Below are 56,889 nucleotides of genomic sequence, written 5' to 3'. Positions count from 1 at the left end.
GTCGCGCGGGCGAAGCTTCCCGGTTCCTCGGTGGCCGGGCGGGCGACCGTGTTCGTGTTCCCCGACCTGAACACCGGCAATAACACCTACAAGGCCGTGCAGCGCTCCGCCGGTGCGGTGGCGATGGGGCCGGTGCTGCAGGGGCTCAACAAACCGATCAACGACCTCTCCCGCGGTGCTCTCGTTGAAGACATCGTCAACACGATCGCGATCACCGCGATCCAGGCCCAGCAGGGGAGCGCATCGTGAGCATCGTCCTGGTCATCAACAGCGGATCGTCCTCGTTCAAATACCAGCTCATCGATGTCGACGGTGGCGCCTCCCTCGCCTCGGGACTCGTCGAGCGCATCGGGCAGCCCGAGGGGCGCGCGGTGCACGTCGATGCCCAGGGGAACGAGACTGAGCGGCTGCTGCCGATCTCGGATCACACGGCCGGCTTCCAGGTGATGCTGGACGCGTTCGAAGCGCACGGGCCGTCGCTCGCGGAGTCCCCGCCTGCGGCGCTCGGGCACAGGGTGGTGCACGGCGGCGCGCGCTTCTTCGAGCCGACGCTCATCACCCCGCTCGTCGAGATCAACATCGACGAGCTGTCGACCCTTGCGCCGCTGCACAACCCCGGAGCGCTCCAGGGCATCCGCGCCGCGAAGGCCGCCTTCCCCGACGTGCCGCACGTCGCCGTGTTCGACACGGCGTTCCACCAGACGCTCGCCCCGGCGGCGTACACCTACGCGATCGACCGCGAGCTTGCCGAGGCGCACCGGATCCGCCGGTACGGCTTCCACGGGACTTCGCACAAGTACGTGTCCGAGGCGGCCGCGGCGTTCGTCGGCGGTGAGAGGGACGATCTGCGGCAGATCGTCTTCCACCTCGGCAACGGCGCCTCTGTGACCGCGGTGCGCGGCGGGCGCTCGGTGGAGACGTCGATGGGGATGACGCCCCTGGAGGGCCTCGTGATGGGCACGCGCTCCGGCGACCTCGACCCTGCCGTGCTGTTCGCGCTGGCCCGTCGGGCCGACATGACGATCCACGATCTCGACGAGCTGCTGAACAGCCGCAGCGGGCTCAAGGGGCTCGCCGGCGCCTCGGATATGCGTGACGTCCTCGCCCGTGCTGCGGCGGGGGACGAGGCAGCGGCCCTCGCCTTCGACGTGTACATCCATCGCCTGCGGGCATACGCCGGCGCTTACATCGCGCAGCTCGGCGGCGTCGACGTGATCTCGTTCACCGCCGGGGTGGGCGAGAACAACGCCCGCGTGCGTCGGGAGGCGATGGCGACGCTGGGGTTCGCCGGTGTCGAGATCGACCCTGCGCGGAACGAGGCGCGGGGAGCGGGGATCCGTGTCATCTCGACGGATGCGTCCCGGGTGACGGTGCTGGTGGTGCCGACGAACGAGGAACTCGAGATCGCTCGGCAGACGGTGCAGATCCTGCCCTGAACGGCCGCGCTTCGAGTGTCAGGCGAACAGCGCGTCGAGCTCGCCGAGGGCGACGCGAGGCCCCGGGGTCGTGTCCTTCCGGCTCGGGTCGGCGATCCGCGCGTCGAGCACCGTCATGCAAGAGAGCGCCGCGCTCGTCAGGAACCGACTCGGCTTGGCCTGCACGTGGCGCGCGGTGAACGACGTCGGGTGCGTGGGCAGGGTCGCCGGAGCGTAGACGCTCAGCGCGTCGCGCGCGCGGGTGAGCCCGACGTAGAACAGGCGCCGCTCCTCTTCCAGACCGGCGTGCGAGGTGAGGGCCATGTCGGACGGCATCGCGCCGTCCGTTGCCCGGAGGAGGTGGACGTGCGACCACTCCAGGCCCTTGGCGGAGTGGATCGTGGACAGCGTCACCCAGTCCTCGTCCAGATGCGGCTGCGCAGCCCAGTCTCCTGCCCGCGTCACGGGATCGATCGCCTGCTCGCTGACGAAGGTGCGGAGGTCGGTCTGGCGTCCCGCGGCTTCCGCGATCTCCTGGACATCGGATGCCCTGCGCTGCCAATCGGGGTAGTGCTGCTCCAACAGTCCTGAAACGGTGTCATGACAGGCCTCGACCAGTTCCGACACCGGGGACTCGGCATCGACGACGCCCAGTAGCGAGAGCGTCGTGGCGAGCCCGACGCGGGCGGTCGGAGGCGCTGCGGCGATGGCTTCGGATCCTCCGGCGATGCCCTGATCCGCGAGGATGCCGGCGAGCCGCCGAGCGCTGACCTTCCCGAGGCCGCGGTGCCGCGTGAGCAGGCGGTACCACGCGATCTCGTCGGACGGATTGAGCACGACCCGGAACGCGGCCAGGAGGTCGCGCACATGCGCGGTCTCGAGATAGCCGATGCCGCCGAATTTGACGAACGGGATATCGCGGACCTTGAGTTCCACCTCGAGCATCGCGCTGTGCGACCCGGTGCGCATCAGCACGGCCTGCTCTCGCAGCGGCACGCCGTCGGCGTGCGCGGCGAGGATCCGGTCGGCGATCGCGCGGGCTTCGTCATCGGCGTTCTCGCACCGCACGAGCTCGGGTCGGGGTCCGGCTCCCGCCCGGTCCGCGACGAGCCGGATCGGGAAGTCCTCCGGGCGCGCCGCGTTCGCGAGGTCGAGGATCGGCTGCGTAGAGCGGAAGTTCCGCTCCAGCCGGATGAGCTCGGCATCGGGATGGCTGTCGAGGACTTCCTGCAGTTGCCCTGCGCCGGCGCCGCGGAAGCCGTAGATCGCCTGCGCGTCGTCGCCCACCACGGTCAGGCCGCGACCGTCGGGCGCCAGCCCCCGCACGATGTCCGCCTGCACGCGGTTCACGTCCTGGTACTCGTCGACGAGAACCCAGTCCCAGCGTGCGCGCAGTCTCGCACCCACGTGGGGGTCGCGCACCAGCGCGCGCCACGCGACGAGGAGATCGTCCAGGTCGAGCAATCCGCGCGCCCGCTTGCGCTGCGCGTAGGCGCGCAGGAGCCCCATGATCTCGTCCGCGTGCCCGAGCGCCCAGGGGAACTGGTCCGAGATCACCTCGCGGCCGGGCTTCTCCAGGCTCACGGCGCGGGAGGCGATGTCGGCCATCGCCCTGGTCGTGGGCATCCGCCGGTCGGTGCCGTCCAGGCCGTGCTCGCTGCGCAGGAGATCGAGAAGGTCGACGACATCGTCGGGCGCCAGCACCGTGACGTCGGCCAGCCCCAGATGCTGCGCGTACTCGGCGACGACGCGGTGCGCGACGGCATGGAACGTCCCTCCGGCGATGCGCTGAGCGAGGCCCGTGTCGCCGACCATCGCGGCCGCGCGTGACGTCATCGCGGCGGCGGCGCGCCGCGTGAACGTGAGGAGCAGGATCCGCTCAGGCGGAACGCCCGTGTCGATCAGCCGTGCCACCCTGCTGGTGAGCACGCGGGTCTTCCCCGTCCCGGCGCCGGTGGCGACGACGAGCGGCCCTTCGCCGTGCTCGACGGCTCGCCGCTGCATCTCGTCCAGCTCTTCGATCAGGTCTGTGCTGCTCACGGACGAGACGGTATCCGGCCCCTCCGACATCGATGCGAAACCGAGGGATCGCAGCCGGGGATCCGGCCCGTGATGCGCCACGCCCGGCCGACGGAGGCTGTCGGTGGGCGGCCTGTCGATCGGGTATGCTCTTTTCTTGTGCCTCAGGGCACGCAAAACCCTTCGGGGCGATTGGCGCAGTTGGTAGCGCGCTTCCTTCACACGGAAGAGGTCGTCGGTTCGAGTCCGGCATCGCCCACCACGGAAAGCCCCTGGTCGAGACCAGGGGCTTTCGTCTTCCTCGGTCCGCCACGCTCACCGCTGCTGTAACCTGTCGGTTGCAAGAGGAGTCGCGCCATGGCCCTCTGCACCGCCATAGGAGGCACGCCCATGGAGAGCGCGGACCGCACGCCGCCCACCGTCGTCGATGAGGGGGCGTTCATGGTCACGCGCAGCATCGCCATCGCCGCGCCTGCGGCGAAGGTCTGGCGCGCGATCACCGAACCGGAGTATCTCTCGCGTTGGTTCGGGCGCACCGTACTCGATGGCGCAGGTGTCGGCACGATGACCTTCGACGATCATGGCGTGGTCCCGATCCGCGTCCAGTCGATCGATGCCCCGCGGTCGGTGACCTACCGCTGGAGCAACGACAACGCCCTCGGCCGGCTGCCGGACGAGATCGATGAGGAGAACTCGACCGTGTTCACCTTCACGCTCGAGGCGGAGGGGGAGGGCACGCGACTCACGGTCGTCGAATCGGGGTTCGAGCGGACCTCGGACCCGCTCTCGAACCTCGACAGTCACCGCCGGGGCTGGGACATCGAGCTCGACAAGCTCGTCGCGCTGTTCGGGAGCGACGAATGACTGCGTCGCTCGTCTCGGTCTTCGCTGCGCTGGGAGACGAGACGCGGTGGAGCATCCTCGCCGCCCTCGGGGAGGGGGACGCTTCGGCGTCGGCCCTCGCCGAGCGATTCCCTGTGTCCCGACAGGCGATCGCGAAGCATCTGACCGTGCTCGCGGAGGTCGGTCTCRTCGAGCCTTTCCGCGCGGGACGCGAGGTGCGCTACCGCGTCGTCGGCGCGGAGCTCAACGCGACCGCGCGGCGGCTCGACGAGATCGGTCGCAGGTGGGAGAGCCGGCTGTCGGCGATCAAGGAGATCGCCGAGGGGCTCTAGATCCGTCCCCTTTCGAACTGCAATCCAACGGTTGCGCCAATGATCCCAATTGTGCAATCCTGCAGTTGCACAACAATATGGGATAGGAGGCGGCATCATGCTGCTCGAGAACAAGGTCGCGGTGATTTACGGCGGTGGCGGGTCGATCGGTGCTGCGGCGGCGAGAGTCTTCGCACGAGAGGGCGCGCGGCTGTTCCTGGCCGGGCGGTCGCTTCCTCGCCTCGAGGCTGCGGCATCCGCGGCCAGGGCTGAGGGAGCGGAGGTTTCGGTCGCCGTCGTCGACGCCATGGATCAGGCCGCCGTCGACCGGCACGCCGACGACGTCGCCGACGAAGCCGGGCGCATCGATGTCGCGCTCAACGCGGTCGGCTTCGACCATGTGCAGGGGCTGCCGATCGGCGAGACGTCGCTCGATGACTATCTGCATCCCGTCTTGGGATACCTTCAGACGAACTTCGTCACGGCGAAGGCCGCGTCGCGGCACATGATCGCGCAGCACGGCGGTGTCATCCTGACGATCTCGACACCAGGAGCCCGCCTGACCGGACGGGGGCTGATCGGTAACGCGGCGCAGTCGGCGGGGCTCGAGGGCTTCTCCCGGGCGCTCGCGGGGGAGGTCGGGCCCGACGGGGTGCGGGTGGTGTGCGTGCGTCCGCACGCGATCTCCGACGCGTTGGAGACGTCCTACACGCGGGAGATGTTCGGCCGCATCGCGGCGGCCGGCGACGTCCCGATGGATGAATGGGTCGGCGGGCTCGCGGGCACCACGCTGCTCGGCCGGCTCCCGGTGCTGGACGAGGTGGCCGAGTATCTCGCGTTCGCCGCGTCGGAGCGGGCCGCCTCGATGACGGGGGCGATCGCGAACCTATCGGCGGGCGCACTCGTCGACTGAGTCCAGGGTGCGGCCGAGGGCGTTCCGGAGGGGGCGCGATTCCCGTGCTCCCTACGGAACCCCACTGGACACGCCCGAGAACGGGCCCCGGTTTGGCGAAGCCTCGAACCTCGGCTAATGTATTTCAAGTGCCCGGGACACCGGGGAAACACAAAACGCGGATGTAGCGCAGTTGGTAGCGCACAACCTTGCCAAGGTTGGGGTCGCGAGTTCGAGTCTCGTCATCCGCTCCAGTGCTGGAGCCCCTTCGGGGGCTTCGGCATGTGGGTACGAATCCACATGGTGGCGTGGCCGAGAGGCTAGGCACCGGCCTGCAAAGCCGTTTACACGGGTTCGAATCCCGTCGCCACCTCGCTTCTCATAAACTGAATAGCCTGAACAGGCGCGATTGGCGCAGCGGTAGCGCGCTTCCCTGACACGGAAGAGGTCACTGGTTCGATCCCAGTATCGCGCACAGACGAAAACCCCCGGTCTTCCCGGGGGTTTTGTCGTATCCGGTGCGCGTCGCCGGCCGCCCCTGTTCTCAGGGTGTCTAGCCTGTTCGCATGCGGAAGTCCGTCCTCGTGGTGCCTGCGTGGGTCGTGGCCGCGGCGGGGATCGGCTTCCTGCTCTGGGGCGAACTGATCTCGGAGCGAGCGAGCACGCGTGGCCTCGAGGCGGGCCGAGCCGGCGCCCGGCGCACGGTGCTCGTGCTGGGATTCGGCAACCACGGACCGCGGGCGAACGCCGTGAACCGCTACCGGGTGCGCGTCGGTCTGCGCACGCTGCGAAGCGACCACGACGTCCTGATCTTCTCCGGCGGGGCGGTGCGGGGGTCGGAGCCCGAGGCGAGGATTCTCGCTCGCTATGCCATCGAGAAGGGCTACCACGCGCGGCCGCTCCTGGAGACCGAGAGCCGCTCTACCGAGGAGAACATCCGCAACTCGATCCCGCTGCTCCAGGATGCGGACGAGATCGCCATCGTGTCGAATGCGCTGCACGCTGAGCGCGCCAGAGGGCTGCTGCGCGCGCAACGACCCGATCTGGCCGCGCGGCTCATCCGCGCCGACAACTATCGCTTCGGCGAGATCCCGGTCATCAAGGCCGTCGCCGCGGCACTCGCACTACTTGAACGCAGGCGCAACCGAGCGGATCCCGGCTCGCGCTAGGTTTGACGCTGCAGATTCCAAGGCACTGGGGGAGAGCATGACGAACGCGGTCGAACGGTACCGGCACGGGCTGAGCCCGATGCGCGGGCGCGCCCCTCACGAGAAGCACCGGGCTGCCACCCCACTGGAGGCGCTCTACGACCTGGTCTTCGCAGCGGCCTTCGGGGTCGCGGGGGTGCAGCTGGCGGAGGGCGTCGCGGCGGGGCATGGGGGAGCCGCGGTCGGAGCGTTCGCCTTCGCGGTCGCGGCGATCATCTGGGCGTGGATCAACTTCTCCTGGTTCGCCTCGGCGTTCGACACGGATGACTGGCTGTTCCGGCTCTTCACGATGGTGCAGATGGCGGGCGTGATCGTGCTGGCCATCGGCCTGCCCGCGATGTTCGAATCCCTGGAGACGGACGGCGCGTTCGACAACCGGGTGATGGTGGCGGGGTACATCGTCATGCGCGTCGGACTCATCGCCCAGTGGCTGCGCGCGTCACGCGACCCCGCTTATCGTCGGCACGCGCTCACCTATGTGGTGTTCGTCTCCGTCGCCCAGGTCGGGTGGGTCATCGTCGCCTGGGCTCCGCTGCCCCTCGGCGCTGCATTCGCCGCCGCAGCGGCGTGCTGGCTGATCGAGCTGGGCGGGCCGATTGTCTCCGAGCGCAAGGGACAGGGGGAGGGGCGCGGCACGCCGTGGCATGCGCACCACATCGCAGAGCGGTATTCGCTTTTGACGATCATCGCCCTCGGCGAGACCGTCATCGGCACGATCGCCGCCGCGCAAGAGGTCTCCCACGAGCAGGGTTGGAGCGGAGACGCCATCGTCGTGATCGGCGCGGGCGTCGCGATGACCTTCGCCCTGTGGTGGTCATACACGATGATGCCCTCGGGCCCGATCCTCGCCGTGCACCGGCAGCGGTCATTCGTGTGGGGCTACGGGCACGCGTTCATCTTCGCGAGCGTCGCGGCCGTCGGCGCCGGGCTGCACACGATCGGGTTCGCCTACCGGCATGAGGATCCRCTGGCGGCGCCCGTCGTCATCCTCATGATCGCGATCCCGGTGATCGTCTTCATGGTGTCGATATCGCTGTTGCACTCCTACCTCGTGCATTCGCTCATGAAGGGGCTTCCTCTGCATGCGATCGCGATGGTCCTGCCGCTGCTCGGGATCCTGCTGGCCTTCGCGGGGCTCCCTCTGTGGGCGTGCCTGCTGGTCGTGCTGGCGGGCCCTGTCTTCGTCGTGGTCGCGTACGAGGCCGGGGGATGGCGGCTGGCGCAGCGGCACCTCGACGAGGCGCTGAGCCGCGCCGTGGACGGAGCGCCGGAGAGGGCGGCGTAGGATTCTCCTATGGATTTCGCCCGGCTGACGCACGCGACCGTTGTCGCGGTCGCCGGCACGCGAACTCTCAGGGCCTGAGCGGGCGGGGCGCCAACGCGTCCGAAGCTGAGCCGAGACCATCGCCAAACTGGAGAACTTCCTTTGTCTGAGAACCCTGCGTCCGCCCCTGAACTGCCTTCCTACCCCTGCGACGGCTTTGCGCTCTACGGCGCGAACGGTCCTTTCAACGACCGCTCCGTCGTCGCCATGCTCGTCAACGGCCAGCAGAAGGACCTCGCGGCCCTCGTGAACGAGGACGACGACGTCCGGCCCATCACGATCGACAGCCCAGAGGGCCTCGCGATCCTGCGCCACTCCACCGCACACGTGCTGGCACAGGCCGTGCAGCGCATCAAGCCGCAGGCCAATCTCGGCATCGGCCCGCCGATCACCGACGGTTTCTACTACGACTTCGGCGTGGACACGCCGTTCACCCCGGAGGACGTCAAGGCGATCTCCAAGGAGATGCAGCGCATTCAGCGCGAGGGCCAGCGCTTCGTGCGCCGCGTCGTCAGCGACGATGAGGCGCGCGCCGAGCTCGCCGGCGAGCCGTTCAAGCTCGAGCTCATCGGTCTCAAGGGCCCCGGCGCCGACAAGACCGAGGGCGCCTCGGTCGAGGTCGGCGAGGGCGAGCTGACCATCTACGACAACGTCTCCAAGGACGGCGAGGTCGTCTGGAAGGACCTCTGCCGCGGCCCGCACCTGCCGAGCACCCGCATGATCGGCAACGGCTGGGACCTCACGCGCATCGCGGCGGCCTACTGGCGCGGATCCGAGAAGAACCCGCAGCTGCAGCGCATCTACGGCACGGCCTGGCCGACGAAGGACGAGCTGCGCGCGTACCAGCAGCGACTCGAGGAGGCCGCCAAGCGCGACCACCGTCGCCTGGGCAAGGAGCTCGACCTCTTCTCCTTCCCTGAGGAGATCGGATCCGGCCTGTCGGTCTGGCACCCGCGCGGCGGCATCATCCGCGGCGAGATGGAGCAGCATGCGCGCCGCCGGCACATCGCCGCCGGGTACAACTACGTGTACACGCCGCATATCTCCAAGGAGGATCTGTTCCTCACCTCCAACCACCTCGTCACCTACCGCGATGGCATGTTCCCGCCGATCCGGATGGACGAGGAGCGCGACGAGGACGGGCACATCACGAAGCAGGGCCAGGACTACTTCCTGAAGCCCATGAACTGCCCGATGCACATCCTCATCTACAAGGAGCGGGCGCGCAGTTACCGCGACCTACCGCTGCGCCTCGCGGAGAACGGCACGGTCTACCGCAACGAGCTCTCCGGCGCACTGCACGGGCTCACCCGTGTGCGCGGCTTCACCCAGGACGACTCGCACCTGTTCGTGACGCCGGAGCAGCTGGAGACCGAGGTCACGAAGGTCCTCGAGTTCATCCTCTCCATGCTGCGCGATTTCGGCCTCCATGACTTCGAGCTCGAGCTCTCGATGCGGGACGACGAGAAGGAGAAGTGGATCGGATCCGACGAGTTCTGGGACTACTCGACGAATGCGCTCCGCAACGTCGCGCTGGCGTCCGGGCTCAAGCTCACCGAGGTTCCGGGCGAGGCGGCCTTCTACGGTCCGAAGATCGATCTGAAGACCACCGACGCGATCGGCCGTGTGTGGCAGCTGTCCACGGTGCAGGTCGACCCGAACCTGCCGGAGCGGTTCGGACTCGAGTTCACCGACAAGGACGGGCAGAAGAAGCGCCCGATCATGATCCACCGCGCGCTGTTCGGCTCGATCGAGCGGTTCTTCGCGATTCTGCTCGAGCACTACGCGGGCGACTTCCCGCTCTGGCTCTCGCCGGTGCAGGTCATGGGGGTCCCCGTGGCGGACGAGTTCGCGGACTACCTCGATGACGCCGTCGCAGCCCTTCGCGAGGCCGGCGTCCGTGCGGAGGTCGACCATTCCGATGAGCGCATGCAGAAGAAGATCCGCAACCACACCACGGGCAAGGTCCCGCTCATCCTGATCGCGGGGGAGCAGGACCGGGCCGCCGGCACGGTGTCGTTCCGCTTCCGCGACGGAACTCAGGAGAACGGCGTGCCACTCGCCGACGCCGTCGACCGGGTGCGCCGGGCGATCGAGAGCCACGTGCTGATCCAGACGGCGGGCGATCTGGCATGACCGTCGACGGGGACGCCGCCGCCCAGGATGCGCGGCTGGAAGACGCTGCGCACCTGGCCGGCGTCCCAGACGAGTTCCAGCGCCTCTGGGTGCCGCACCGGATGACCTACATCCAGGCGGGCCCGGAGCCGCTGCGTGAGGAGTGCCCGTTCTGCGAGGCTCCGAAGCACCCCGACGAGGAGCGGTTGATCGTCGCTCGCGGGCGCACGGCGTACGTGCTGCTGAACCTGTTCCCGTACAACTCCGGTCACCTGCTGGTCTGCCCGTACCGCCACATCGCGACGTATGACGAGGCCACTACGGAAGAGGTCGCCGAGATCGGCGCGCTCACGCAGACTGCGATGCGCGTGCTGAAGGCGACGTCGCGCTGCGACGGCTTCAACATCGGCATGAACCAGGGCGCCGTCGCCGGCGCCGGCGTGGATGCGCATCTGCATCAGCACATCGTGCCGAGATGGAACAGCGACGCGAACTTCTTCCCGATCATCGCGAAGACGAAGGCGCTGCCGCAGCTGCTCGGCGACGTGCGCAACACGGTCGCGGCCGCCTGGCCCGCGTGATCGCGGGGTGCTCAGCGCACCTGGCGGGCTGCGAACTGCCGCGGCGGATTGGCGTACGCCTCCTGCGCGGGGATCAGCTGCAGCTCGCGCTCGTCCGACTCGAGGGTGAGCTTCAGTAGTTCGAACACGCTCGACACCGTCAGCTCGAGTGCCGTCTTCGCGTCGCCCGTGCGCACGTAGTGGGCGGTGAACAGCGCGGCGGTGACGTCGCCGGATCCGTTCGCCTTCATCGGAAGATGCGGGGTGGCGACGAGCCAGGCCCCCTTGTCGTCCACGGCGAGCATCTCGATCGTGCCCTCTTCGCGGTCGGGGCGCGCGACGCTGGTCACGAGCACCGTGTTCGGGCCCATGGCGCGCGCGGCGTCGACGGACGCCAGGGTGGACTCGAGCGTGTCCGGCTCGGTACCCGTGAGGAAGCCGAGCTCGAACTGGTTCGGGGTGATGATGTCGGCGACGGGCACGACCTTGTCGCGCAGCAGCACGGGGATCGCAGGGGCGACGAAGCATCCCGACGTGGCGTTGCCCATGACGGGGTCGCACGCGTACACCGCGTTCGGATTGGCGGCCTTGACCTTGGCCACGGCGTCGATGATGACGTCGCCGATGCCCTCGCCGCCCTGGTAGCCGCTGAGCACCGCGTCGACCTCGCCGAGTACGCCGCGCTCCTCGATGCCGGTGATGACCTCACGCACGTCGTCGGGGGCGATCAGCGGGCCGCGCCAGGCGCCGTAACCCGTGTGATTGGAGAAGTTCACCGTGTAGACGGGGAGCACCTCGACGCCGATGCGCTGCAGCGGGAACACAGCCGCGGAGTTGCCGACATGGCCGTACGCGACGGCCGACTGGATGGAGAGCACCTTCAGCATCCCTCGATCCTCTCATCTGAGCGGAGGCGTCCGCGCCACTGTCTGCGCAGTGCGGGATTGCATTGCAGACAGCGTATGATCTGTCCTATGACAGAACTTGCACCCGAATCGACCACCGGAACCGGTCGCGTCAAGCGCGGCCTCGCCGAGATGCTCAAGGGCGGCGTCATCATGGACGTCGTCACCCCGGAGCAGGCGAAGATCGCCGAGGACGCGGGCGCCGTCGCCGTCATGGCGCTCGAGCGGGTGCCTGCCGACATCCGCGCGCAGGGCGGCGTGTCGCGCATGAGCGACCCCGACATGATCGACGGCATCATCTCGGCCGTGTCGATCCCGGTCATGGCCAAGGCGCGCATCGGCCACTTCGTCGAGGCCCAGGTGCTGCAGGAGCTCGGCGTCGACTACATCGACGAGTCCGAGGTGCTCTCGCCCGCGGACTACGTGAACCACATCGACAAGTGGGGCTTCACCGTTCCCTTCGTCTGCGGCGCGACCAACCTGGGTGAGGCGCTGCGCCGGATCACCGAGGGTGCGGCGATGATCCGCTCGAAGGGCGAGGCCGGCACCGGCGACGTCTCGGAGGCGATGAAGCACATCCGCACGATCCGCGGCGAGATCGCACGCCTCACGACGCTCTCCAAGGACGAGCTCTACGTCGCGGCGAAGGAGCTGCAGGCCCCCTACGAGCTGGTCGCCGAGGTCGCCGAGAAGGGTGCGCTGCCGGTCGTCATGTTCGTGGCCGGGGGAGTGGCGACTCCTGCCGACGCCGCCCTGATGATGCAGCTCGGCGCCGACGGCGTGTTCGTCGGATCCGGCATCTTCAAGTCGGGCAACCCGGCTGCGCGTGCCGCGGCGATCGTCAAGGCGACCGCCGCCTACGACGACGCCGCCGTGATCGCTCAGGTCTCGCGCGGACTCGGTGAGGCCATGGTCGGCATCAACGTGTCCGACCTGCCTGCACCCCACCGTCTCGCGGAGCGCGGCTGGTGACAGCACCTGTGCGGATCGGCGTGCTCGCGCTGCAAGGAGATGTGCGCGAGCATGCCGCGATCCTCACCTCGCTCGGGGCGGAGGCGGTTCTCGTCCGCCGCCCCGAGCAGTTGGACGGGCTGGACGGGCTCGTGATCCCCGGCGGCGAGTCGAGCGTGATCGACAAGCTGTCCCGGATCTTCGGCGTGCGTGAGCCGCTGCGAGCGCTCATCGCCGAGGGCCTGCCCGTCTACGGAACATGCGCGGGACTGATCCTGCTCGCGGATGAGATCGAGGGCGCGATCGACGGTCAGCTGACGTTCGGCGGGCTGGACGTCACCGTCGCCCGCAACGCGTTCGGCGGGCAGGTGGAGTCCTTCGAGACGGAGCTCACCGTCGTCGGGATCGACGATCCGGTGGACGCGACGTTCATCCGGGCGCCGCTCATCACCCGGGTCGGTCCCGGGGTGACGGCGATCGCGACGCTGCCCGACGGCGGCGTCGTCGCGGTGCAGCAGGGCAGTCTTCTCGGCACGAGCTTCCACCCGGAGATGAACGGCGAGACGCGCCTGCACGCCCGATTCCTGGAGCTGGTCGACGCTCGGCGATCCCGAATAGCGGCGTAGTCCCGTCGTTCTGCGCGCTGTCCGTCTGTGCCTCGAGCGCGGATCTTCTAGAATGGACGATGCCTTGGCGGGATGGACCGCGAGGCTGATACGAGCGGGAGACATATGTCCGGGCATTCCAAGTGGGCCACGACCAAGCACAAGAAGGCCGTCATCGACTCGCGCCGTGCGAAGTCGTGGGCCAAGCTCATCAAGAACATCGAGGTCGCCGCGAAGCTCGGCGGCGCTGATCTCTCGGGCAACCCGACGCTCTTCGACGCTGTGCTCAAGGCCAAGAAGACCTCCGTCCCGAAGGACAACATCGACCGCGCCATCAAGCGCGGTGCCGGCATCGGCGGAGAGTCGGTCGAGTACTCGTCGATCACGTACGAGGGGTACGGCGCCCATGGCGTCGCGCTCATGATCGAGTGTCTGACCGACAACAAGAACCGCGCTGCGGCCGAGGTGCGCACCGCACTCACCCGCAACGGCGGAACGCTGGCCGACCCCGGCAGCGTCGCCTACAACTTCACCCGCAAGGGCGTCATCGTCGTCGAGGGCGAGAACACCACCGAGGACGACGTCATGATGGCGGCTCTCGAGGCGGGCGCCGAGGAGATCGAGCCGCACGCGCAGGGCTTCGAGATCATCACAGAGGCCTCCGACCTGGTTGCGGTGCGCACCGCGCTGCAGGAGGCGGGCATCGAGTACGCGTCGGCGGATGTCGAGTTCGTCCCGAACCTCAAGGTCGAGATCGACGCCGATGCGGCCCGCAAGATCTTCCGCCTCATCGACGCGCTCGAGGACAGCGACGACGTGCAGAACGTCTACGCGAACTTCGACCTCCCTGCCGACGTGCAGGCCGAGCTCGAGAACGACGAGTAAGCAGATCTGATCCGAAGGGGTCGGCGGGCGCTGGTGCGTCGCCGGCCCCTTCGCGGTCTTCCCGAACCCGGCACCGGTCACTGAGCTTGTCGAAGTGACCACCACGATGAAGAGTCATCGCTGGATTCATCGGGACGATGCGTTGAAGGCAGGCGGGCCGGGTGAGCCAGCGTGGGAAGGTCTTCGCCGCGGCCGTGGATCAGCGCCAACTTCTTCGCTCGCGACCAGCCCTGAATCTGCTTCTCGCGGGCGAAAGCGTCGTCAACGCGATCAAACTGCTCGGCATACGCCAGGTGCACGGGACGTCGCCTGCGCGTGTAGTTCGCGCTGCGGTCCGGGTCGTTGTTGTGCTGCCAGATCCGGGCCTCGATGTCCTCGAGCGCGGTGCTGCCCGTGTAGAAGGATCCGTCTGCGCATTCGAGGATGTAGGTCCATGCCATCGAGCAATTCTCGCCGGAAGCAGTCGAGGCGGAGCGGCCTGTGGAGAACTCGTCATATCGGCAGTGTCCCTTCGACAGGCTCAGGGACCGGTAGGGGGTCTTCGACAGACTCATGGACCGCGCGCAGACGGCGATGGGCTGGCCGCGCGCCTCGGCGCCGAGCGGCGGAACGGCGCCTAGCCTGGAGGGATGACGGGAGTACGGCGGATACTGGGCATCGACCCCGGCCTCACGCGCTGCGGCGTCGGCGTGGTCGATGTCGATCCGATGCGCCGCGGCACCCTCGTGCACGTGGGCGTGATCCGTACGCCTCCGGACGCGCCGATCGGGGAGCGGCTCGCGGCGGTCGCCGCGGGGATACGTGCGGTGATCGCCGAGCACGAACCCGACGCGGTGGCCGTTGAGCGCGTGTTCGCGCAGCAGAACACGCACACCGTGATGGGGACAGCGCAGGCCAGCGGCGTCGCGCTGCTCATCGCCGCCGAGCACGGACTCCCCGCAGCCACGCACACGCCGAGCGAGGTCAAGGCGGCGGTGACCGGCTACGGCTCCGCGGACAAGAAGCAGGTGCAGGCCATGATCGCGCGCATCCTGCGACTCGACGCCCCGCCGCAACCCGCCGACGCGGCCGACGCCCTCGCGATCGCGCTCTGCCACGCGTGGCGGGGATCTCCCGCGACGGGCGCAACGGCGGAGGGCGATGCGCAGACTCCCGCGCAGAAGGCCTGGGCCGATGCGGAGCGTGTCGCTCGAACATACATACGAGCCCGTGCATAGACTGGTTTCATGATCTCCTCCCTGCGTGGCACCGTGCTGTCCGCGACCACGGATTCCGTCATCATCGAGGTCGGAGGAGTCGGCTTCTCGGTCGCCGTGCCGGGCGACGTCGCGCACACCGCCCGTGTCGGGCACGAGCTGCGCCTGCACACGTCGCTGATCGTCCGCGAAGACGCGCTGTCGCTCTTCGGATTCGCGGATGCCGCCGAGCTCGAGGTCTTCGGCCATCTGCTCTCTGTCACGGGGGTGGGGCCGAAGTCCGCATTGGGCGTACTCTCGCACCTGTCCGTCGATCAGATCGCGTCCGCGGTTGCTGCAGACGATGACGCGCCGTTCCGCCGCGTGTCCGGGATCGGACCGAAGACGGCCAAGCTGATCGTGGTCCAGCTCACGGGTAAGCTGCACGCTCCGGCCGCGGCGCCCGCGTCGTCGTCGCTCCCGGACGAGATCAGCACCCAGCTGATCGCAGCCCTGATCGGCCTCGGCTGGTCCGAGCGYGTCGCCGCCGAGGCCGCCGAGCGAAGCACCACCGAGGCGAGCGAGACCGAACGCGGATCCGTCGCGCTGCTGCTGCGGCGCACGCTCGCGACTCTCGGACCCGCCCAGGGTGGAACCGCCCGTGGTTGAGTTCCAGGATTCCGGCGAGGCCGTCGATGAGGTCGAACTCGCGATCGAGGGCGCCCTGCGCCCGACGAGCCTGGCCGAGTTCGTCGGACAGCACAAGGTCCGTGGGCAGCTGAAGCTGCTGCTCGAGGCCGCGAGGATCCAGGACCGGCCCGCCGACCACATCCTGCTCTCCGGTCCTCCGGGACTCGGCAAGACGACGCTCGCGATGATCGTGGCGCATGAGAGCGGCCGACCGCTGCGCATGTCGAGCGGCCCCGCGATCCAGCATGCGGGTGACCTCGCCGCGCTGCTTTCGAGCCTGACTCCGGGGGAGGTGCTGTTCATCGACGAGATCCACCGGATGGCGCGCTCCGCGGAGGAGATGCTGTACCTCGCGATGGAGGACTTCCGCATCGACATCATGGTCGGCAAGGGCGCCGGGGCGACGAGCATCCCGCTCGAGCTCGCCCCGTTCACGCTCGTGGGCGCCACCACGCGCTCCGGACTGCTGCCGAACCCGCTGCGGGACCGCTTCGGCTTCACCGCGCACCTGGAGTACTACGAGGCGGACGAGCTGGAGCGGGTGGTCGAGCGCTCCGCCATCGTTCTCGGCGTCGGCGTGCCCACCGTGGCCCGGGCGGAGATCGGACGACGGTCGCGCGGCACCCCGCGCATCGCCAACCGCCTGCTGCGGCGCGTGCGCGACTACGCGCTCGTTCACGGCGGAGGTTCCTCGGCCTCCGTCGAGGATGTGCGGGCAGCCCTGGAGCTCTACGACGTCGACCGGATCGGGCTGGATCGCCTCGACCGAGCGGTTCTGGACGCGATCGTCCGTCGCTTCCGCGGCGGCCCCGTGGGCCTCAGTACGCTCGCCGTCTCGGTGGGCGAGGAGGCGGACACGATCGAGAGCGTCGTCGAGCCGTACCTCGTACGGATCGGCTTCCTCGGCCGCACGCCTCGCGGGCGTATCGCGATGCCCGAGGCGTACGCGCATCTCGGCATCGCGCACCCCGAAGGGGTCGCGTTGTTCGATGACCTATAATCGCTGGAGACTTTCACTGTCCCCACCCTTTTGCGTCCCACCGTTGGCGCGCGCCCCCGAAAGGCACCTCTTCGCATGAATCTCGCGACCTTCTTCTCGCAGTACGGTCTCTTCTTCGTTCTGGCCATCCTGCTCGTCTTCATGGTGTTCTCCACCCGCCGCCGCAACAAGCGCATGAAGGAGGAGCAGGAGAAGAAGGCCACGCAGACCATCCCGGGCGCCAAGGTGCTGCTCCAGGGCGGCCTCTACGGCACCATCGTCGAGTTCGACCCCGAGAACCTGGACCGCCCCGCTCGCGTGGAGATCGCGCCCGGCGTGGTTATCGAGGTGCACTCGCAGGCGATCCTGCGCGTCGTCGACGAGGAGCAGAACGCGCCCGCCGTCGAGGAGACGCACACGCCGCTGGACGAGCAGACCCCGTTGGATGAGCACACGCCGCTCGACGAGCGCGCCAAGGACATCCGCATCGAGTCGGCCGAGGAGACCCGCGCGCGCCTGGAGCGCGAAGCCGACGACAAGAACTGACGCGGTCCGCGCTCGGCGCACGACCGTCCCTCCGGACAGACCGTCCCCCTCAGAAAGCGAAGAACCTTCGTGGCATCGTCTTCTCCCGTCAAGCACGCCTGGCGGGTCTTGCTCGGCCTGCTCATCGCCATCGGCGTGCTCTTCGGCCTGAACGCGCTCGGCGTGTACGGGTTCGCCAAGAGCTCCTGGGCTCCTCAGCTGGCCCTGGACCTGCAGGGCGGCACGCAGATCATCCTCAGCGCGCAGACCGCCGACGGCAAGGATCCGAACGCCGACCAGCTCACCCAGGCGGCGCAGATCATCCGTCAGCGCGTGGACGCCTCGGGTGTCGGCGAGTCGGACATCACCACGGAGGGCGGCCGCAACATCGTCGTCCAGATCGCCGGCAAGGCGGACGAGGCCACCCGCAACCGGATTCAGGCGAGCGCCAAGATGGAGCTGCGTGCGGTGCTGGCGGCCACGGCTCCGTCGACGTCCTTCGTAGGTGACGACGGCAAGTCGACGCCGTATCCGACGCCCGCACCGGGGCTCGCATCCACGCCCTCGCCGTCACCGACCGACGGCAGCGACATGTCCTGGGCCACGCCGAAGCTGCAGGCCCAGTTCCTCTCGTACGACTGCAAGACGAAGCGCGACTCCGCGAAGCTGCCGTCGGACCAGCCGCTCATCGCGTGCGACAGCAGCGACCAGGCCAAGTACCTGCTCGGCCCTGTGGAGCTCGACGGCACGTCGATCAAGGACGCCACGGCCGGCCTGAACCAGCAGAACGGGCAGTGGGAGGTCAACCTGACCTTCGACAGCAAGGGGACCGACGCGTTCGGCAAGGTCAGCCAGCGCCTCTACGCGTTCACCCAGCAGGGTCAGACACCGCGCAACCAGTTCGCCTTCGTGCTGGACGGCTCCGTCATCTCCGCGCCGACCATGAACGGCGTCATCCTCGACGGACGTCCCTCCATCAGCGGCTCGTTCACGCAGGAGACGGCCAAGAGCCTCGCCGACCAGCTCAAGTTCGGTGCGCTGCCGCTGAGCTTCACCGTGCAGAGCTCTGACACCATCTCGGCGACGCTCGGATCCCAGCAGCTGCAGATCGGTCTCATCGCCGGTCTCATCGGCCTCGGGCTCGTGGCCATCTACTCGCTGCTCAGCTACCGGGCGCTCGGCTTCGTGATCATCGCCTCGATCGCCGTGATGGCGGTCATCACGTATGTGCTGATCTGCATCCTGGGCTGGCGGATGGGCTTCCGCCTGTCGCTCGCGGGCGTCGCCGGTCTGATCGTGTCGATCGGATTCACGGCCGACTCGTTCATCGTCTACTTCGAACGAATAAGGGACGAGCTCCGCGACGGCAAGTCCATCACCGGTGCGGTGGAGGACGGCTGGAGCCGCGCCAAGCGCACGATCTACATCTCCAAGTCGATCAACATCCTCGCCGCCGTGGTGCTGTACATCCTCGCCGACGCGACCGTGAAGGGCTTCGCGTTCACGCTGGGTCTGACCACGCTCATCGACGTGCTGATCTTCGTTGTGTTCACGCACCCGGTGATGCAGATCCTCGCCCGCACCCGCTTCTTCGGCAACGGACACCCGCTCTCCGGCATGGATCCCGAAGCGCTCGGCGCCGTCTACCGCGGACGCACCGAGTACCGTGCGGTGGCTCCCGCGTCCCAGGGGAAGGCGGCTCGTGCCGGGCGTTCCCGCGGTGAGGCGGAGCGGCGCCAGACGATCGCCGAACGAAAGCGCGCGGAGGCTCAGGCCACTGCGGACCAGGGCGCGAGCCGGAACGGGGAGAACGACTGATGCGCTCCATGAACGATCTCGGCAACGACCTCTACTCCGGCAAGACCTCCTTCCCGTTCGTCGGAAGGCGGCGGGTCTGGTTCATCATCGCGATCCTGCTCGTGATCGGATCGGCCCTCGTGCCGCTGTTCCGTCCGGTGCAGTTCTCGATCGAGTTCACCGGTGGCTCGCAGTTCACCGTCGAAGCCCCGGCCGACCGCAACCAGGACAAGGCGACGGCCGCGGTGCGCTCGGTGCTGCCCAACGTGACCACCAAAGTCACCACGGTCAACAACCGCGACATCCGCGTGCAGACCGCCCAGCTCAAGAGCGAGCAGTTGAGCCACGACGTCGCCGCGGCCCTCGCCAAGGCCTACGGCGTCTCCGACGACAAGGTGAACACGTCGTTCATCGGCCCGAGCTGGGGCGAGGGCGTCACCCGCCAGTCGTTGTGGGGCCTCGCGATCTTCCTTGCGCTGACCTTCCTCATCCTGGCCATCTACTTCCGCACCTGGAAGATGTCGGCGGCCTCCATCCTCGGCCTCCTCGACGTGCTCGTGATCACGGTCGGCGTGTATGCGCTGGCGGGCTTCGAGATCTCCCCGGCGGCCGTCATCGGCTTCCTGACGATCCTCGCCTACTCGCTGTACGACACCACGGTCGTGTTCGACAAGATCCGTGAGAACACGAGCGAGGAGGGCACCAAGTCCTCCCGGACGTTCGGCGAAGCCGTGAACCTCGCGGTCAACCAGACCCTGATCCGGTCGATCAACACCGCGGTCATCGCGGCGCTGCCGGTCGGTGCGATCCTGTTCATCGGCGCCTTCTGGCTCGGTGCGCAGACGCTGACCGACATCTCCCTCTCGATCTTCGTGGGCATCATCGTGGCCGCGTACTCGACGCTGTTCGTCGCCGCRCCGCTGTACTCGCTGTTCCGTGAGAACGAGCCGGCGATCCGAGAGCACGACAAGCGCGTGCTCGCAGCGCGGGAGCGCGCCACGGTCACCTCGGTGGAGGTCTGACCCGCCGATGCGTCCTGCCGTTCCGGGCGCTTGTAGGATGATCTGCCTGGAGGTCGGATGAGCGAGGTCGGGACGACGCCTGGGGCGCCGGCGCAGGGTTCGAGTCTGCGCAGGCTCGTGCCCCGCATCTTCTCGCGCGCTCCTCGGATCAACGACCTCGACAACCTCATCCGCACGGTTCGGCAGAATCACCCGCGCGGCGACCTCGCGATCATCGAGCGCGCCTATGCGGTCGCGGCGGAGAAGCACGAGGGGCAGAAGCGCCAGAGCGGTGAGCCGTACATCACGCACCCGCTGGCCGTGGCCCAGATCCTCGCCGATCTCGGCCTCGGACCGCGTGCGATCGCGGCTGCTCTGCTGCATGACACGGTCGAGGACACCGGCTACGCGCTGACCGACCTGACCGCGACGTTCGGCGACGAGGTCGCGATGCTCGTGGATGGAGTCACGAAGCTCGACAAGGTCAAGTACGGCGACAGCGCCCAGGCCGAGACCGTCCGCAAGATGATCGTGGCGATGTCGAAGGACATCCGCGTCCTGATCATCAAGCTCGCGGACCGGCTGCACAACGCCCGCACGTGGGGCTTCGTCCCGCCGGAGAAGGCGGCGAAGAAGGCCACCGAGACGCTCGAGATCTATGCGCCGCTCGCGCATCGCCTTGGAATCCAGGCGATCAAGTCGGAGCTCGAGGATCTGTCCTTCGCGGTGCTGCATCCGAAGATCTACGCCGAGATCGACAGCCTGATCAAGCAGCGCACCCCGCAGCGGGACAAGTACATCCGCGAGGTGGTCGACGCGGTCGAGAGCGACCTGCGCGACCTGCGCGTGCGCGGCAAGGTGGCCGGTCGCCCGAAGCAGCTGTACTCCGTGTACCAGAAGATGGTGGTGCGCGGTCGCGAGTTCGACGACATCTACGACCTCATCGGGATCCGCGTGCTGGTCGGCACGGTCCGTGACTGCTACGCGGTGCTCGGCGCCATCCACGCGCGCTGGACGCCGCTGCCCGGCCGGTTCAAGGACTACATCGCGACCCCGAAGTTCAACCTCTACCAGTCGTTGCACACCACCGTGATCGGCCCCGGCGGCCGCACAGTGGAGATCCAGATCCGCACGCATGAGATGCACCAGCAGGCCGAGTTCGGCGTCGCGGCGCACTGGATGTACAAGGAGCGGATGAACGGCGGCGGCAAGGCGTCCTCTGCCGACGCCGACATGACCTGGCTCGCGCACATCTCGGACTGGCAGGCGGAGACCGCCGATCCCAGCGAGTTCCTCGACTCCCTGCGCTTCGAGATCGGTGCGAAAGAGGTCTACGTCTTCACGCCCAAGGGCCGGGTCATCGGGCTTCCCGCCGGGGCGACACCGGTCGACTTCGCGTACGCGGTGCACACCGAGATCGGTCACCGCACGATGGGCGCCAAGGTCAATGGCCGCCTCGTGCCCCTGGAGACCGCGCTGAACAGCGGCGACGTGGTCGAGGTCTTCACCTCGAAGAACCCCGATGCCGGGCCCAGCCAGGACTGGCTGACGTTCGTCAAGAGCACCCGTGCGCGCAACAAGATCCGCGGCTGGTTCACGAAGGAGCGCCGCGAGGAGGCGATCGAGCAGGGCAAGGAGGCCATCGCGCGCGCCATGCGCCGGCAGAACCTACCGCTGCAGCGCCTGATGAACCAGGACTCCTTCGCTGAGGTCGCCCAGCAACTGCGCTACGAGGACGTCTCGGCCCTTTACGCCGCGGTCGGCGAGGGGCATGTGTCCACGCAGTCCGTGCTGGAGAAGGTCACCGCCCTCATCTCCTCGACCGAGGACACCTCGACCGGTGCGATCGATCTGCCCGCGCATGGGCGCAGCCGCGCCCCGCGCGAAGGCGATTCCGGGGTGCTGGTGCGCGGCGCCTCGGACATCCTCGTGAAGCTCGCGAAATGCTGCACGCCCGTGCCGGGTGACGAGATCGTCGGATTCGTGACGCGGGGGAGCGGCGTGTCCGTGCACCGCTCGGACTGCGTGAACGTCAAGGCATTGTCGGTCGAGAAGGAACGCATGGTCGACGTCGAGTGGGCGCCGACCGCACGCAGCATCTTCCTCGTGCAGATCCAGGTCGAGGCGCTGGACCGCGCCGGCCTGCTGTCGGATGTCACGCGGGTGCTCAGCGAGCACCACGTGAACATCCTGTCCGCGACCGTGCAGACCACCAACGATCGTCTTGCGCTGAGCCGGTTCGTCTTCGAGATGGGCGACACGGTGCACCTGGACCGCGTGCTGAACGCCGTGCGCCGGATCGACGCCGTCTACGACGTCTACCGCGTCACCTCCTCCTGAGCGACGGTCGTCGCTCAGGAGGAGGACGGATCCGCCCCGTGGGCGGCGAGAAACCGTGCGATGCGGTGATAGCCGGGCCCATGGCGCATGTCCGCGAGGCGTGCGGCCGCGCGCCCGACGAGAGCCGGATCCGCCTGCACCAGCAACCGGGCCCAGTCATGTCGTGCCGGCAGCGTCACGGGCCACCGCAGCAGATCGATGAGGGTGCGCTCCGGGGTCGTCACGGCGACGCCGCCGAGACGCTGCACGTCTGCAGCATCCAAGACCGGGTCGTGCACGATGAGCCGGCGCGTCACGGGAGCGCGCAGCCGGCGACCTGAGGCGCTCTGCAGCTCATGCGTTTCGGGCGCAGCGTCGCCGGCCCCGTGGATCCAGGCCGCGCTCATGCCGGCGAACGCGGCGTCGCGCATCCCGGAGATGAGCGAGGCCAGCGAGGAGGCGCGGAGGGCCGCGGTCTCCACGAGATCCGCCGGCGCGTAGGCCTCGCCGAGCTCCACGACATCCCCGTCCAGGCGCGCCGCGGTGAGCTCGGACAGGGAGAGCCGATCTCCGGGGACGTGCAGGAAGGCGCCGCGCATGCCTTCAGTGTGGGGCAGACGCCACAGGGCAGGGATCCGAAGACCCCCGCCCTGTGGACAACTCCGACGATCGCCGGTGTGCGACGCCTGCTCAGCCGTCGAGCGCGTTCAGCCAGGCGCGACGAGCTTCGAGAGCCTCGGTCGCATCCTTGAGGGCCTTGGCGTTGCCGGACTTCTCGGCCGCGTCGCGCTCCGCCTCGAGCTTGGCGATGGCCTGCTGGAGCTGCTCGCTCATCGCGCCGGCGCGGGCCTTCGTCTCCGGGTTGTTGCGCTTCCAGTCGACGTCTTCACGCGACTTGAGCTCCTGCTCGATCACGCGCAGACGGTCGTCCAGCGCTCGCTCCTTCTCGCGCGGGAAGATCCGACCGACCTCGTCCCACTGGCGCTGGATGCGGGTCAGGATCGCCCGGGCCCTGGTGAGGTTCGCCTCGTCGGCGACGGCCTTGGCCTCCTCGAGCAGCGCGGTGCGCGCCTCGATACGGGGAGCGGATTCCGCCTCGGTCGCCGCCGCCTGCTCGGCACGCGCTGAGTAGAGCGCGTCGCCCGCGGCCTTGAACCGGGCCCACAGCGCGTCATCGGCCTTGCGTCCTGCACGGCCGGCGGCCTTCCACTCGTCGAGCAGACCGCGGTAGGCGGGGATCCCGTCCACGCCCTTGGGAGCCAGTGCCTCCGCACGCTCGACCAGTCGCGACTTGCGGTCACGGGCGGCCTTGTGCGTCTCGTCGAGCTCGGCGTAGAACGCGCGGCGCTGGCGATCCACCGTGGCACGCGCGTCGCGGAACCGCTTCCAGAGCTGGTTGGCCGCACCCTTCGGCAGCCGGGGGCCGTTCTGCTGGTGGCTCTGCCACGCATCGAACAGCGCACCCATCTCCTCGGTGACCTGCTTCCACTGCACGGAGGAGAGGTCCTGCGCGGCGATCGCCTCGGAGCGCTCCACCAGGGCGGTGCGCTCGGCGATGGCGGCGTCGACCGCGGCCTTCGCCTCGGCCGACTCCGCCGCAGAGGCCTCGGCGAGGGAGCCGGTCAACGCGTCGAGGCGGGCGCGCAGGCTCGCGAGATCGCCGACCGCCGGAGCGTCGGTGACCTCCGCGACGAGATGCTGCGCCTGCTTGGCGAGATCCACGGCGCCGGAGCCCCCGGCCTGCACGCGCTGCTCGAGCGTGTTCACCTTGAACGCGATGTCCTCGAACTTGCGCACGAAGTAGGCGAGAGCCTCCGCAGGGGTGCCGTCGGGGTACTGTCCGACCTCGCGCCACTCCTCGCCCTCGCGCACCGACACGGTTCCGTCCTCGGTGACGCGTCCCCATTCGGCGGCATCGCTCACGCTCACCGGGGCGGGAGCGACGGGCGCGACGGGCGCGGCGGGGCGGATCGCCGATGCCGGCGGGCGCGGCATGGCCGGCGGCCGGGGCATCGCGGACGGACGCGGTGCAGGCGCGGGTGCGGGCGGCTGCTCCTCGGCGACCGGAGCGGACTCGGCAGCGGCGGCCTCGGCGGCCTCCGCGATGTCCGCAGGCTCGACCGCTTCCTCGGCGGGGGCGTCGGGCTGCTCGGCAGGGGCGGCCTCGGCGGCGACGGACTCGGAAGCCTCGTCGACGGACTCAGGCGCCTCTGCCGCGACGGCCTCGGGCGTGTCGGCGATGGGCGTCGTCGCGCTCTCGGTGTCGGGCCGCGCAGTCTGCGCGGCGTCGATCGGGTTTTCGGGGGTGTGCTCTTCGGTGGACACGGTGAACTCCTTGCGCGGCGGGCCGCGGGAGGCGGAAAGGACAGGGCCAGCCTAGTACGCCGGACCGGCGCGCAAGAGGGGCGTGCGTCAGCCGGCCGGCGTCTCCGTCGCCGTCGGCAGAGGCGTGGGAGCGGAACTCGGCAGGTCCGTCGGGCTGATCGTCGGAGAAGGCGACGGGGCGGGTGCGGTGGCTTCCGCGTGCACGACCTGACTCGCAATCGCGCCGATCACGATGACGGCTCCCGCGACCACGGCGATGGTGTTGTCGCGCACTCTGCGCCGGACGCTCCCGGCGTGCAGATCCAGGCGCGCGGCGTGCAGACGCGCGCGCTCCTGCTGGACACGAGCGCGCTGGTCGCGGGCGTTCGTCGGGCGGCGAGCGGCCATGGATCCTCCCTGGATGTTGAGGACCGAGCCTATCGCGAGAGCCTCTGCCCGCTGCGCACCGCGAGAGGGCGAGTGCGCAGTGCGTCGCGCTGTCGGCGCACGCCGTTAGCCTTGACCGCATGACTCCTGCAGCTCCGCTGATGAGCGGCCAGACGCCGCTCGCCGTGCGGATGCGCCCGATCTCGCTCGACGAGGTCGCCGGGCAGCAGCATCTGCTCCGCCCCGGATCGCCGATCGTGACTCTCGCGGATCCAGGGGCGAAGACCGCATCGAGCGTCTCGATGATCCTCTGGGGTCCTCCCGGTACCGGCAAGACCACCCTCGCGCAGGCCATCGCGCGCTCGTCGGCGCGTCGCTTCGTAGAGCTCTCGGCGATCACGGCCGGTGTGAAGGACGTGCGCGAGGTCATGCAGGAGGCGCTGAACCAGCGCGACCTCTACGGCCAGTCGACGATCCTCTTCCTCGACGAGATCCACCGCTTCACGAAGGCGCAGCAGGACGCACTGCTTCCGGGGGTCGAGAACGGCTGGGTCATCCTCATCGCCGCAACCACGGAGAACCCGTCTTTCTCGGTGATCTCCCCGCTGCTGTCCCGGTCGCTGCTGCTCACGTTGAAACCGCTCACCGATGAAGACATCGGTGTCCTGATCGACCGCGCCGTGGCGGATCCGCGCGGGTTCAACGGGCGCGTGGCCCTGGACGACTCCGCCCGCGCCGCCCTGATCCGTCTCGCCTCCGGCGACGCGCGACGGGCGCTCACCGGGCTCGAGGCCGCCGCGGCCGTCGCGGCCTCGCCGGACCGCTTGACCGAGGACAAGACGCCGACCGTCACGGATGACGACGTCGCGCAGGCGGTGGATCGTGCACTGCTGCGTTATGACCGCCAGGGTGACGAGCACTACGACGTCATCAGCGCGTTCATCAAGTCGATCCGGGGTTCCGACGTCGACGCGGCCGTGCACTATCTCGCCCGCATGATCGAGGCGGGGGAGGATCCGCGCTTCATCGCCCGGCGCCTCGTGATCTCGGCCTCCGAGGACATCGGCCTCGCCGACCCGCAGGCGCTCGTGATCGCGGTCGCGGCGGCCGACGCCGTCGCCTTCATCGGGATGCCGGAGGGGCGGATCCCGCTCGCAGAGGCGACCGTCTACCTCGCGACCACCGCGAAGTCCAACGCCGCCTATCTGGCGATCGATTCGGCGATCGCCGATGTCCGCGCCGGCGGGTTCGGGCGGGTACCCGTGCATCTGCGCGACGCGCACTACCCGGGGGCCAAGCGCCTCGGACACGGCAAGGGCTATCGCTATCCGCACGACAGCGACGCGGGGATCGTGCCGCAGCAGTATCTTCCCGACGAACTGCAGGGGCGCCGCTACTATCAGCCGAAGGCGCTCGGCGGCGAGCGCGAGGTCCAGGCGCGCCTGGAGCGCATCAGGAGGATCCTGGGGGAGGGGTAGACCACCATGGCCAGAGCCGTCCCGAGGATCCCGCCCGACCGTGACCTCTCGATCGACTTCGTTCGTGCGATCTGTCTGCCCGTCGTGGTGCTGCTGCACGCCCTGCAGATGGGCATCGCCGGCGATCCGCTGCGCGCCTTCAAYGCCCTTGCGGAATGGAAGCCGCTGACGACGATCACCTGGGTGGGAATGATCATGCCCACCTTCTTCATCGCCGGCGGCTTCGCGGGGATCACCACGTGGCGGCGCGTACAAGGTGCGGGCGGAACGGCTGCCGAGTACATCCGTGCCAGGATGCTGCGTCTCGCGCGTCCTGTGCTGTTCGCGATGCTCGGCGTGCTCACGGTGATGGGGATCCTCGCGCTGTGCGGAGCGGATCCGGAGTTCCTGCGCTCCTTCGCGTTCCGCCTGGCCGAGCCGCTCTGGTTCATCGCGGTCTATGCGATCTGCACCTCGTTCGTTCCGCTGATGGCAGCGCTGCACCGCCGTGCGGCCTGGGCGACGTACTTCACGCTTGCCGGACTCGCGGTCGCGGTCGATCTGGTGGACAGATACCTGCACGTCCCCGTCGGCTCGCTGAATTGGCTGTTCGTGTGGCTGTTCGTGCAGCAACTCGGCTTCGGGGTGCGGGATCAGTGGTACTCGCGCCGTCCGCGCTGGCTGCTGCTCGTGCTCGCCCTGGTCGCCTACGCGCTGATGGCGGTCGCGGTGCTCGGCATGGGATACGACCCCGACATGATCGCGAACCTGAACCCGCCGACCGTGCTGCTGCTCCTGCTCGGACTCGCGCAGGTGTATCTGTTCACGCTGCTGCAACCCGCGATCCGTGCGGCGATGCGGCAGCGGCCGGTGCTCGTCGGCATCGGAGCACTCGGCATGTTCGGCATGGTCATCTATCTGTGGCACACGGTGGCGATGGCCGTCGTGGTCGGGGTGCAGCTCGCGGTCGGGCTGCCGTTCCCTCCCGTGCTCACTACGGAATGGTGGATCACGCGGATCCCCTGGGTGCTCGCCATCGTGGCGGTGCTGGCAGTACTGTGCCTCACCGTGCCGCGCCTGGAGCGGCTCTGGCCCGATGAGCGCTCCCGGCGCATGCCGCTGTGGGCGGCGATCGTGTGCGCGGCGGCACTCGTGGTGAGCGTGGGCTGGGTGCTCACGCAGGGATATCTGACGCCCGGCACGGGGCTGGCGATCGCCCTGCTCGCTGCGGCCATCGCGTGGCTCACCGTCGGCGGCCCCGCGCGCGGCGTCCCGGTCGATGCGGCGCCCGGGCGCTCAGCCCGAAGCGCGACGGGCGCTCAGGCCTGATCTGATAGCATGAATCGGCTCGAAACCGTGTTTTCGGGCATCTCTCCACTCCTGCACCACCCTCTCGTCCGCCCCGGCGTGCGCTCGTGAGGGGCGGAATCGAGACGATACGTCCGCGAGCCGTGACCGACGCGGCCGCGTATCGAAAGGAACACTTCGTGGTTACGAAGTCCCAGGACCGCCGCAAGGTGCGTCTGTCGCGTGCCCTCGGCATCGCGCTCACCCCGAAGGCCGCCAAGTACCTCGAGAAGCGTCCTTACGCTCCCGGTGAGCACGGCCGCACCAAGCGCAAGCAGGACAGCGACTACGCCGTCCGTCTGCGCGAGAAGCAGCGCCTTCGCGAGCAGTACGGCATCCGCGAGAAGCAGCTGGTCATCCAGTTCAACGAGGCCCGTCGCAAGGACGGTCTGACCGGTGAGAACCTCGTCGAGCAGCTCGAGATGCGTCTGGACGCGCTCGTGGTCCGCGCCGGTTTCGCGCGTACCACCGCGCAGGCGCGTCAGCTCGTCGTGCACCGTCACATCCTCGTCGACGGCCAGCTCGTCGACCGCCCGTCCTTCCGCGTGAAGCCGGGTCAGCTCATCCACGTCAAGCCCAAGAGCGAGGGCCTCGAGCCCTTCCAGGTGGCGGCCGCCGGCGGTCACGCCGAGGTGCTGCCCCCGGTTCCGGGCTACCTCGAGGTCGAGCTCGACAAGCTGGAGGCCCGTCTGGTCCGTCGTCCGAAGCGCGCCGAGGTCCCCGTGACCTGTGACGTGCAGCTGGTCGTCGAGTACTACGCCGCGCGCTGAGTCCAGCGACTCAGCTCTCGGAGTTCAGCGAACTCTGCGAACACGCCGAGGAGGCGTCGGGGGTATCCCCGGCGCCTCCTTCGCGTTTGCGCATACGATGGAGACCGTTGTGACGTGCGACCCGAACCGGAGGTGGTGACATGAAGACCCTGCTGTGGTTCCTCATCGGCGTGATTGGCGGCTTCGTCGCCGCGCACTTCCTGAACAAGGATCCGCGCGGACACGACGTGCTGGCGGCCGTCGACGACCGGATCAACGAGTTCACCGGGATCTTCGCCGACGCGTTCCACGCGCAGGAGGCCCGCCTCACTCAGGACGGTCCCGCGGACTGACGCGGATCCGCCCTCTCCCGATTCCGCGCTTCGGCGCGCCCTGACAGCAAGGACCCCTCGACGAGCATGAAGACCGCGGAGATCGCGCAGCGCTACCTGAGCTACTTCGAGAAGAACGATCACCTGATCGTCCCCTCGGCGTCGCTGGTCAGCGATGACCCCTCGCTGCTGTTCACCGTCGCCGGCATGGTGCCGATGATTCCGTATCTCACGGGCGTGGTCCCCGCTCCGCATCCGCGTATCGCCGACCTGCAGAAGTGCATCCGCACCAACGACATCGAAGAGGTCGGACGTACGGCGCGGCACGGCACCTTCTTCCAGATGCTCGGCAACTGGTCGTTCGGGGACTACTTCAAGGAAGGCGCGATCCGCTACGCCTGGGAGCTGCTGACCGGCTCCGAGAGCGACGGCGGACTCGGCTTCGACGAGAAGGACCTCTGGGTCACGGTCTTCGAGACGGACGACGAGGCGGAGAGCATCTGGCGCGACGTGATCGGGCTGAAGCCGGAACGCATCCAGCGTCTCGGGCGCGCGGACAACTACTGGAATACGGGCCAGCCCGGCCCCGGTGGCCCGGACAGCGAGATCTTCTTCGACCGTGGACCCGCGTACGGTCAGGATGGGGGACCGGCGGTCGATGACAACCGGTTCCTGGAGATCTGGAACCTCGTGTTCATGCAGGACTTCATCGACAACATCCGCGGCAAGACCGAGTTCGACATCGTCGGCGAGCTTCCGATGAAGAACATCGACACCGGCATGGGCCTCGAGCGCGTCGCCTTCCTCAAGCAGGGTGTCGAGAACATGTACGAGACCGATCAGGTGCGTCCCGTACTGGACCGGGCGGTCGAGCTGTCCGGACTCCGATACGGTGCCGAGCACGCCGCCGACGTCCGTTTCCGCGTCGTCGCCGATCACGTGCGCTCCTCGCTCATGCTGCTTTCGGACGGCGTGCGCCCGTCGAACGAGGGCCGCGGCTACATCCTGCGCCGACTGATGCGGCGCACCGTCCGGTCGATGCGTCTTCTCGGCGTCGACGAGCCCGTCTTCCCCGAGCTGTTCTCCGCCTCCCAGGAGGCGATGAAGAGCGCCTACCCGATCCTCGAGCAGGACTGGGCGCAGCTCTCCGCCGCCGCGAACGCGGAGGAGGAGACCTTCCGCCGCACGCTGGATGCCGGATCCACGATCCTCGACCTGGCTCTCGCCGACACGAAGAAGTCCGGCTCGGAGACGCTCAAGGGCTCGGAGGCGTTCCTGCTGCACGACACCTACGGCTTCCCGATCGACCTCACGCTCGAGATCGCAGAGGAGACCGGGCTGAACGTCGACCGCGCCGCGTTCGACTCGCTCATGCAGGAGCAGCGCTCCCGTGCCAAGGCCGATGCGCGCAATCGCAAGCGTCAGATCGCCGACGTGTCGGTGTACGGCGACCTGCGTGCGAAGGGTGAGACCGCGTTCCTCGGCTACGACGAACTCGAGGCGAGCTCCACCGTCCTCGGGATCCTCGTCGACGGCCGGCCGGTCCGCAGCGCCGCCGAAGGTCAGGTGGCGGAGGTCGTCCTCGCCGAGACCACGCTCTACGCCGAATCCGGCGGCCAGGTCGCCGACAAGGGCGTCATCACCGGCCCGGGCTACGCGCTCGAGGTGCTGGATGTGCAGCGTCCGGTTCCTGGGCTGATCAGCCACACGGTCGAGGTGACCACGGGCGTGGTCTCGATCGATGCTCCGGCGACCACGACCGTGGACGCGGCCAATCGCCGCGCCGCGCGTCAGGCTCACTCTGCCACGCACCTCGTGCACGCGGCTCTGCGCGACACGCTCGGCAAGACAGCCACCCAGGCCGGGTCCCTGAACCGGGCCGGCTACCTGCGCTTCGACTTCTCTTGGGGACAGGCGCTGTCCGGCGACACGAAGTCCGAGATCGAGGAGATCGCGAACCGCGCCGTGCAGGACGGGCTCGAGGTCACCACGCGGATCATGTCGCTCGACGACGCGAAGGCCGCAGGCGCCATGGCGCTGTTCGGCGAGAAGTACGGCTCGACCGTGCGCATGGTGGACATCGGCGGCCCCTGGTCGCGCGAGCTGTGCGCCGGCACGCACGTGGCGTCGAGCGCCGAGATCGGTCTCATCAACCTCGTCGGTGAGTCGTCGGTCGGCGCGTCGAACCGCCGCGTGGAGGCGCTCGTCGGCGCGGACGCGTTCCGCGAGTTCGCCGCCGAACGCGCGCTCGTGTCCCAGCTCACGTCTGCGCTCAAGACGCCGCGCGACCAGCTCACCGAACGCGTGAGCGACCTCGCCGCGCAGCTCAAGGCCGCCGAGAAGCGGATCGCCCAGTTCGAGGCCGCGGAACGCGCCGGTCGCGTTCCGGCGATCGCGAAGACCGCGACCTCCGTGGGCGCCGTGCAGTTCGTCGCGCATGACCTCGGCGAGGTCGGCGGGGCGGATGAGGTGCGCGAGATCGCGACCGGCGTGCGTGACACGTTCGGTTCCGCGGCCGCTGTCGCAGCGATCTCCGGCGTGGCGAACGGCCGGCCGATGGTGGTCATCGCGACCAACGACTCCGCCCGCGCCCAGGGCGCGAAGGCCGGCGCCCTGGCCAAGATCGCCGCCGGCGTGCTCGGCGGCGGCGGGGGCGGTCGTGACGACGTCGCGCAGGGCGGCGGATCCGACGCGGCGGCGCTGCCTGCGGCGTTCTCCGCTATCGAGCAGGAGCTGCGTCGCGCGTGACCGGGTTCCGACGGGGCGTGCGGCTCGGCATCGATGTGGGCCGCGCCAGGATCGGCGTGGCCCGGTGCGATCCGGACGGCCTGCTCGCCGTCCCGGTGGAGACGGTGCCGCGCGGTGACGCGGCCGTCGCTCGCATCGCCGAGCTCGCAGCCGAGTACGAGCCGCTCGAGCTCGTCGTCGGCCTGCCGATCAACCTCCGTGGCGAGGACACCGCATCGACCCTCGACGCTCGCGAGTTCGCGGAGGCTCTCGCCCGTGCGTGCGGGATCGCCGTGCGTTTGATCGACGAGCGGCTGAGCACGGTCACCGCGCACCAGGCGCTGCGCGCCTCCGGACGGACGCAGCGCAACTCCCGCGGTGTCGTGGATCAGGCTGCCGCCGTGGTGCTGCTGCAGCACGCGATCGACACCGAGAAGAACACCGGTAACCCGGCCGGTGAGCCTCTGATTCTCGATGAGGAGAACAACTGACATGTCCGACCGATCCCCGTCGGCCGCCACGCCGGACAACGATCCCGTCTCGCACGACCTTTTCGGTGCGCTGCCGGATCCGCAGGTGCAGTCCCCTCGCCCCGTCGAACAGACAGCCGTCCCTGGCTCGCGTCGCGCAGTCCGCGAAGCCGCCTCGTCGTCGCTCACGACGCCGTCCCCGGCGTCCGACGAGGGTTCTGCCGCCCCTGCGGAGCACCATGACGGATTCCACTCGACGCTCGAGGCGCTGTTCCACCACGAGACCGAGCCGCCGACAGCACCGAAGCGGAAGAAGCGCCGCGGATGCCTGATCGCGCTGCTCATCGTGTTCGTGCTCGTCGCGGGCGTCGCGGCAGGCGGCCTGTGGGCCTGGAACACCTACGGCGACAAGATCAGCGAGGTCATGGGCTGGGGTCCGTCCAAGGACTTCGAGGCGGGTCAGGCCAGCGGCAATGCGCTCGTGACCATCAAGAAGGGCGACGGAGGGCAGCAGATCTCCCGGGCCCTGTACGACGCCGGCGTGACGAAGACCTCCAGCGTCTTCTACGACATGCTGGTCAAGGAGAACATCGCCAACACGTTCTACCCCGGCGTGTACAAGCTCGAGCTGAAGATGACGGCCGCTGCCGCGCTCAAGGCGCTCAACGACCCGAAGAACAAGATGCAGAACTCCGCGATTCTCCCGGAGGGCCTCTCGGTCGCCGAGACCATCTCGCGCATCGCGCAGAGCGTGGACGTGCCGCTCGCGGATCTCCAGGCCGCGGTGAAGAACCCGGCGGACTACGGCGTGAACGCGCCGTCGCTCGAGGGATGGCTGTTCCCTGCCCTCTACGAGTTCCAGCCAGGGGCGACGGCGAAGGACGTGGTGTCGACGATGGTGCAGCGCACCAGAGACTCGCTCAGCGCCGCCGCCGTGCCGTCCGCGGACGAGCAGCGCGTGCTCACGATCGCGTCCATCATCCAGCGCGAGGCGCGTGCGGAAGGCGACTTCTATAAGGTCTCCCGCGTGATCCAGAACCGTCTGGATCAGGGCATGAAGCTCCAGATGGACTCGACGGCGCAGTACGGCTACGGCGAACTCCACAGCGGGTCTGCCAGCACCTCGGACGCGGCGCAGACCGACGACAACCCGTGGAACACCTACGTGATCGACGGGCTCCCGAAGACCCCGATCGCGAACCCGGGAGACAAGGCGATCGATGCCGCCATGCATCCGACCGCCGGACCCTGGCTGTACTTCGTGACGGTCAACCTCGACACGGGCGAGACGGTGTTCTCGACGACCTACGCCGAGCATGAGGCCGCTGTGAAGCAGTGGCAGGACTGGTGCAAGGCGAATCCGAGTTCGGGCTGCTGACGTGCCTGTCATCGGCCCTGCTGCGTCGCGCCTCGCGGTCTGGGGCGACCCGATCGACCACAGCCGTTCGCCGGACCTGCACCGAGCCGCGTACCGGTTGCTCGGGGTGGACTGGGAGTACGGCCGCCGCCGCGTCGACGAGGCCGGATTCGACGCGGCGCTGAACGGACTCGACGACACCTGGCGCGGGCTCTCGCTCACGATGCCGTTGAAGGAGCGCGCCCACGCGCGCGCCGACCTGCTCGATGACGACGCGCTCCTCACCGGCGCCGTGAACACGCTGCTGCTGGGCGAGGAGATCCGCGGGTTCAACACCGACGTCGGTGGTCTCACGTCCGCGCTCCTGGCGGGCGGCCTGAGCGGGGCGCACTCGGCGCGCGTGCTCGGCGGAGGGGCGACGGCCCGGTCTGCCCTGGTGTCGCTCCTGCGCCTCGGCGTCGGCACGGTCGAGCTCAGGACGCGTCGCGCCGAGCAGGCGGCAGAGCTGGCTGGATTCGCGGAGCGGATCGGACTACGCGCGACGACCGCGGAGCTCGGATCCGAGGCGGTGCCGACGAGCGTCGATCTGACGATCTCGACCCTGCCCGGCACCGCCGTGCTGCCTGATGTCGTCATGACGGCGCTCGCGCGCCGGGGCGGTGCGCTGTTCTCCGCCGCCTACGCGCCCTGGCCCACTCCGCTCGTCCGAGCGTGGACCGATGCCCCTGTCCTGAGCGGACTCGAGATGCTCCTGCACCAGGCGGTACGGCAGATCCGCATCTTCCTGCACGGGAACCCCGAGCAGGAGCTTCCCGACGAGGCCGCCGTGCTCGCAGTCATGCGGGCGGCCGTGCTCTGAACGCATGGGAGACTAGGAGAATGCTCCGCGTGCTCACGGCCGGCGAATCGCACGGCCCCGAACTCATTGCCGTCATGGAGGGTCTGCCCGCAGGCGTTCCGCTGTCGCGTGAGGCGATCCAGTCCGACCTGCAGCGCCGCAAGCTCGGCTACGGGCGCGGGTCGAGGATGAAGTTCGAGCAGGACGAGCTCTCGATCTCCGGCGGAGTGCGCCACGGCTTCTCGCTCGGCAGCCCGATCGCGATGCGGATCGGCAACACCGAGTGGCCCAAGTGGGTCGAGGTGATGAGCGCAGACCCCGTCGAACTCACCGACAAGTCCCGCGGGCGCAGCGCGGCGCTGACCCGCCCTCGTCCCGGCCACGCCGACCTCGTCGGCATGCAGAAGTACGGTTTCGACGAGGCCCGTCCGATCCTGGAGCGCGCGAGCGCTCGGGAGACGGCCGCCCGTGTCGCCCTCGGCGCCGTGGCCCGCGCCTTCTTGGGTGAGCTCGGCATCCGTCTGGTCAGTCACACCCTGTCGATCGGACCGGTCCAGGTGCCGGAGGGATCCGCCCTGCCGACGCCGGACGACGTCGAGGCGCTGGACGCGGATCCGCTGCGCTGCTTCGACCCCGCGACTTCGGCGCGCATGGTCGACGAGGTCGACGACGCCCGCAAGGACGGCGACACGCTCGGCGGCATCGTCGAGGTGCTGGCCTACGGCCTGCCGCCGGGGCTCGGCTCGCATGTGCACTGGGACCGCCGGCTGGACGCACGGCTCGCCTACGCGCTTATGGGCATCCAGGCGATCAAGGGCGTCGAGGTGGGCGACGGATTCGAGACCACCCGCCGGCGCGGATCCGCCGCTCACGACGAACTGTTCGCGACGGAGGACGGCATCAGCCGCGGCTCCGACCGTGCCGGAGGCACCGAGGGCGGCATGTCCACCGGAACAGTGCTGCGCGTGCGCGCCGGTATGAAGCCGATCGCCACCATCCCGCACGCGCTGCGCACGGTCGACATCACATCGGGCGAGCAGGCCACCGCGCACCACCAGCGCTCCGACGTCTGTGCGGTGCCCGCCGCGGGCGTCGTCGCCGAGGCGATGGTCGCGATCGAGCTCGCGAACTCGGTGCTGGAGAAGTTCGGCGGCGACAACGTCGCGGAGACCCGGCGCAATCTCGAGGCGTACCTCGCTGCGATCCCGGAGGAGCTGCGCACGACGCCGGCCTCCGAGGCGGCGCTGATCCTGCACGATGAGCTCGGCTGAGGCGTACGCGCCGGAACTGCTGGTCCTCGTGGGTCCCATGGGGGCCGGCAAGACCAGCATCGGCCGAAGGGTCGCGAAGGCCACGGGGCTCCGTTTCGTCGACACGGACAAGACCATCGTGCAGGCGCATGGACCGATCCCCGCGATCTTCGCGGAGCACGGCGAGGCGCAGTTCCGAGCATGGGAGCGCGAGGCGGTCGCCGCGGCGATCGCGGCCGGCGGTGTGATCTCGCTGGGCGGGGGAGCAGTGCTCGCCCCGGAGACCAGGGCCCTGCTTCGCTCCGTGCCGGTCGTGCTGCTCACCGTGTCGGCGGAGGCGGTGGCGGCGCGGATCGCCGGCGAGGGACGCCCTCTGCTGCACGGCGAGGAGGATCCGGTCCAGCGCTGGACCAGGATCTACGCCGAACGGCGGGCGCTGTACCAAGAAGTCGCCGACACGCACTTCGACACCTCCCGGGTGCCGATGTCGCGCGTGGCGGAGCAGGTCGTGGAATGGATGAGAGGACGAGCATGAGCACGGAGCAGAACGACGGGGTCACGACGATCACGGTGACGGGGAGCACCCCCTACGACATCAACGTGGGACGGAACATCCTCGATCGCGTCTCCCAGGCTCTGGCTCCGAACGTCCGCAAGGTGCTCGTCGTGCACCCGCCGACGCTCGCCGATCGCGCTGCGCAGCTTCGCGACCGGATCCTCGCGGACACCGCGAACGGCCCGCGCGAGGTGCTGCTGGCCGAGATCCCGGATGCGGAGCAGGGCAAGCGCATCGAGGTCGCGCAGTTCCTCTGGCAGATCATGGGGCAGGCCGACTTCACCCGCACCGACGCGGTCGTCGGCTACGGCGGCGGGTCCGTCACCGACCTCGCCGGCTTCGTCGCGGCCACCTGGCTGCGCGGTGTGCAGATCGTCCAGGTGCCGACGACCGTGCTCGGGCTGGTCGACGCCGCCGTGGGCGGCAAGACGGGCATCAACACGAACGAGGGCAAGAACCTCGTCGGCGCCTTCTGGGCACCGCGCGCGGTGATCGGCGACCTCGACGAGCTGTCCAGCCTGACGCCGAACGAGGCGACCGCCGGCTTCGCCGAGGTCGTCAAGGCCGGATTCATCTGGGCGCCCGAGATCCTCGACATCATCGAGGCGGATCCGGCTCGTGCCGTGGATCCCCTCACGCCGGAGTTCCGGCGCGCGGTCGAGCTCGCGATCGGTATGAAGGCCAGCGTCGTCTCCGAGGACTTCCGCGAGGCCGGTCAGCGGGAGATCCTCAACTACGGCCACACGCTCGGCCACGCGATCGAGCACGCCGAGCGCTACCGCTGGCGTCACGGGGCAGCGATCTCCGTGGGCATGCTGTTCGCGGCCGAGCTCTCTCGTCTCGCGGGGMGGCTCTCCGATGATGACGCCAACAGGCACCGCGCGATCCTGGAGTCCCTGGGGCTCCCGACCTCGTACCGCGCCGGGGCATGGCCGACCCTGCTGTCCACCATGCAGCGCGACAAGAAGAGCCGCGGCGGCATGCTGCGCTTCATCGTGCTGGACGGCATCGCCAAGCCGACCGTGCTGCAGGCCCCCGACGAATCGCTGCTCTTCGCCGCCTATCAGGAGGTCGGCGAATGAGCTTCCAGGTGCGCCGGGTCCGTGCCACGGAATGGGCCGACGTCCGCGACCTTCGTCTGCGCGCCCTGCAGGATCCGGTCGCGGCGCTGGCATTCCTCGACACCGTCGAGAACGCCTCCGCGCAGCCCGACGAGTTCTGGCAGCACCGCGCCGCCAACGCCGCGGAGGGCGGGTCCAACGCGCAGTTCGTGGCGATCGCCGAGGACGGCGAGTGGTTCGGATCCGCCACGGTGCTGCCGTCCGGGCTCGAGGGCCCTGAGTCCACCGCACTCGTCGTCGGCGTCTACGTGGCAGAGGGGCATCGCGGAGCGGGAGCCATCGAGACGCTCTTGGACGAGTGCGCGACGTGGTCCGCCGAACAGGGCGCCTACGGGCTGACGCTCGAGGTGCATGTGGACAATCACCGCGCCCAAGCGGCCTATGAGCGCTGCGGCTTCACGCGCACGGGGCAGATCACCGAGCTCGCCAACGGGCGCGAGTACGTGATGGTGCGCCCGCTCGTCCCTGACGCGCGCTGATACCGTGAGCAGGTGATCACGCCGCGCCGCCTGCTCCTCGTCAACGGACCGAACCTCAATCTGCTCGGTCTGCGCGAACCGGGGATCTATGGATCCGCGACGCTCGCCGACGTCGAGCGGATCACGGCGGAGGCCGCCGCGGCGTACGGCTACGAGATCCGCGCCGTGCAGAGCAACCACGAGGGCGTGCTCCTCGATGCGATCCACGACGCGCGCGAGGACTGCGGCGGCATCGTGATCAACGCGGGCGCCTACACGCACACCTCGGTCGCGCTGCGCGACGCGCTCACCGGCGTCGCTCTGCCGTTCGCCGAGATCCACATCTCCGACGTGTACGCGCGCGAGGAGTTCCGGCACCATTCGTACCTCACCGACGTCGCGGCCGTGCACGTCGTGGGGGAGGGCGTGCAAGGGTATGCGACCGCGACGCGCCGCCTGATCCTGCTGCTGGAGGGCCAGGCGGACGGGTGACCTGCGGTATCGCTCCGGTCGCGCTCACAGGCCGATCGGCGGGCATCCCGTAAGATTGAACGTCGGCCGCTCGGCCGCGAACCTCAGGAACGGACTTCTCAGACCCATGGCATCGACCGCAGACATCAAGAACGGCGTCGTCCTCTCCATCGACGGACAGCTCTGGAACGTCATCGAGTTCCAGCACGTCAAGCCCGGCAAGGGCGGCGCGTTCGTCCGCACGAAGCTGAAGAACGTCGTCAGCGGCAAGGTCGTGGACCGCACCTACAACGCCGGCGCCAAGATCGACATCGAGAACGTCGACCGCCGCGACTTCACCTACCTGTACACGGACGGCGACAACTACGTCTTCATGGACCAGGAGGACTACGACCAGATCAACGTGGCCGCCGCCACGGTCGGCGACGCGAAGAACTTCATGCTGGAGAACCAGCAGGTCCAGATCGCGCTGAACAACGGCAACCCGCTCTACATCGAGCTGCCCGCCTCCGTCGTGCTCGAGGTCACCTACACCGAGCCCGGCCTGCAGGGCGACCGCTCGTCGGCCGGCACCAAGCCCGCCACGCTCGAGACCGGGTACGAGATCCAGGTTCCGCTGTTCCTGGAGACCGGCACCAAGGTCAAGGTCGACACGCGCACCGGCGGCTACCTCGGCCGCATCAACGACTAACGCGTGGGCGCCCGGACCAAGGCGCGCAAGCGCGCCCTCGACATCCTCTTCTCCGCCGACGTGCGCGGCGATGACCTTGCGGTGACGCTCGCCGCCGAGGCCAAGCGCGCTTCCGCCGAGCCCGCCCGTGAAGCCTCCTGGCTCTATGCGCGCGAGATCGTGGACGGGATCATCGATCACCGCGACGAGATCGACGAGCAGATCACCACGCACAGCCGTGACTGGAAGCTCGACCGGATGCCGGCCGTGGACCGGGCGCTGCTGCGCATCGGCGTGTGGGAGATCCTCCGCAACGACGAGGTGCCGACGGCCGTCGCGATCGACGAGGCCGTGGAACTCGCGAAGGAGTTCTCCACCGACGAGTCCGGATCCTTCGTTCACGGCGTGCTCGCGCGGGTCGCGCGTTCTGCCTGATCGATCGCGCCACGATCTCCGTTTGGGGCGTGTTCGTCCGTTTTGGGGCGCAGGATTCCGGGTTTTCCCGGCATCCTGCGCCCCAAAACGTTGCTGTGCGCCCCGAAACACGGCCGGTGGTGTCCGTGGCCTGCATGAGGATGGATCATCATGACCTCCGCTGATGCCGACGACTGGCGCGTGCTGCTGCCCTCCACCCGGGCGAGCGGGGCGCCGCTGGCCCTCGGGGTCGAGCTGCGCCGCCGTGACCGCGCCGATGCGAGGCACTGGGCGTCGCGACCGCTGCGCACCGCCACCGCGCGGGATCTGGTCAAGGATCCGGGCGAGCTGTTCCTCGCCGTCCGTCCGCTGCGGCGCAACGACGCCGGATCCGCCTGGGTGCAGTCCGATGCCGATTGGGACGCTGTCCGTCGTCCCGGTACGCGCTACGTCGCGGAGCACTCCCGCTGGTTCGCCGATCTGCTGAGCATCTCCCGCGACTCGCTCCTGTCCGGCACCGCGGGGGACTGGCTGCTGCTGGACCCCGTCGCGTCCCCGCTGCTGTGGCCGCATCTGCAGTCGGCATCCGCGGCCGGGATCGCCCTGGTGGCGACCGAGCGCAGCACCCGCCTGCAGTGGTCGGACGAGCTGCGGATCGTCGTGGACATCTCGGCGGACGGGGACGGCGGGCTCCGCCTCTCCGCCTCGGCCGACGCCGTGGGGGAGCCGTTCCCCGCCTCGGCGACGCAGGCGGTCGGATCCGGCGGCGTCTACGCGCATCGCGTCGTCGGCAAGAGGATCGATCTCGTCCTCGGGCCGGTGCCGCTGACCGATGGCGTGCGGGTGCTGCTGTCGGGGCCGGCCGGGCTGACCGTCGCACCGGTCGACAGGAAGGCGTTCTTCCGGGACGGCTATCCGACGCTCATGCGCGGAGCGACCGTGCGTGCGGGGCACGGAGTCACGCTGCCCGCGCCGCCGAAGCCTGTGCCCCTTCTCGTCGTCGACTTCCGCCCTGACGACGTCGTGGCGTATCGGCTGCACTGGGACTACCCGGGGTACGCCCGGTTCCCCCTGGACGAGCGCGCCCTGGAATCCGGGATCCGCGACGGCGCCGGGGAAGCCCAGCTGCGTCCCTCCGTGCTCGCGGCCTGGACCGAGGTCACGGGGCTGCCGTTCCTGCTCGCGGGCGCGCTGCGCGACGCGGACGCCGCCGAGTTCGTCTCGCACCTCGTGCCGACCCTCGAAGCGCGCGGCATCCTCATCGAGACCACGGGCACGCCCCGCACCTACGCGGAGCTCACCGGCGACCCGTCGATCACCGTCAGCACGGTGGAGAGCACCGATCCGGACTGGTTCGACCTCGGGATCCTGGTGCGGATCGACGGCCGTACGATCCCGTTCGAGCCGCTGTTCCGGGCACTCGCCCTCCGTCAGGGCAAGCTCAAACTCGTCGACAACACCTGGTTCTCGCTGCGCCACCCCGCCTTCGACCGGCTCAAGGAGCTCCTGGACGAGGCGGCGGAGCTCGCCGAGTGGGAGGCGGGGCCGCGCATCGCGCGCACTCATCTGACGCTGTGGGAGGACTTCGAGGATCTCGCCGACGAGACGCAGCCCGCGCGGGCCTGGCGCGCCGCCGTCGAAGGCCTCCGAGCCGATCCGGCGGTGGATCCGGTACCGGTGCCTTCCGCCATCACGGCGGAGCTGCGACGCTATCAGCGCGAGGGGTTCACGCGTCTCGCACGACTCTGGCAGCACCGCCTCGGCGGGATCCTCGCCGACGACATGGGCCTCGGCAAGACCCTGCAGCTGCTCGCGCTCATCGCTCACGCGCGGGAGGGCCGGCGCGAGGCGGGCGCCCGCGACGGCGCGCCGTGGCTGGTCGTGGCACCCACCTCGGTGCTTCCGGTCTGGCGGCGGGAGGCCGAGCGGTTCGCACCAGGGCTCCGCGTCGCGGTCGCCGGCCGCACCCGTGACGCGCACGGCGTCGATCTCGGTTCTCACATCGGCGATGCGGACCTCGTGATCACCTCGTACACCGTGCTGCGCCTGGACGCGGACGAGTTCGCGCGCCGGCCATGGTCGGGTGTCGTGCTCGACGAGGCGCAGAACGTGAAGAATCCGGCGACCAAGCAGCATCAGGCCGTCGCGGCGCTCGACGTCCAGGCGGTCTACGCTGCGACCGGCACGCCGCTGGAGAACGGCCTGGGAGAGCTGTGGGCGCTGCTGAGCCTCACATCGCCCGGCCTGTTCGCCTCTGCGCGGAGGTTCCGAGAAGACTTCATCCAACCGATCGAGCAGGGCAAGGTGCCGGAGAACGCCGAGGGAGCGCCCTATCGGCGTTCCCGCATCGACCTGCTGCGACGGCGGATCCGCCCCTTCCTCATCCGCCGCACCAAGGAGCTCGTCGCGCGCGATCTGCCGGAGCGCCAGGAGCAGGTGCTGCGCGTCGAGCTCGCTCCTGCCCACCAGCACCGCTACGACACCGTGCTGCAGCGCGAACGGCAGAAGATCCTGGGGCTGCTGCCCGACCTCGACCGGCAGCGGTTCATCGTGTTCCGCTCACTCACCATGCTGCGCATGCTGAGCCTGGCACCGGGGCTGATCGAACCCGACGACGCCGGCATCGCATCCCGCAAGCTCGAGGAGCTGGTGGAGCGACTCCTCGAGCTGAGGGCCGAGGGGCACAGGGCGCTCGTGTTCAGCCAGTTCACGTCGTTCCTGGGGCTCGCGGCAGAACGGCTCCGCCGCGCAGGACTGCGCGTGTCGTACTTGGACGGATCGACCAGGGACCGGGACCGCGTCGTACAGGAGTTCCGCGAAGGGGAGCAGGATGCGTTCCTGCTCAGTCTCAAGGCCGGCGGAACGGGCCTCACGCTCACCGAGGCGGACTACGTGTTCCTCCTGGACCCGTGGTGGAACCCGGCGGCCGAGGCCCAGGCGGCCGATCGCGCGCACCGGATCGGGCAGACGAAACGCGTGTTCGTCTACCGGATGATCTCCGAGGGCACGATCGAGGAGAAGGTGCTCGCCCTGCAGCAGCGCAAGGCGCGGCTGTTCTCGGCCGTACTCGACGACGAGGACCTCTTCGCCCAGTCCCTGACCGCCGACGACATCCGGGAACTGCTCGGCTGAGCGGCATGGGCGTCGGCCACGGGACCGCCGGATCCGGTTATGCACGGGCCGTCTCCAGGCCCGTCGGGGAGCGCCCCGGTAGGATCGACAGGTCCACACAGGAGGAGAAACATGCGGATCACGGGACTCGGGCATGCCGGGATGTTCATCGAGACGGTCGGCGGAAACATCATCTGCGACCCCGTCCTCGGCCCGTCCTTCTACGGATCCTGGTTCCCGTTCCCCGACAATCGCGGCCTCGACTGGGCGCGCCTCGGACGCGAGGCCGACTTCCTCTACGTGTCGCACCGGCACCGCGACCACTTCGATCCGCGGCTGCTCGAGCGCTACATCCGCAAGGACATCGAGGTGCTCCTGCCGGAGTACCCGACGGACGACCTGGAGAAGGACCTCCGCGCCCTCGGCTACGAGAACATCACCTACGCACCGGCCGGCGAGATCATCGAGCGCGGTGCGCTGAAGATCATGATCACGCCGCTGCGCGCCCCCAGCGACGGCCCGATCGGCGACTCCTCGCTGAGCGTCGACGACGGCTCCGGATCGGTGCTGAACCAGAACGACTCGCACCCGCTCGATCTCGAGAAGCTCCTCACCTTCGGCAAGCCCGACGCCTATTTCACCCAGGTGTCCGGTGCGATCTGGTGGCCCATGGTCTACGACCTTCCGCTCGACGCCAAGCAGAACTTCGCCCGCCTCAAGCGGGAGGCGCAGAACAAGCGCGCCATGTACTACATCGAGAAGGTCGATGCACCGCACGTCTTCCCGATGGCGGGCCCGCCGATGTTCCTCCGCGATGAGCTCTTCGACTTCAACGGCATCGGCCGCGACGGCGAGTCGATCTTCACGGACCAGAAGCAGTTCCTCGCGCACCTGAACGAGCTCGCCCCGCAGTACGACGGGCACCTGTTCGTGCCCGGCACCGTGGTGACCCTCGAGGACCGGGAGATCTCCTCGATCGAGCAGACCCTCTACTCCGAGGACGAGCTGCGCCACATCTTCGACGAGAAGTGGGACTACCTCGAGGAGCAGCGCGCGACCCGGCAGCAGGAGATCCGCGACGAGGAGGCCCGTCGCTCGCCGGTCCTTCCTCCCGCGGAGATGCTCGCGGCGATCAAGGAGTGGTGGGAGCCGCTGCTCAAGAAGTCCCGCACGATCCGGCTCGGCGTGGGCGGCAACGTCCGGTTCCGCATCGGCGAGCTGGACATGGTGGTCGACTTCCCGAAGGCCAAGGTGCGCGAGTACGCGGGGGAGGAGTGCATCTACTGGTACACGATCCCCGCCGACCTCGTCTCGACGAACATCGCCGACCACGAGATCGACTGGTCGAACTCGATCTTCCTGTCCATGCAGTTCTCCGTCGGGCGCAGCGGCAAGTTCAACGAGTTCCTCACGACATTCCTCAAGTGCCTGTCCGTCGATCGGATCGAGTACGTCGAGAACTGGTATCAGGAGCAGACCGATCAGACCGAGGACGCCGAGGTGGGCGACTGGATCGTGCAGCGGCGCTGCCCCCACCTGCGCGCCGACCTGACCCGCACCGGGTCCGTCGACGAGGAGGGCGTGCTCACCTGCAGCATGCACGACTGGAAGTGGGATCTGAAGACGGGACGCTGCCTGTCCACGAGCGGTCATCCGATCCGGGCCACGCAGATCGATCCCGTCACCGACGACGCTCTGCGGCTCGGGGTCTGAGCCCCTCCGACATCGCTTTTCCGGAGCCGTCCTCCTCACAGGGAGGGCGGCTCCTTCGCGTCTCTCGCGGTCGGGAACGATGCTCGGCGACCGCGATCGCGCGGCGTCCCGCGCACCTGTCCACTCGGGGACCGCTTCTGTCCACTCGGGGACCATTCCGCGCGTCGCGCCCTCCCTAGCATGGGGATCCGGCGGGCGACGAGGCCCGCCCGGACGGAGAGAATCCCGATGGTCACCGCCTTCAGTTCCGCGACCGAGATCGCCCACGAGATCAAAACCGGTGCGGTCAGCCCGGTCGAGATCGCCGAGCTCTACCTCGACCGGATCGACCGGCTGAACCCTGCGATCAACGCGATCGTCTGGATCGACCCCGACGCGACCTTGGCCGAGGCCAGGCAGTCCGAGCGCGCAGTGCGTGCGGGAGAGCCGCTGGGGCCGCTGCACGGCATCCCGGTGCCCATCAAGGACCTCACGGCCGCCGCAGGACAGCCCTGCTTCTACGGTTCGCTCGGAACCAACACCGCGATGCAGACGCAGGACGACCTCATCGTCGGGGCGCTCCGCCGTGCGGGATGCGTGCTGCTCGGACGCAGTCACGCCCCCGAAGCGGGAACGATGAGCGTGACCGAGACGTCGCGTTTCGGCGTGGCACGGAATCCGTGGGACCTCAGTCGCTCGCCGGCTGGATCCAGTGGCGGTGCAGGGGCGGCACTGGCCGCGGGCCTCGCGCCCTTCACCCACGCCTCCGACGGCGGCGGCTCGATCAGGATGCCCGCGTCGAGCAACGGTCTCGTCGGGCTCAAGCCCTCGCGGGGGCGAGTGCCCTCCGCGGTCGCGGGATGGGAGCACGCGGCGACGGAGGGTGCGGAGGCCCGCACGGTCGCCGATGCGGCCACGATCCTGGACGCGATCAGCGGACCGGATCCGTTCGTGATGTACAACGCCCCGCGCCCCGAGCGCCCCTTCGCCACGGAAGTCGGGCGGCCGCAGGAGCCGCTGCGGATCGGCCTGCTCCTGGAGGCGCCCACCGGCCTCCCCGTCGATGACGAGTGCGTGAGGGCGGCGACGAGCACTGCGGCTCTCCTGGAGGCCATGGGGCACGTCGTGACACCGGTGGCGCCGAGGTTCTACAGCGAGCGCGCGGTGCTCGGATACGTCACCCACATCATGGACGCGTCCGTCGCCGCGATGCCCTACCTCTGGCCCGAGCTTGCGGAGCCGTATCTGCGACACCGGATGGCCCGCGCAGGCCGTGCCAGCGCGGTCGACTACGTGCAGAGCGCGATGCTCATCCAGGCAGAGACCTACGACATCGTGTCGCAGTTCGGGCGGGACTTCGACGTGCTGCTCACGCCGACCATGGCGACCGTCCCCGTGCCGGCGGGCGAGCTGGTCGCCGAGGCGAACGAGCAGCCCGATCTGTCCCGGTTCCGCGAGGGACGGATGGTGAGCTTCACGAGCTGGGTCAACCTCGCCGGCCTGCCCGCCGTCTCGCTGCCGATGCACGTCGCGGCGGATGGGCTGCCGATCGGTGCGCAACTGGTCGCCGGCCCTTGGCGCGAAGACGTCCTGCTGCGGCTCGCCGCAGCGCTCGAGGAGGCGGCCCCGTGGGCGCACCGCCATCCCGCCGGATTCGAGGACTGAGCCGATGATCGAGCTCCTCCTCTCGCTCTTCAGTCAGCTGGGCCTGGTCGCGCTGCTCGCGCTTTCACTCTCCCTCGTTTTCGGGGTGAGCCGGATCGTGAATCTTGCGGTCGGCGACTTCGCGACGATCGGCGCGTTCACGATGGTCGCGACCGCGGGGCTGCCGTTCTGGCTGGGGATCCTGATCGGCCTCATCGTCTCGGTGCCGCTCCTGTATCTGATCGAACGCGGTCTGCTGAGCCGGCTCGTCGGATCGCCGCTGGCCTCGCTGCTGGTCACCTGGGGCATCGGGATGGTGCTGCGCCAGGTGTGCGAGCTCGTCTGGGGTGCGACGGCGCGGGCCGTCCCGCCCCCGTTCGACGGGGTCGTCACCATCCTCGGGGTCCCGTACCCGTCCTTCCGGCTGCTCGCCGGCCTCGGGGGAGCCGTCGCGGTCGCGATCGTCCTCGTCATCGCGTACCGGACACAGGCAGGGCTCCGGCTGCGCGCCGTGGCCGACAACCCCACGATGGCGGCGCTGCTGGGCACTCCGCCGGCGCGCACCAGGACGCTCACCTTCGTGGTGGCGGGGCTCCTCGCCGTCCTCGCGGGAGGGCTCTACAGCCCCCTGCTCGGCGTCAACCCGTCGATGGGGTTCACGATCCTCATCCCCGCGTTCGTGGTCCTCCTGCTCGCCAGGCCGGGCTCGTTCTCGGGAACCGTCATCGCTGGGCTCTTCGTCGTCGCGTTGCAGGTCGTGCTGCGTCGCTTCTTCGCCGACACCGCCGCGGACGCGCTCTTCTACGTCGTCGTGCTCGTCGCCGTCGCCGTCCGTTCCACCTCGACAACCAGGAGGCTCCTGACATGGTCCACCCGATTCCTTCCCCGCGGTCGCGTCGCATGACGCATCGCAGCCGGCTCGCCCTCGGGGCGCTCGTTGCGGCAGGTGCCCTGGTCCTGACGAGCTGCGGAAGCAGTATCGCCGGCGGAGCCCCGCAGAGCGACGCCACCGGCCCTCTGAAAGTCGGCGTCATCGTGCCGGCGACAGGCAACATCTCCTCTGCCGGGCTCGCTCTCAAAGCGGGCTTCGAGATCGGCGTCGAGAGGATCAACGCCGAGGGCGGGGTCAACGGCATGCCGATCGAGTACACGGTCGAGGATGACTCCTCGGACCCGGCGACGTCGACACAGTTGGCGAAGAAGTACGTGCAGGCCGGAGACGTCTCGCTGCTGTTCGGCACGATCACGGGTGACACGGCCGCGGCCGTCGCAGCTGTCTCGGACTCCGCCAAGATCCCCTTCGCGACGTCGATTCTCGGCGACCCCTCGGTCTGTTCGCGCTACTACTGGGGCTTCGGCGAGTCGACCCGTCAGCTGCTCACCCCGATCATTCCGGATCTGCTCGCGAAGTACGGCACGCGCGTCGCGATCGTCGGCTCCGACTACAACTTCCCGCGCGACTATGCGGCGAGCGCGGAGAAGATCGTGACGGCCGCGGGCGGGACCGTGGTCGCGAAGGAGTTCAGCCCGCTGGGAACGACCGACTTCGAATCGACCGTCGGGCGTCTCAAGGCCGCGGCGCCGGACCTCGTGCTGTCGATGGTCGTCGGCGCGGATGCGATCGTGTTCACCAAGCAGGCGCAGGCCTTCGGGCTCCTGACGCCCACTCTGGGCTACGAGGGCGCCCCGCTCGACGCGGACTACTACCCGGCGGTGGCGGATCAGGTCACGGGCCGCGAGCACGCGGTGCGCTGGAGCGACGGCTTCGTCGATGACGAGAGCAAGGCCTTCGTCTCCGCCTACCGCAAGAAGACGGGATCCCAGGCGCCCATCCCGGAGGTCGCCGCGAACGCCTACTTCGCGATCCGATTCATCGCCGCGGCGGCGAACGGTGCCAAGGTGACCGCGCCCGCCGACCTGAACAAGGCGATCGCCGGGTTCCGCTTCGATTCGGCGCTCGGGAAGGGGACGCACTTCGCAGGACCCGCGAACATCTTGCAGGCCACCATGTCGACGGTGACCATCGGAGCCGGCGGCGCCTACCCGGTCACGAAGGAGCACGGCATGGTCGCCGACACCGAGACGACCTGCAAGTGACCGCGTCGGCCCGCCGGGGGATCGGCGGTCTCGTCCGGCGCCCCGGTGCGATCCTGGCCGTCGTGGTCGCCCTGCTCGCGCTCCTCCCGTTCGGCCTCGCCCCGTATGCGCTGAGCGTGATCGCACTGGGGCTCGTCTACGGGCTCTTCACCTACGGACTGGATCTCTCCTGGGGGCGGGTCGGACTCATCAGTGTGGGTCAGGCCGCCTTCTTCGGCCTGGGCGCCTACGCCCTCACGATCGGCGTCTCCGTCGGCATCCCGTGGGTGCTGGCCGCTGCGCTCGGTGTCGCGATCGCCACAGGTGTCGCCGGGCTGATCGCGCAGGTCGCGCTGACCGTGAAGGGCGAAACCGCGGTGCCGCTCTTCATCCTTTTCACCCTCGGCATCAGCCAGCTCCTGCAGCGCGTCGCCACGTCCACGCCGGAGGTGACGGGCGGATCCAACGGGATGCTCGCGCCGGCCCTCGACCTCGTCCCGACGTATTACCTCGTGCTCGCCGTCACCGTGGTCGTGGTGGGCCTCACCTTCCGGTTCTTCGTGGCAGGGCGGCGCGGCGCGTTCCAGCTCGCCGTGCTCGTGAATCCGGCCAGGGCGGAGCATCTCGGCATCAGCGTGCGCGGGACCCAGACCGCGGCCTTCATGGTCTCGGCCGCGGTCTCGGCCGTGGCGGGGGCGCTCTTCGCGCCCGTCGCCGGTCTGGTCACTCCTGCGACGCTCGGGCTGGCGCTGTCGACCAGCGTCCTCACCTGGCTCGCGGTCGGTGGAAAGGGGTCGCTGATCGGGCCGTTCCTCGGCGCCGTGCTCCTCACCGTGGCGGCACAGACGCTCGGCCGTACGTGGCAGAGCTGGTACGTCTTCGGGCTCGCGGCGCTCTTCATCCTGGTGGTGCGATTCGCTCCGGGCGGTGTGGCCGGCGGGATGCGGCGCCTGCTTCTGGGCCGATCGGAAGTGCTGCGCGTGCCTTCGGCCCGTCCTGCGCGACGCACGAGCGCACCGGCGCGTGCGGGTGCCCCCTTGCTGCAGGTCGAGGCGGTGGACCAGCGCTTCGGCAGGTCGAACGTGCTGCAGGACATCTCGCTCACGGTGCGAAGCGGGCAATGCGTCGCCTTGATCGGACCCAACGGCGCCGGCAAGTCCACCCTGCTCTCGGTCATCGCCGGCCTCCTCCGGCCGTCGGCGGGCCGTATCCTGCTCCGCGGCGAGGACGTCACCCGCTACGGCGTCGACCGTCGTGCCAGGCTCGGCATCGGCCGGCTGTTCCAGGTGCCGAGCGTGTTCACCGCGCTCTCGGTCGCGGACAACCTCAGGCTCGCCGCTCTCAGCGGGGGATCGGCCGACCTGGCTCGCGCCGACACTCGTCTCGCCGGCGAGCTGTCGATGGCTGAGCGGCGTCACCTCGAACTCGACATGGTGCTGCGGGGTCCCTCCGATCTCGTGCTGCTCGACGAACCAGCCGCAGGGCTGTCGCACGCCGACGCACGCACGCTTGCGCGACGCCTGCGTCGGGTCGTGGAGGACACCGGATGCGGCATGGTCGTCGTCGAGCACGACATGGAGATCGTGCGGGAGATCGCCGACCGTGTCGTGGTCCTGTCGAACGGCTCGATCATCGCGTCGGGGACCATGGACGAGATCGTGGCGCACGACGCCGTGCGCCACGCCTACCTGGGGAGCTGAGATGGTGCTTCACGCGCGGGGGATCGCCGGCGGATACGACGGCGTCCGGATCGTCGACGGCGTCGACCTCGTGGTCGGCGCAGGCGAGATCGTGGGACTGCTGGGCAGGAACGGGATGGGGAAGTCGACCCTTCTCGGCGCGCTCTTCGGGACAGTGGACCGCCTCGGCGGGTCGGTCGAGGTGGGTGGTCGGACACTCGCGGCGCGCAGCCCGGATCGGTCGGCCGCCGCCGGCGTCGCCTTCCTCCCCGAGGATCGCGGTGTGTTCCCGTCGTTGACCGTCGCAGAGAACCTTCGGCTCGCCCGGCGCGGGTACCGGCCGGCGGTCGATCCGCTCGAGGTCTATCCGATGCTCGGAGAGCGGGCGGCGCAGGCGGCGGGAACACTGTCCGGAGGCCAGCAGCAGCAGCTCGGGATCGCCCGCGCGATCCTCGCCGGTTCGGCACTCGTATGCATCGACGAGTTGACCCACGGACTCCAGCCGTCGATGGTGACGCGCACGTTCTCGGCGCTCCGCGCGGTCGCCGACTCGGGCGTCGGCGTGCTGTTCGTGGATCAGAACCCCGATCTCGTGACGGCGTCGTGCGATCGGGTGCTCGTGATGGAGGCGGGGAGGGTCGTCCTGGACCGCAAGGTCGAAGACGGGGTGCTCGAGGAACTTCGGCGCCTGCTCGTGCTCAGCTGACCGCGTCCTCCGCCGCGCGCAGCTCCCGCGGGCTCTGCCCGAAACGCTGACGGACGACCTTGCTGAGCCGCGACGGATCACGGAAGCCCCAGCGGCGCCCCACTGCCGCGAGCGACTCGTCCCTGGCCGTCAGCAGCTCTCTGCGGACACCCTCGACACGCCGCGCAAGGACGTGCTCCCCGACCGTGGCGCCGGTGCGGCGGAAGACGCGGTGCAGGTAGCTGACCGAGATGTGGTTCGCCGCGGCGATCCTCGCCGGCGTGAGGTCGGGGTCTCGGAGGTGCGTCTCGATCCACTCCACGACCTGCTCATGGACTGTCTCCTCGGAGGAACGGAGCGCGGGCCGCTCACCCCGCGCCTCGCGGATGCAGTCCCGCAGCAGCGACAGGGCGACATCGGCGAGCTCGAGCCGTAGCGGGGCGGGCAGGGTTCCCCAGCGCTCTGGAACACCGGCGAGCAGACCCGTCAGGATGCAGGCCGCCGTCGTGCCGGACAGCGCCGCGGATCCCGCGACCGCGGCCAGTTCCCGATCGCTCGCGCCCAGGGCATCGACGTCAACCGCCAGGACGAGATAGCGATACGGGCCGATGAGGTCGAGGAAGAACGGGGCGGAACGGGAGTAGAGCACCATGCTGCCAGGGCCCAGGGTGATCTCGGACCGGTTCTGGGCGAACGTGCCGGATCCCTCGAGGAGGATGCCGAGGAAGTGCGCATCGAACGCGGTCGCGAAGGACAGCGGACGGACGCTGACCGAGTTCTCATCCCTGATATCGCAGCCGAGCAGGCGGCCGAGCGCCCAGGAGGAGGAACGGGCGCGGTAGGGATCCTCCCCGGGACGGACGACCACCGCGTCGCCCGGCAGGTGATCGCTGGTCGCCTCGTCGAGGTAACCGCTCACGACCGCACCGCCGAGGGTCGAGGTGACGTGCATGGCTTCGCCTTTCTCTTCGTCGAGAGGGAGCACCGGTTGCCCGTTCACTGTATCTCAGGACGCCTGTCATTCGATCCGGCTGCCGGCCCCGCCGTTGACCTGTACCACTGTTCGATCAGGCGGTGCACTGACGCTATGGCCACCACACTTCCGCGGATCCAGGTCACGCAGACGCCAGAGCTCGCCGCGGGGCTCGAACTGGCGGCGAAGGAGTGGCCGGGCGCGTCCCGGTCCGAACTCGTCGCGCGTCTGGCGGAGGCAGGGACGGAGACGATTGCCGCCAAGCGGGCCGCTCGGCGAGCCGAGCGGCGCAAGGTGCTCGAAGAGACCCGGGGAATGTTCAGCGATGTGTATCCGCCGGGGTATCTCGAAGAGCTGCGGAAGGACTGGCCCGAGTGATCGTGCTCGATGCGAACGTGATGATCTCATATTGGGGGCGTCCCGATGCGCACACGCTGACCGCCTTTGACCTTCTTGACACAGAGGAGGAGTTGACGATTCATCCGGTCACTCTCGCGGAGACCCTCGTGGCTCCGGTTCGTGAAGGACGTGAAAAGACGGGCTCGACGCCTACCTCCGGCTGGGCGTGGAGCGCTACGCGCCCTTGATGGACGAGCCGATCCGTGTCGCACGGGTCCGCGCGGAAACCAGGCTCAAGCTTCCTCACGTCTACGTGCTCGCGACCGCGATCGAGCTGGATGCCACATTGGCGACGTTCGACAAGCGACTTGCCGACGCGGCCCGGGAGCGGGGCGTCGAGGTCGTAGGCGCCTGAGTGACTCCGCTAAGATAGGCCCTGGTAAAGAGCAACCTTTAACACCGTCCCGTGAGGCGGAGAAGGGAGCCGGCAGATGAGCGCACGTATCGTGCTGCAGGAAGCCGACATTAGGCGCGCCTTGACGCGCATCGCCCATGAGATCCTCGAATCCAACCGGGGAGCGGAGAATCTGATCCTCCTGGGCATCCCCACCCGCGGGGTCCCGCTCGCCGAGCGCCTCGCGATGCTGATCACGGAGATCTCGCAGATCGCGGTCCCGGTCGGATCGCTCGACGTCACGCTCTTCCGCGATGACCTCGCCAAGCACCCGACGCGATCGCCGCACCGCACGCACATCCCCGCCGGCGGCATCGACGGGAAGACCGTCGTCCTCGTCGATGACGTGCTGTTCTCCGGGCGCAGCATCCGCGCCGCGCTCGACGCGCTGCAGTCCATCGGCCGCCCCGCCGTGGTGCGCCTCGCGATCCTCGTCGACCGCGGACACCGCGAGCTGCCGATCCGCCCCGACTTCGTGGGCAAGAACATCCCCTCGTCCCGCGCCGAGCGCGTCAACGTGCGCCTGCGCGAGGACGACGGCGAGGAGTACGTCTCGATCGAGGGAGGCGACGAATGAGGCACCTGCTCGACACCCGCACGCTCGCCCGCGAGGACGCGATGCGCATCCTCGACATCGCCGAGGACATGGCCGACACCCAGTCCCGAGAGGTCAAGAAGCTGCCGACCCTGCGCGGCAAGACCGTGGTGAACCTGTTCTTCGAAGACTCCACGCGCACGCGCATCTCGTTCGAGGCCGCTGCCAAGCGTCTCTCCGCTGATGTGATCAATTTCGCCGCGAAGGGATCCAGCGTCTCCAAGGGCGAGAGCCTCAAGGACACCGCGCAGACGCTGGAGGCGATCGGCGCCGACGCCGTCGTCGTGCGCCACCCCGCGTCCGGTGCACCGCGCACCCTCGCCACGAGCGGCTGGATCTCGGCCGGCGTCGTGAACGCCGGCGACGGGACGCACGAGCACCCCACCCAGGGGCTGCTCGACGCCTACACGATCCGCAAGCGCCGCTTCGGCGCGGACAGCCGCGGCCGCGATCTCAGCGGGGTGTGTGTCGTGATCGTCGGAGACGTGCTGCACTCACGCGTCGCCCGCTCCAACGTCTGGCTGCTTTCGACTCTCGGCGCGGAGGTCACCCTGGTCACCCCGCCGACGCTCATCCCGCAGGACGTCACCGGCTGGCCGGCACGGGTCCTGTACGACCTCGACGCGGCTCTGGCGGAGGAGCCCGACGCCGTCATGATGCTGCGGATCCAGCTCGAGCGCATGCACGCGGCCTTCTTCCCCTCCGAGCGCGAATACACCCGCCGGTGGGGGCTGGACGCGGCGCGGCTGCGGCGCCTGCCCGACGATACGATCGTGATGCACCCCGGTCCGATGAACCGCGGACTGGAGATCTCCTCCGACGCTGCCGATTCCGCCCGCTCCACCGTGCTGGAGCAGGTCACGAACGGCGTGTCCGTGAGGATGGCGGCGCTGTACCTGCTGCTGGCGGGGGAGCGCCCTTCGACGGACACCGGCCCTTCGACAGGGTCAGCGGCCGAGAACGACGAGATGAATCGAGGAGACCGATGACCGAGGGCCTGCTTTTCCGAGGCGCGAAGATCCTCGGCGCCGATTCCGCGGACATCCTGGTGCAGGACGGGCGGATCGCCGAGGTCGGATCCGGCCTCTCCGCGGCCGGCGCCCGCGTGATCGACGCCGACGGGCTGGTCGCGCTGCCCGGCCTCGTCGATCTGCACACGCACCTGCGCGAACCCGGTTACGAGGCCAGCGAGACCGTGCTGTCCGGAACCCGTGCCGCCGCCGCCGGCGGCTTCACGGCCGTGTTCGCGATGCCGAACACCTCGCCTGTCGCCGACTCGGCGGGTGTGGTCGAGCAGGAGCTCGCACTCGGCGAGGCCGCCGGCTACGCCACGGTGCAGCCGATCGGCGCCGTCACGGTCGGTCAGAAGGGCGAGCGGCTCGCCGAGCTGGGCGCGATGGCCTCCTCGCGCGCGAACGTCCGCGTCTTCAGCGACGACGGCTTCTGCGTCTGGGATCCGCTCATCATGCGCCGCGCGCTCGAATACGTGAAGGCGTTCGACGGCGTGATCGCGCAGCACGCGCAGGATCCGCGGCTCACCGAGGGCGCTCAGCTGAACGAGGGCTCCGTCTCGGCGGAACTCGGCCTCACGGGCTGGCCCGCCGTCGCCGAGGAGTCGATCATCGCGCGCGACATCCTGCTCGCCGAGCACGTCGGCTCACGGCTGCACGTGTGCCACCTGTCCACCGCCGGTTCGGTCGAGCTCATCCGTTGGGCGAAGAAGCGCGGTGTGGCCGTGACCGCCGAGGTCACTCCGCACCATCTGCTGCTGACCGACGAGCTCGCCCGCGGCTATGACGCGCGGTTCAAGGTCAACCCGCCGTTGCGCACTCAGGAGGACGTTCTCGCCGTGCGCGAGGGCCTCGCGGACGGCACGATCGACATCGTCGCGACGGATCACGCCCCGCACCCCAGCGAGGCGAAGGCCTGCGAGTGGCAGGCCGCCGCCAACGGCATGGTGGGTCTCGAATCCGCGCTGCGGGTCGTGCACCAGGCCATGGTGCAGACCGGACTGCTGGACTGGGCAGACGTCGCCCGCGTCATGAGCGCAGCCCCCGCGCGGATCGGTTCCCTCGCCGGCCACGGGACGCCGATCGCGGTAGGGCAGCCGGCCGAGTTCGCGCTCTACGACGCCGACGCCGTCGGGGTCTTCGCCGAGTCGGATCTGCACGGGCAGAGCACGAACTCGCCCTATCTCGGCCGCGACCTGCCGGGCAAGGTCCTCTGGACGGTGCACCACGGGTACACGACGCTCGAGAACGGCGTACTGGCCGATCTTCGCGAGTCCGGGCGAGCCGCGGGAGCGCGCTCGTGAATCAGCAGATCGCCGGAACCGTCGTCCTCGCGGTCGCCGTGCTGCTGATCCTCGGCGGCGTGCTCGCGTGGCGCGCACGGCTGCGTCGCGATTCGGGCCTCACCGCGCCGCTCGGCGTGCCGGAGCACGCGGAGGTGCAGGCCCGCTACGAGACCCTGTACGTCGCGACGACCAGGCACGACCACTCGCTCGAGCGTCTCGCCGTCCGTCCGCTCGTCTACCGCGCCCGTGGCGAGCTCACCATCACCGATCGCGGTGCGGCGCTGAGCCTGGACGGCTCACCGACCGTCTTCCTCGCGTCGGCGCGGTTGATCGGCGCAGACCGGGCCACCGTCACGATCGACCGGGTCGTCGAGCCCGGCGGACTGATCCGCCTCGCCTGGCGCACGGACGACGGCACCGTTGTCGACAGCTATCTCCGCGTCACCGGTGACATCGGCAACACCGATGCCTCCGGCGCCGCGCTCACCGACCTCCAGCGACTCATCAGCTCGCAGCGCCCCGACGCTGCCTCCGAGACAGGAGAATCCGCATGACCCTTCCCCACGACTCCGCCGTGCTCGTCCTCGAGGACGGCACCCGCCACGTCGGGCGCGCCTACGGCGCCCACGGCAGCACGCTGGGCGAGGTCGTCTTCGCGACCGGCATGTCCGGCTATCAGGAGACCCTCACCGACCCGTCCTACGCAGGTCAGATCGTGCTGCAGACCGCACCGCACATCGGCAACACCGGGATGAACGACGAGGACCCCGAGTCCCGACGCATCTGGGTCGCCGGGTACATCGTGCGCGACCCCTCGCGGGTCGTGTCGAACTGGCGTGCGAACGCGTCGCTCGACGAAATCCTCGTGCGTGACGGCATCGTCGGCATCAGCGGCATCGACACGCGCGCCGTGACCCGGCACATCCGCTCCGCCGGATCCATGCGCGGCGGTATCTTCTCCGGTGCGGAGGCCGCGCTGGACGCCGATGAGCAGCTGCGCCGCGTGACCGAGGCGCCGGAGATGGCCGGCCAGAACCTCTCCGCCGCGGTCTCCGTCGAGTACGCGCAGATCACGCCGGCGACGGCGGAGCGCGTCGGCAACCTCGCCGTGCTCGACCTCGGCGTCAAGCAGTCCACGCTCGACAACCTCGCGGCGCGCGGGTTCGACGTGCACGTGCTGCCGCAGTCCTCCACGTTCGCCGACATCGCCGCCATCGACCCGGTCGCCGTGTTCTACTCGAATGGCCCCGGCGACCCCTCCGCGTCCGACACGCAGGTCGCGGTGCTCCGCGAGGTGCTCGACGCCGGCCTGCCGTACTTCGGGATCTGCTTCGGCAATCAGTTGTTCGGCCGCGCTCTCGGGCTCGGCACCTACAAGCTCGCGTTCGGCCACCGCGGCATCAACCAGCCGGTGCTCGACAAGGCGACGGGCCGGGTCGAGATCACCGCGCACAACCACGGCTTCGCAGTCGAGGCGCCCATCGAGGGCTCCTTCGACAGCCCGAACGGCTACGGCAAGGTCGAGGTCAGCCACGTCGGCCTCAACGACCAGGTGGTCGAGGGGCTCCGCGCCCTCGACATCCCGGCGTTCTCGGTGCAGTACCACCCCGAGGCCGCCGCCGGCCCGCACGACGCCAACTACCTCTTCGACAGATTCCGTGACACCGTCGTCGCCCACCTCTCCCAGAAGGACAGCAAGTAATGCCCAAGCGCGACGACATCCACTCCGTCCTCGTCATCGGATCCGGCCCGATCGTGATCGGTCAGGCCTGCGAATTCGACTACTCCGGCACCCAGGCGTGCCGCGTCCTGCGTGAGGAGGGCATCCGCGTCATCCTCGTGAACTCCAACCCGGCCACGATCATGACCGACCCCGACTTCGCGGATGCGACGTACATCGAGCCGATCACCCCCGAGG

56 protein-coding genes and 4 tRNA genes (2 of these 60 running past the window's edge) are annotated in these 56,889 nt (G+C 69.2%); 53 read left to right on the top strand and 7 right to left on the bottom strand.

The features are described 5' to 3' along the window. Both pta and AC1DG4_RS05545 read left to right on the top strand, forming a co-directional pair. Window positions 1-249, top strand: the end of a protein-coding gene (gene pta / locus AC1DG4_RS05550) for a phosphate acetyltransferase (RefSeq protein WP_477381695.1). Its footprint begins 1,890 nt before the window's first position; 249 of the gene's 2,139 nt are visible here — the last part of the coding sequence; the start codon falls outside the window, past its left edge; it ends in the stop codon at window positions 247-249. After that, a complete protein-coding gene (locus AC1DG4_RS05545) occupies window positions 246-1,436 on the top strand; it encodes an acetate/propionate family kinase (protein WP_477381697.1) in 1,191 nt (396 codons plus the stop codon). Before pta ends, AC1DG4_RS05545 begins: the two co-directional genes overlap by 4 nt. 18 nt (window positions 1,437-1,454) lie before the next feature. Here the strand turns inward: AC1DG4_RS05545 and AC1DG4_RS05540 are convergent, their stop codons facing one another. Beyond that, window positions 1,455-3,455 carry an ATP-dependent helicase gene (locus AC1DG4_RS05540; RefSeq protein ID WP_477381699.1) on the bottom strand — a complete coding sequence of 667 codons (2,001 nt, stop codon included), beginning with the start codon at window positions 3,453-3,455 and terminating at the stop codon, window positions 1,455-1,457. Between the two features lie 165 nt (window positions 3,456-3,620). On the opposite strand from AC1DG4_RS05540, the gene AC1DG4_RS05535 reads away from it, so the two are divergent. From AC1DG4_RS05535 to AC1DG4_RS05485, 11 genes are all read left to right on the top strand, one after another. Continuing rightward, a tRNA-Val gene (locus AC1DG4_RS05535) sits at window positions 3,621-3,696 on the top strand. Between the two features lie 95 nt (window positions 3,697-3,791). Then, window positions 3,792-4,298, top strand: coding sequence for an SRPBCC domain-containing protein (locus AC1DG4_RS05530; RefSeq protein ID WP_477381701.1), 507 nt, complete (start codon window positions 3,792-3,794; stop codon window positions 4,296-4,298). Continuing rightward, entirely contained in the window at window positions 4,295-4,609 is a 315-nt protein-coding gene (locus tag AC1DG4_RS05525; RefSeq protein WP_477421117.1) for an ArsR/SmtB family transcription factor, read from the top strand. Before AC1DG4_RS05530 ends, AC1DG4_RS05525 begins: the two co-directional genes overlap by 4 nt. Window positions 4,610-4,706: 97 nt before the next feature. Continuing rightward, window positions 4,707-5,501, top strand: coding sequence for an SDR family NAD(P)-dependent oxidoreductase (locus AC1DG4_RS05520; protein ID WP_477381705.1), 795 nt, complete (start codon window positions 4,707-4,709; stop codon window positions 5,499-5,501). Between the two features lie 157 nt (window positions 5,502-5,658). Further along, window positions 5,659-5,734, top strand: a tRNA-Gly gene (locus AC1DG4_RS05515). Between the two features lie 48 nt (window positions 5,735-5,782). Next, window positions 5,783-5,853, top strand: a tRNA-Cys gene (locus tag AC1DG4_RS05510). Between the two features lie 30 nt (window positions 5,854-5,883). Then, a tRNA-Val gene (locus AC1DG4_RS05505) sits at window positions 5,884-5,955 on the top strand. A 91-nt stretch (window positions 5,956-6,046) separates the two neighbouring features. Then, window positions 6,047-6,649 carry a YdcF family protein gene (locus tag AC1DG4_RS05500; protein WP_477381707.1) on the top strand — a complete coding sequence of 201 codons (603 nt, stop codon included), beginning with the start codon at window positions 6,047-6,049 and terminating at the stop codon, window positions 6,647-6,649. A gap of 37 nt (window positions 6,650-6,686) precedes the next feature. Beyond that, the gene (locus AC1DG4_RS05495) at window positions 6,687-7,973 is read left to right on the top strand and encodes a low temperature requirement protein A (RefSeq protein WP_477381709.1); all 1,287 of its coding nucleotides are present in this window, start codon (window positions 6,687-6,689) and stop codon (window positions 7,971-7,973) included. A 246-nt stretch (window positions 7,974-8,219) separates the two neighbouring features. Continuing rightward, the gene (thrS, locus tag AC1DG4_RS05490) at window positions 8,220-10,148 is read left to right on the top strand and encodes a threonine--tRNA ligase (RefSeq protein ID WP_477381831.1); all 1,929 of its coding nucleotides are present in this window, start codon (window positions 8,220-8,222) and stop codon (window positions 10,146-10,148) included. Beyond that, window positions 10,145-10,708, top strand: a complete 564-nt coding sequence (locus AC1DG4_RS05485; protein WP_477381711.1) for an HIT family protein — start codon at window positions 10,145-10,147, stop codon at window positions 10,706-10,708. The genes thrS and AC1DG4_RS05485 overlap by 4 nt, the downstream gene beginning before the upstream one ends. An 11-nt stretch (window positions 10,709-10,719) precedes the next feature. Here AC1DG4_RS05485 and pdxY read toward each other — a convergent pair whose 3' ends face one another. After that, complete coding sequence (gene pdxY, locus AC1DG4_RS05480; protein ID WP_477381832.1) at window positions 10,720-11,571, bottom strand: pyridoxal kinase PdxY; 852 nt, start codon at window positions 11,569-11,571, stop codon at window positions 10,720-10,722. A gap of 90 nt (window positions 11,572-11,661) precedes the next feature. Between pdxY and pdxS the strand changes: the two genes are divergently transcribed. From pdxS to AC1DG4_RS05465, 3 genes are all read left to right on the top strand, one after another. Beyond that, window positions 11,662-12,564: a pyridoxal 5'-phosphate synthase lyase subunit PdxS gene (gene pdxS / locus AC1DG4_RS05475; protein WP_477420483.1), complete on the top strand. Its 903-nt coding sequence runs from the start codon at window positions 11,662-11,664 to the stop codon at window positions 12,562-12,564. Beyond that, entirely contained in the window at window positions 12,561-13,169 is a 609-nt protein-coding gene (pdxT, locus tag AC1DG4_RS05470; RefSeq protein WP_477381715.1) for a pyridoxal 5'-phosphate synthase glutaminase subunit PdxT, read from the top strand. The genes pdxS and pdxT overlap by 4 nt, the downstream gene beginning before the upstream one ends. Before the next feature lie 105 nt (window positions 13,170-13,274). Next, the gene (locus tag AC1DG4_RS05465; protein WP_477381716.1) at window positions 13,275-14,033 is read left to right on the top strand and encodes a YebC/PmpR family DNA-binding transcriptional regulator; all 759 of its coding nucleotides are present in this window, start codon (window positions 13,275-13,277) and stop codon (window positions 14,031-14,033) included. A gap of 77 nt (window positions 14,034-14,110) precedes the next feature. Here AC1DG4_RS05465 and AC1DG4_RS05460 read toward each other — a convergent pair whose 3' ends face one another. Beyond that, window positions 14,111-14,473, bottom strand: coding sequence for a GIY-YIG nuclease family protein (locus AC1DG4_RS05460; RefSeq protein WP_477381718.1), 363 nt, complete (start codon window positions 14,471-14,473; stop codon window positions 14,111-14,113). Between the two features lie 189 nt (window positions 14,474-14,662). Between AC1DG4_RS05460 and ruvC the strand changes: the two genes are divergently transcribed. The 7 genes from ruvC (at window position 14,663) to AC1DG4_RS05425 (ending at window position 22,540) form a co-directional block, all read left to right on the top strand. Beyond that, a complete protein-coding gene (gene ruvC / locus AC1DG4_RS05455) occupies window positions 14,663-15,250 on the top strand; it encodes a crossover junction endodeoxyribonuclease RuvC (protein ID WP_477381720.1) in 588 nt (195 codons plus the stop codon). Window positions 15,251-15,259: 9 nt separating this feature from the next. Further along, window positions 15,260-15,877 (top strand): Holliday junction branch migration protein RuvA, encoded by a 618-nt coding sequence (gene ruvA, locus AC1DG4_RS05450; RefSeq protein ID WP_477381722.1) that lies wholly within the window; start codon window positions 15,260-15,262, stop codon window positions 15,875-15,877. After that, window positions 15,870-16,898, top strand: coding sequence for a Holliday junction branch migration DNA helicase RuvB (gene ruvB / locus AC1DG4_RS05445; protein WP_477381724.1), 1,029 nt, complete (start codon window positions 15,870-15,872; stop codon window positions 16,896-16,898). Before ruvA ends, ruvB begins: the two co-directional genes overlap by 8 nt. 75 nt (window positions 16,899-16,973) lie before the next feature. Next, a complete protein-coding gene (locus AC1DG4_RS05440; RefSeq protein WP_477381726.1) occupies window positions 16,974-17,423 on the top strand; it encodes a preprotein translocase subunit YajC in 450 nt (149 codons plus the stop codon). Between the two features lie 69 nt (window positions 17,424-17,492). Beyond that, a complete protein-coding gene (secD, locus tag AC1DG4_RS05435; protein WP_477381728.1) occupies window positions 17,493-19,220 on the top strand; it encodes a protein translocase subunit SecD in 1,728 nt (575 codons plus the stop codon). Next, on the top strand, window positions 19,220-20,221 hold the full coding sequence (secF, locus tag AC1DG4_RS05430; RefSeq protein WP_477381730.1) for a protein translocase subunit SecF: 1,002 nt from the start codon (window positions 19,220-19,222) through the stop codon (window positions 20,219-20,221). The genes secD and secF overlap by 1 nt, the downstream gene beginning before the upstream one ends. A gap of 57 nt (window positions 20,222-20,278) precedes the next feature. Then, complete coding sequence (locus AC1DG4_RS05425; RefSeq protein ID WP_477381732.1) at window positions 20,279-22,540, top strand: RelA/SpoT family protein; 2,262 nt, start codon at window positions 20,279-20,281, stop codon at window positions 22,538-22,540. A gap of 14 nt (window positions 22,541-22,554) precedes the next feature. Here AC1DG4_RS05425 and AC1DG4_RS05420 read toward each other — a convergent pair whose 3' ends face one another. The 3 genes from AC1DG4_RS05420 to AC1DG4_RS05410 form a co-directional block, all read right to left on the bottom strand. After that, window positions 22,555-23,118: a type IV toxin-antitoxin system AbiEi family antitoxin gene (locus AC1DG4_RS05420; protein ID WP_477381734.1), complete on the bottom strand. Its 564-nt coding sequence runs from the start codon at window positions 23,116-23,118 to the stop codon at window positions 22,555-22,557. A 91-nt stretch (window positions 23,119-23,209) separates the two neighbouring features. Further along, entirely contained in the window at window positions 23,210-24,844 is a 1,635-nt protein-coding gene (locus AC1DG4_RS05415) for a DUF349 domain-containing protein (RefSeq protein ID WP_477381736.1), read from the bottom strand. A gap of 87 nt (window positions 24,845-24,931) precedes the next feature. Further along, window positions 24,932-25,231: a hypothetical protein gene (locus AC1DG4_RS05410; RefSeq protein ID WP_477381738.1), complete on the bottom strand. Its 300-nt coding sequence runs from the start codon at window positions 25,229-25,231 to the stop codon at window positions 24,932-24,934. A 119-nt stretch (window positions 25,232-25,350) separates the two neighbouring features. Here AC1DG4_RS05410 and AC1DG4_RS05405 point away from each other — a divergent pair, with 119 nt between their 5' ends. The 22 genes from AC1DG4_RS05405 to AC1DG4_RS05300 all read left to right on the top strand — a co-directional run bounded on the left by AC1DG4_RS05405 (window position 25,351) and on the right by AC1DG4_RS05300 (window position 50,335). Next, window positions 25,351-26,688, top strand: a complete 1,338-nt coding sequence (locus tag AC1DG4_RS05405; protein WP_477381739.1) for a replication-associated recombination protein A — start codon at window positions 25,351-25,353, stop codon at window positions 26,686-26,688. A 6-nt stretch (window positions 26,689-26,694) separates the two neighbouring features. Then, window positions 26,695-27,996 (top strand): acyltransferase family protein, encoded by a 1,302-nt coding sequence (locus tag AC1DG4_RS05400; protein ID WP_477381741.1) that lies wholly within the window; start codon window positions 26,695-26,697, stop codon window positions 27,994-27,996. A 158-nt stretch (window positions 27,997-28,154) separates the two neighbouring features. Further along, the gene (gene rpsD, locus AC1DG4_RS05395; RefSeq protein ID WP_233309522.1) at window positions 28,155-28,784 is read left to right on the top strand and encodes a 30S ribosomal protein S4; all 630 of its coding nucleotides are present in this window, start codon (window positions 28,155-28,157) and stop codon (window positions 28,782-28,784) included. A gap of 140 nt (window positions 28,785-28,924) precedes the next feature. Further along, complete coding sequence (locus AC1DG4_RS05390; protein WP_477381743.1) at window positions 28,925-29,116, top strand: hypothetical protein; 192 nt, start codon at window positions 28,925-28,927, stop codon at window positions 29,114-29,116. A 66-nt stretch (window positions 29,117-29,182) separates the two neighbouring features. Beyond that, the gene (gene alaS / locus AC1DG4_RS05385; protein ID WP_477381745.1) at window positions 29,183-31,843 is read left to right on the top strand and encodes an alanine--tRNA ligase; all 2,661 of its coding nucleotides are present in this window, start codon (window positions 29,183-29,185) and stop codon (window positions 31,841-31,843) included. Then, window positions 31,840-32,313, top strand: a complete 474-nt coding sequence (ruvX, locus tag AC1DG4_RS05380) for a Holliday junction resolvase RuvX (protein WP_477381747.1) — start codon at window positions 31,840-31,842, stop codon at window positions 32,311-32,313. Before alaS ends, ruvX begins: the two co-directional genes overlap by 4 nt. A 1-nt stretch (window position 32,314) precedes the next feature. Beyond that, window positions 32,315-33,670 carry an endolytic transglycosylase MltG gene (gene mltG, locus AC1DG4_RS05375; protein WP_477381749.1) on the top strand — a complete coding sequence of 452 codons (1,356 nt, stop codon included), beginning with the start codon at window positions 32,315-32,317 and terminating at the stop codon, window positions 33,668-33,670. A 1-nt stretch (window position 33,671) separates the two neighbouring features. After that, window positions 33,672-34,508 (top strand): shikimate dehydrogenase, encoded by an 837-nt coding sequence (locus tag AC1DG4_RS05370; protein ID WP_477381751.1) that lies wholly within the window; start codon window positions 33,672-33,674, stop codon window positions 34,506-34,508. Window positions 34,509-34,528: 20 nt separating this feature from the next. Beyond that, the gene (aroC, locus tag AC1DG4_RS05365) at window positions 34,529-35,758 is read left to right on the top strand and encodes a chorismate synthase (RefSeq protein ID WP_477381753.1); all 1,230 of its coding nucleotides are present in this window, start codon (window positions 34,529-34,531) and stop codon (window positions 35,756-35,758) included. Continuing rightward, a complete protein-coding gene (locus AC1DG4_RS05360; RefSeq protein ID WP_477381755.1) occupies window positions 35,745-36,272 on the top strand; it encodes a shikimate kinase in 528 nt (175 codons plus the stop codon). Before aroC ends, AC1DG4_RS05360 begins: the two co-directional genes overlap by 14 nt. After that, the gene (aroB, locus tag AC1DG4_RS05355) at window positions 36,269-37,375 is read left to right on the top strand and encodes a 3-dehydroquinate synthase (protein ID WP_477381757.1); all 1,107 of its coding nucleotides are present in this window, start codon (window positions 36,269-36,271) and stop codon (window positions 37,373-37,375) included. Before AC1DG4_RS05360 ends, aroB begins: the two co-directional genes overlap by 4 nt. Further along, window positions 37,372-37,893, top strand: a complete 522-nt coding sequence (locus tag AC1DG4_RS05350) for a GNAT family N-acetyltransferase (RefSeq protein WP_477381759.1) — start codon at window positions 37,372-37,374, stop codon at window positions 37,891-37,893. Before aroB ends, AC1DG4_RS05350 begins: the two co-directional genes overlap by 4 nt. Before the next feature lie 12 nt (window positions 37,894-37,905). Further along, window positions 37,906-38,364: a type II 3-dehydroquinate dehydratase gene (aroQ, locus tag AC1DG4_RS05345; protein ID WP_477381761.1), complete on the top strand. Its 459-nt coding sequence runs from the start codon at window positions 37,906-37,908 to the stop codon at window positions 38,362-38,364. A gap of 106 nt (window positions 38,365-38,470) precedes the next feature. Further along, complete coding sequence (gene efp / locus AC1DG4_RS05340; protein WP_045273064.1) at window positions 38,471-39,034, top strand: elongation factor P; 564 nt, start codon at window positions 38,471-38,473, stop codon at window positions 39,032-39,034. A gap of 3 nt (window positions 39,035-39,037) precedes the next feature. After that, the gene (gene nusB / locus AC1DG4_RS05335) at window positions 39,038-39,448 is read left to right on the top strand and encodes a transcription antitermination factor NusB (protein WP_477381763.1); all 411 of its coding nucleotides are present in this window, start codon (window positions 39,038-39,040) and stop codon (window positions 39,446-39,448) included. Between the two features lie 150 nt (window positions 39,449-39,598). After that, complete coding sequence (locus tag AC1DG4_RS05330) at window positions 39,599-42,559, top strand: DEAD/DEAH box helicase (protein WP_477381765.1); 2,961 nt, start codon at window positions 39,599-39,601, stop codon at window positions 42,557-42,559. Window positions 42,560-42,670: 111 nt separating this feature from the next. Continuing rightward, window positions 42,671-44,251: a Rieske 2Fe-2S domain-containing protein gene (locus tag AC1DG4_RS05325; protein WP_477381767.1), complete on the top strand. Its 1,581-nt coding sequence runs from the start codon at window positions 42,671-42,673 to the stop codon at window positions 44,249-44,251. A gap of 228 nt (window positions 44,252-44,479) precedes the next feature. Next, window positions 44,480-45,895 carry an amidase gene (locus tag AC1DG4_RS05320; protein WP_477381769.1) on the top strand — a complete coding sequence of 472 codons (1,416 nt, stop codon included), beginning with the start codon at window positions 44,480-44,482 and terminating at the stop codon, window positions 45,893-45,895. Window positions 45,896-45,899: 4 nt separating this feature from the next. Continuing rightward, window positions 45,900-46,778, top strand: coding sequence for a branched-chain amino acid ABC transporter permease (locus AC1DG4_RS05315; protein ID WP_477381771.1), 879 nt, complete (start codon window positions 45,900-45,902; stop codon window positions 46,776-46,778). Then, window positions 46,775-47,971 (top strand): ABC transporter substrate-binding protein, encoded by a 1,197-nt coding sequence (locus AC1DG4_RS05310; RefSeq protein ID WP_477420485.1) that lies wholly within the window; start codon window positions 46,775-46,777, stop codon window positions 47,969-47,971. Before AC1DG4_RS05315 ends, AC1DG4_RS05310 begins: the two co-directional genes overlap by 4 nt. Then, the gene (locus AC1DG4_RS05305) at window positions 47,968-49,650 is read left to right on the top strand and encodes a branched-chain amino acid ABC transporter ATP-binding protein/permease (protein ID WP_477381775.1); all 1,683 of its coding nucleotides are present in this window, start codon (window positions 47,968-47,970) and stop codon (window positions 49,648-49,650) included. The genes AC1DG4_RS05310 and AC1DG4_RS05305 overlap by 4 nt, the downstream gene beginning before the upstream one ends. 1 nt (window position 49,651) lies before the next feature. Then, the gene (locus AC1DG4_RS05300; RefSeq protein WP_477381777.1) at window positions 49,652-50,335 is read left to right on the top strand and encodes an ABC transporter ATP-binding protein; all 684 of its coding nucleotides are present in this window, start codon (window positions 49,652-49,654) and stop codon (window positions 50,333-50,335) included. Here the strand turns inward: AC1DG4_RS05300 and AC1DG4_RS05295 are convergent. Further along, window positions 50,328-51,266, bottom strand: a complete 939-nt coding sequence (locus AC1DG4_RS05295) for an AraC family transcriptional regulator (RefSeq protein WP_477381778.1) — start codon at window positions 51,264-51,266, stop codon at window positions 50,328-50,330. The genes AC1DG4_RS05300 and AC1DG4_RS05295 overlap by 8 nt on opposite strands. A gap of 135 nt (window positions 51,267-51,401) precedes the next feature. Here AC1DG4_RS05295 and AC1DG4_RS05290 point away from each other — a divergent pair, with 135 nt between their 5' ends. The 8 genes from AC1DG4_RS05290 to carB form a co-directional block, all read left to right on the top strand. Then, window positions 51,402-51,665, top strand: coding sequence for a hypothetical protein (locus AC1DG4_RS05290; RefSeq protein ID WP_477381780.1), 264 nt, complete (start codon window positions 51,402-51,404; stop codon window positions 51,663-51,665). 208 nt (window positions 51,666-51,873) lie between these two features. Next, complete coding sequence (locus tag AC1DG4_RS05285; protein WP_477381782.1) at window positions 51,874-52,041, top strand: hypothetical protein; 168 nt, start codon at window positions 51,874-51,876, stop codon at window positions 52,039-52,041. Window positions 52,042-52,117: 76 nt separating this feature from the next. Next, the gene (pyrR, locus tag AC1DG4_RS05280; protein ID WP_477381784.1) at window positions 52,118-52,657 is read left to right on the top strand and encodes a bifunctional pyr operon transcriptional regulator/uracil phosphoribosyltransferase PyrR; all 540 of its coding nucleotides are present in this window, start codon (window positions 52,118-52,120) and stop codon (window positions 52,655-52,657) included. After that, entirely contained in the window at window positions 52,654-53,664 is a 1,011-nt protein-coding gene (locus AC1DG4_RS05275) for an aspartate carbamoyltransferase catalytic subunit (RefSeq protein ID WP_477381785.1), read from the top strand. The genes pyrR and AC1DG4_RS05275 overlap by 4 nt, the downstream gene beginning before the upstream one ends. Continuing rightward, complete coding sequence (locus AC1DG4_RS05270) at window positions 53,661-54,989, top strand: dihydroorotase (RefSeq protein WP_477381786.1); 1,329 nt, start codon at window positions 53,661-53,663, stop codon at window positions 54,987-54,989. Before AC1DG4_RS05275 ends, AC1DG4_RS05270 begins: the two co-directional genes overlap by 4 nt. Next, window positions 54,986-55,525 (top strand): PH-like domain-containing protein, encoded by a 540-nt coding sequence (locus AC1DG4_RS05265; RefSeq protein WP_477381787.1) that lies wholly within the window; start codon window positions 54,986-54,988, stop codon window positions 55,523-55,525. The genes AC1DG4_RS05270 and AC1DG4_RS05265 overlap by 4 nt, the downstream gene beginning before the upstream one ends. After that, window positions 55,522-56,673 (top strand): glutamine-hydrolyzing carbamoyl-phosphate synthase small subunit, encoded by a 1,152-nt coding sequence (carA, locus tag AC1DG4_RS05260; protein WP_477381788.1) that lies wholly within the window; start codon window positions 55,522-55,524, stop codon window positions 56,671-56,673. Before AC1DG4_RS05265 ends, carA begins: the two co-directional genes overlap by 4 nt. Beyond that, window positions 56,673-56,889, top strand: the 5' end (the start) of a protein-coding gene (gene carB / locus AC1DG4_RS05255; RefSeq protein ID WP_477381789.1) for a carbamoyl-phosphate synthase large subunit. 3,071 nt of this gene lie beyond the right edge of the window; the window shows 217 of its 3,288 coding nt (coding positions 1-217); it begins with the start codon at window positions 56,673-56,675; its stop codon lies off the right edge, out of view. Before carA ends, carB begins: the two co-directional genes overlap by 1 nt.

Source organism: Microbacterium sp. 05N427, assembly GCF_056397105.1.
Note: the sequence above shows the minus strand (reverse complement) of the source record. Positions and strands in the feature narration are given on the sequence as shown.

Coding starts and splice junctions, on each gene's coding strand:
- AC1DG4_RS05530 (WP_477381701.1), top strand. CDS start 3,792: ATGGCCCTCTGCACCGCCATAGGAGGCACGCCCATGGAGAGCGCGGAC.
- AC1DG4_RS05520 (WP_477381705.1), top strand. CDS start 4,707: ATGCTGCTCGAGAACAAGGTCGCGGTGATTTACGGCGGTGGCGGGTCG.
- AC1DG4_RS05500 (WP_477381707.1), top strand. CDS start 6,047: ATGCGGAAGTCCGTCCTCGTGGTGCCTGCGTGGGTCGTGGCCGCGGCG.
- thrS (WP_477381831.1), top strand. CDS start 8,220: ATGCTCGTCAACGGCCAGCAGAAGGACCTCGCGGCCCTCGTGAACGAG.
- AC1DG4_RS05485 (WP_477381711.1), top strand. CDS start 10,145: ATGACCGTCGACGGGGACGCCGCCGCCCAGGATGCGCGGCTGGAAGAC.
- pdxS (WP_477420483.1), top strand. CDS start 11,662: ATGACAGAACTTGCACCCGAATCGACCACCGGAACCGGTCGCGTCAAG.
- AC1DG4_RS05465 (WP_477381716.1), top strand. CDS start 13,275: ATGTCCGGGCATTCCAAGTGGGCCACGACCAAGCACAAGAAGGCCGTC.
- AC1DG4_RS05460 (WP_477381718.1), bottom strand. CDS start 14,473: ATGGCATGGACCTACATCCTCGAATGCGCAGACGGATCCTTCTACACG.
- ruvC (WP_477381720.1), top strand. CDS start 14,663: ATGACGGGAGTACGGCGGATACTGGGCATCGACCCCGGCCTCACGCGC.
- AC1DG4_RS05440 (WP_477381726.1), top strand. CDS start 16,974: ATGAATCTCGCGACCTTCTTCTCGCAGTACGGTCTCTTCTTCGTTCTG.
- AC1DG4_RS05425 (WP_477381732.1), top strand. CDS start 20,279: ATGAGCGAGGTCGGGACGACGCCTGGGGCGCCGGCGCAGGGTTCGAGT.
- AC1DG4_RS05420 (WP_477381734.1), bottom strand. CDS start 23,118: ATGCGCGGCGCCTTCCTGCACGTCCCCGGAGATCGGCTCTCCCTGTCC.
- AC1DG4_RS05410 (WP_477381738.1), bottom strand. CDS start 25,231: ATGGCCGCTCGCCGCCCGACGAACGCCCGCGACCAGCGCGCTCGTGTC.
- AC1DG4_RS05405 (WP_477381739.1), top strand. CDS start 25,351: ATGACTCCTGCAGCTCCGCTGATGAGCGGCCAGACGCCGCTCGCCGTG.
- AC1DG4_RS05390 (WP_477381743.1), top strand. CDS start 28,925: ATGAAGACCCTGCTGTGGTTCCTCATCGGCGTGATTGGCGGCTTCGTC.
- alaS (WP_477381745.1), top strand. CDS start 29,183: ATGAAGACCGCGGAGATCGCGCAGCGCTACCTGAGCTACTTCGAGAAG.
- mltG (WP_477381749.1), top strand. CDS start 32,315: ATGTCCGACCGATCCCCGTCGGCCGCCACGCCGGACAACGATCCCGTC.
- aroC (WP_477381753.1), top strand. CDS start 34,529: ATGCTCCGCGTGCTCACGGCCGGCGAATCGCACGGCCCCGAACTCATT.
- AC1DG4_RS05360 (WP_477381755.1), top strand. CDS start 35,745: ATGAGCTCGGCTGAGGCGTACGCGCCGGAACTGCTGGTCCTCGTGGGT.
- AC1DG4_RS05350 (WP_477381759.1), top strand. CDS start 37,372: ATGAGCTTCCAGGTGCGCCGGGTCCGTGCCACGGAATGGGCCGACGTC.
- efp (WP_045273064.1), top strand. CDS start 38,471: ATGGCATCGACCGCAGACATCAAGAACGGCGTCGTCCTCTCCATCGAC.
- AC1DG4_RS05330 (WP_477381765.1), top strand. CDS start 39,599: ATGACCTCCGCTGATGCCGACGACTGGCGCGTGCTGCTGCCCTCCACC.
- AC1DG4_RS05325 (WP_477381767.1), top strand. CDS start 42,671: ATGCGGATCACGGGACTCGGGCATGCCGGGATGTTCATCGAGACGGTC.
- AC1DG4_RS05320 (WP_477381769.1), top strand. CDS start 44,480: ATGGTCACCGCCTTCAGTTCCGCGACCGAGATCGCCCACGAGATCAAA.
- AC1DG4_RS05315 (WP_477381771.1), top strand. CDS start 45,900: ATGATCGAGCTCCTCCTCTCGCTCTTCAGTCAGCTGGGCCTGGTCGCG.
- AC1DG4_RS05310 (WP_477420485.1), top strand. CDS start 46,775: ATGACGCATCGCAGCCGGCTCGCCCTCGGGGCGCTCGTTGCGGCAGGT.
- AC1DG4_RS05300 (WP_477381777.1), top strand. CDS start 49,652: ATGGTGCTTCACGCGCGGGGGATCGCCGGCGGATACGACGGCGTCCGG.
- AC1DG4_RS05295 (WP_477381778.1), bottom strand. CDS start 51,266: ATGCACGTCACCTCGACCCTCGGCGGTGCGGTCGTGAGCGGTTACCTC.
- AC1DG4_RS05290 (WP_477381780.1), top strand. CDS start 51,402: ATGGCCACCACACTTCCGCGGATCCAGGTCACGCAGACGCCAGAGCTC.
- AC1DG4_RS05285 (WP_477381782.1), top strand. CDS start 51,874: ATGGACGAGCCGATCCGTGTCGCACGGGTCCGCGCGGAAACCAGGCTC.
- pyrR (WP_477381784.1), top strand. CDS start 52,118: ATGAGCGCACGTATCGTGCTGCAGGAAGCCGACATTAGGCGCGCCTTG.
- AC1DG4_RS05275 (WP_477381785.1), top strand. CDS start 52,654: ATGAGGCACCTGCTCGACACCCGCACGCTCGCCCGCGAGGACGCGATG.
- AC1DG4_RS05270 (WP_477381786.1), top strand. CDS start 53,661: ATGACCGAGGGCCTGCTTTTCCGAGGCGCGAAGATCCTCGGCGCCGAT.
- carA (WP_477381788.1), top strand. CDS start 55,522: ATGACCCTTCCCCACGACTCCGCCGTGCTCGTCCTCGAGGACGGCACC.